The sequence below is a fragment of the Kitasatospora sp. NPDC085879 genome (genome assembly GCF_040686255.1).
Taxonomy (GTDB): domain Bacteria; phylum Actinomycetota; class Actinomycetes; order Streptomycetales; family Streptomycetaceae; genus Kitasatospora.
In genome coordinates this window covers 111,562-167,421 of the sequence record NZ_JBFBJZ010000010.1, presented here as the reverse complement: position 1 = coordinate 167,421, position 55,860 = coordinate 111,562, and the positions used below count along the sequence as shown (strand labels likewise).

Below are 55,860 nucleotides of genomic sequence, written 5' to 3'. Positions count from 1 at the left end.
CGTATCCACCAGCGGGACGTCCAGAAGCGCGCCTTCGACGCGATCGGCCTGTCGGAGGAGGAGGCGGCCTCGCAGTTCGGCTTCCTGCTCGACGCGTTCAACTACGGCCCGCCGCCGCACGGCGGTGTCGCCTTCGGCCTGGACCGCATCGTCACCCTGCTCGGCGGGTACGACACCATCCGGGACGTCATCGCCTTCCCGAAGACGTCCACCGGCGGCGACCCTCTGACGGGCGCCCCGACCCCGATCACCCCGGCCCAGCGCCGCGAGGCCGGTGTCGACGCCAAGCCCAAGTCGGAGACCGAGCCCAAGGCCTGACCCGGGTCGGCTAACCTTTCACGGCCCCGGACGGTGCACCCGCACCGTCCGGGGCCGGTCCCACAACGGCGTGCGACGACAGAGGGGTGTCCCCACCATGGCCGTCAGAACCAGAGTCGAACTCCCGTCGGATGCTCCGGCCACCAGGCGGGTGCACATGGCGGCGTTTCCCGGCCCGGACGAGGCCGACCTCGTCGACGCCCTGCGCCGCGACCCGGCCTGGCTGCCCGACTTCTCCGTCGTCGCCGTCGAGGACGAACTCGTCCTCGCCCACGCCCTGCTGACACGCCTTCAGGTCGGCGACGGCTGGGCGCTCGCACTCGCCCCGGTCGCCGTCGCACCCGAGTGGCAGCGCAAGGGCATCGGCGCCACCGTGGTCCGCGCCGCCCTGGCCGCCGCCGAGCAGGCCGGCGAACGCCTGGTCGTCGTCCTCGGCGACCCCGGCTACTACTCCCGCTTCGGCTTCACCCCGGCCTCCCACCACGAGGTCACCGGCCCCTACGACGTGCAGGACGACTGCTTCCTCGTCCTGCCGCTGGCCGGGTACGACGGCTCGCCGCGCGGCGTGTGCCGCTACCCCGCGCCGTTCGACGCCGTCTGAGCCACCGCGCCCGTGGGCGGTCGCATCCGGCCGCCCACCGCCACCGTCTCCCGGCAGCTGAGCACGAAGGCCTCCGCGGCCGGCGCCGGCGGCCGGTCGGCCCGCCAGTGCAGGCCCGCCCGGCTCGGCCCGAGCCCCCGTACCGGGCGGAACACCACGTCCGGTCGCCCCGCGAGCGCGCCGACCGAGGCCGGCGCGAAGCCGATGCCCTGCCCGCAGGCCACCGCCGCGAGCCACTCGTCCGGGCTGTGCACCACCGCGCCGATCCGCACCGGCCGCCCGCCGCGCGCGTCCGCGCCCACCCAGTGGTCCTGCCGGAGGCCGGCCGCGGCCGGCAGTGCCACCACGGCCTCGTCCAGCAGCTCCGCCATCTCCAGCTCGGCCCGGCCGGCCAGCGGGTGCCCGGTGGGCAGCACGGCCCAGCGCTCGTCCAGGCCGAGCGGGGCACAGCCGTACCGGCCGTCCGGGGTCGTCCCGCCCTCCTCCGGCGGGGCGTGCCACAGCGCCAGGTCGATCTCGCCGGCGTCCAGCGCCGCCCCGGAGTCGAAGCCGTTGAACTGCCGCAGCCGCACCTGCCAGCCGGGCATCCGCCGGGTGAAGGCCTCCACCGTCGCCAGCCCGACCAGGTGGATCGTGCCGCTCTCGAAGCCCACGTGGAGCACGGCCGCCCGCCCGGCCGCCGCACGGGTCGCCTCCAGCGCCGCCGCCCAGCCGGACAGCAGGGCCGGCACCCGCGCCGCCAGCTCGCGCGCGGCGGCGGTCGGCGCCATCCCCGTCCGGGACCGCTCGAACAGCCGCACCTCCAGCTGCTCCTCCAGCAGCCGGATCCGCTTGGTCAGCGTCGGCTGGGCGACGCCGAGCCGGGACGCCGCGGCGGTCAGCTGCCCCTCGTCGACCACCGCCGCGAACGCCCGCAGCAGTCGGGTGTCGATGTCCATGCCCACAGGGTATGGATCACGGAATTGGACCGGGAGGCCGGGGCTGCGGAAGAGTCGGCCGCTCACGGGGGGCGGGTACCGGCAGTGCAGGGGGCTGCCGGTGCCGTCCGCCGTGCCGATCCGCGCACCGGACCGGAATCGGCCGTAGCGTAGGTGCCCACTGGCGAACGGAGGGCACACCTGTGGCGAAGACCGAGCGGCTCGCGAAGAAGCCGTACGAGCGCGAGCTGCTGCGGCTCCAGCACGAGTTGGTCCGCCTTCAGGAATGGGTGCGCAGCGAGGGCGTCCGGCTGGTCGTGGTCTTCGAGGGCCGGGACGCCGCCGGCAAGGGCGGCGCCATCAAGCGGGTCACCGAGTACCTCAACCCGCGCATCGCCCGGATCGCCGCCCTGCCCGCCCCGACCGAGCGCCAGCGCGGCCAGTGGTACTTCCAGCGCTACGCCGAGCAGCTGCCCGCCGCCGGCGAGATCGTCCTGTTCGACCGCAGTTGGTACAACCGGGCCGGCGTCGAGCACGTGATGGGCTTCTGCAGCGATGAGGAGTACCGGCTCTTCCTGCACCAGGCGCCGATCTTCGAGCAGATGCTGATCGAGGCCGGCATCCTGCTGCGCAAGTACTGGTTCTCGGTGAGCGACACCGAGCAGGAGAAGCGCTTCCGCGACCGGCTCGCGGACCCGATGCGCCGCTGGAAGCTCTCCCCGATGGACATCGAGTCCATCACCCGCTGGGAGGAGTACTCCCGCGCCAAGGACGTCATGTTCGCCCACACCGACGTCCCCGAGTCGCCCTGGTACGTGGTGGAGAGCGACGACAAGCGGCGGGCCAGGATCAACATGATCGCCCACCTGCTGGCCGGCGTCCCCTACAAGGCGGTCGAGCCGCCGGAGGTCGTCCTGCCGCCGCGCCCCGCCGCCACCGGCTACCGACGGCCGCCGCGGGACCTGCAGACCTTCGTCGCGGACCACGCGGCGAAGCTCGACTGAGCTCGGCCGTGCTCAGGTCGCCGAGCCGGCCGCGGCGCCGGTGGCCAGGTCGGGGCCCCAGCGGTCCAGCGCGGCCTGCAGGTCCAGCGGGCCCGGCCGGGCGCCGGAGTCCGCGGCCGGCCAGTCCTCGCGCGGGACGCGCCACATGACCTCGAACTCGTTGCCGTCCGGGTCCTTCGCGTAGAAGGACTTGGAGACCACGTGGTCGGTCGAGCCGACCAGCGCCCGCAGGTCCGTCAGCGCGGCCCCGATCTCCGCCAGCTCGCCGAGCGTGCCCACCTCCCAGGCCAGGTGGTAGAGGCCGACCCGGCCCTGCTCCGGCCCCGGCGCGTCCGCGCCGATCGCGAACAGCCCGAGGTCGTGGTCGTTCAGGGTGCCCGGCGCGGACAGGAACGCCGCCCGCCCGGGGATCAGGTGGTCGACGGAGAAGCCGAAGACCCCGGTGTAGAAGGCGACCGCACGGTCGACCTCGCGGACCCACAGCACGGCGTGGTTCAGACGGCGGACGGGCATGGCGCGCTCCTTCGGCGACGGGGGAGTCCCCAGCCTACGCCCTCAGGTTCAAATTCGAACTACCCGGCCGGCCCGTCGGTCCGCTCGCATACCCTTGCGCCCGTGGACGAACCGGACCTCTTCACCGCAGCCGCCGAGGAACGCCTGGCCAAGGAGCCCGGCCGGGCCCCGCTCGCCGTGCGGATGCGCCCGCGCACCCTGGACGAGGTCGCCGGCCAGCGCCGCCTGCTCAAGGACGGCTCCCCGCTGCGCCGCCTGGTCGCCGGTGCCAAGGGCCCCGCCGCCACCAGCTCGGTGATCCTCTGGGGCCCGCCCGGCACCGGCAAGACCACCCTCGCCCACGTCATCAGTCAGGCCGTCGAGGGCCGCTTCGTCGAGCTCTCCGCCATCACCGCCGGCGTCAAGGAGGTCCGGGCGGTGATCGACGGCGCCCGCCGCGCCGTCGGCATGACCGGCCGCGAGACCGTCCTCTTCCTCGACGAGATCCACCGCTTCTCCAAGGCGCAGCAGGACTCCCTGCTGCCCGCCGTCGAGAACCGCTGGGTCACCCTGATCGCCGCCACCACCGAGAACCCGTACTTCTCGGTGATCTCCCCTTTGCTCTCCCGCTCGCTGCTGCTCACCCTGGAGTCGCTCACCGACGAGGACGTGCGCACCCTGCTGCGCCGCGCGGTCGCCGACGAGCGCGGCCTGGAGAGCGCGGTCGCGCTCACCCCGGAGGCCGAGGACCACCTCGTGCGGCTCGCCGGCGGCGACGCCCGGCGGGCCCTGACCACGCTGGAGGCCGCGGCCGGCGCGGCCCTGGAGCAGGGCGCGGCGGAGATCACCCTGGCCGCCACCGAGACCGCCGTCGACCAGGCCGCCGTCCGCTACGACAAGGACGGCGACCAGCACTACGACGTGGCCAGCGCCCTCATCAAGTCGATCCGCGGCAGCGACGTGGACGCCACCCTGCACTACTTGGCCCGGATGATCGAGGCGGGGGAGGACCCGCGGTTCATCGCCCGGCGGCTGATGATCTCCGCCAGCGAGGACGTCGGCCTGGCCGACCCCGCCGCGCTCGCCGTCGCCGTCGCCGCGGCCCAGGCGGTGGCCATGATCGGCTTCCCGGAGGCCCGGATCATCCTCGCGGAGGCGGCCATCGCCCTGGCCCTCGCGCCCAAGTCCAACGCCGCCTACCTGGCGATCGACGCCGCCCTCGCGGACGTCCGGCAGGGCCTGGCCGGCCCCGTCCCGGCGCACCTGCGGGACGCCCACTACGGCGGCGCCGGCAAGCTCGGCCACGGCAAGGGCTACCAGTACCCGCACGACCTGCCCGAGGGCATCGCCGCCCAGCAGTACGCGCCGGACGCGGTGCACGGCCGGGAGTACTACCGCCCCACCCGGCGCGGCGGCGAGGCCCGCTACGCGGACACCGTGGAGTGGACCCGGGCCCGGCTCAAGGGGGAGTGATCCGCGCCCCCGGCCGGGCGGTATACTCGGGCGGAGTGCCATGTCCCGGGCACGGCGGCGGGTGAGAGCCCGCCGACCGTCCGCACCAGCGGGGCACCGGCCACGAGGCCCCTCCCCGGAGAGGGCCTCCAGGAGCGTCGCGCACCGGTTCCGGTGTCGCGGGCAGCCCACCACCCCCGTGGTCGGTGGGCCACTCGTGTGCAAGCACAGATGTGCCCGGCTCGGAGAGCGGCTGACCACCCCGGTGGTTTTTCTCCGGGTCGCGAGAAGCGGCCTCCGTCAACACCTGGTGAAGCCGTATTCGCACACCGAAAGAGGTATTGGTTCCATGGCGAACCAGAAGCGCCCCAAGGTCAAGATCGCTCGTGCCCTGGGCGTCCCGCTGACCCCGAAGTCCGTCAAGTACTTCGAGGCCCGCCCCTACCCGCCCGGCCAGCACGGCCGTGGCCGCAAGCAGAACTCTGACTACAAGGTCCGTCTGACCGAGAAGCAGCGTCTGCGCGCGCAGTACGACCTGAGCGAGAAGCAGATGGCTCGCGCCTTCGAGTCCGCCAAGAAGGTCGAGGGCAAGACCGGTGAGGCGCTCGTCGCCCTGCTGGAGGTCCGTCTCGACGCCCTGGTCATGCGTTCGGGCATCGCCCGCACCATCTACCAGGCCCGTCAGATGGTCGTGCACGGCCACATCGAGGTCAACGGCAGCAAGGTCAACAAGCCGTCGTTCCAGATGAAGCCGGGCTACGTCGTCACGGTCAAGGAGAAGTCGAAGGAGAAGGTCCCCTTCCAGGTGGCTCGTGAGGGCGGCAACGCCGGCGAGGGCCAGACCCCGAAGTACCTCGAGGTCAACCTGAAGGCCCTGGCCTTCCGCCTGGACCGCGCGCCGCAGCGCCGCGAGGTCCCGGTCGTCTGCGACGAGCAGCTGGTCGTCGAGTACTACTCGCGCTGACCCGCGAGCGGTACCCCTGCAGCACCGAGCCCCCGCAGCCGCACCGGCTGCGGGGGCTCACCCCTGTCCCGCCCCAGTCCGGCCCGCGAACCCGCCCGCGGCTCGGGCCCGGCCGCTCAGCCCGCCGACACCGGCGACGGCCTGGCCGGGCACGGACCGGGCGGCCGCCCGTCCGCGTCGAACGGCGGCTCCGGCAGCCCGCCGCCGCCCAGCGCCCGGCGCACCGCCGCGTCCAGGTCCAGCGCCGCACCCCGCGCGAACGCCGCGTCGAACTCCTCCTCGGTCAGCCCCGACCTGGCCCGCTCCTCGCCCTCCCGGTGCGGCCCGTTGAAGCTCCGCGAACCGAAGAACGGCGTGCCCACCCCCTGCCACATCCGGTGCGCCGCCCCCTGCAGCACCCGCGCCTCCACCAGGTCCGCCTCCGGCCCCTCGGTCTCCAGCACCGCCAGCAGCTCCACCCCCAGCACGATGCCCAGCAGGTCCCGGAAGCGGTGGTTGAGCCGCACGCACTCGCGCGCGCACGCCCGGGCCTGCCGCAGCTCGCCCGTCGTCCAGTGGGCATGCGCGTACGCGTACAGCCCGTAGGCGTACGCCCACTTCTCGCCGTGCTCCTCGCAGATCTCCCGGACCCGGTCGATCCACTCCTTGCCCGACTCCGCGTCGCCCTGGAACAGTCGCGCGAGCCCCAGCTCGAACATGGCCATCAGCACGTTGCTGTTCAGCTCGCCCAGCGCGTTGTAGTGCCAGAGCGCCTCCTCGAACAGCTCCGCCGCCCGCACCGGGTCGTCCGCGATCAGCGCCGCGCAGCCCTGCCGGTGCACCGCGTACGCCAGCGCCCGGTCGTCCCCGGTCTCCAGCGCCTGCCGCCGGCACTCCTCCAGCGCCGGCGCGGCCCGGATCAGATCGCCCTGCAGGGTCGCCATGTAGCCGGTCACCCAGAGCGCCTTCGCCCGCGCCCCGGTCGGCTCCGGCGCCAGCGCCAGCGCCCGGTCCAGCCAGTGCCGGCCCTCGCCCAGGTGGCCCGAGCCGACCCAGTAGAACCAGAGCGTCGCGGCCAGCACCAGCGCCTGCTGCTCCTCGCCCGGCTCCGCCAGGCAGAACTCCAGTGCCGCCCGCAGATTCGGGTGCGCCAGCCGGGTGCGCTCGGCCGTCTCGGCCTGCCGCGGCCCGAACCACTCCACCTCGCCCCAGGTCGCCACCCCCAGGTACCAGTCCCGGTGCCGGCGCAGCAGCCGCTGCTCCTCGCCGGCCGCCGTCAGCCAGTAGGCGCCGTACTCGCGCAGCGTGTCGAGCATCCGGAAGCGCACCGCGTCGCCGCCGTCCAGCCGGATCAGGACGGACTTGTCCACCAGGTCGCCGAGCAGCTCCGGCATGGCGTCCGGGTCGATGCCCTCGCCCGCGCAGACGTACTCGGCCGCCTCCAGGTCGAAGCCGCCCGCGAACACCGACAGGCGGGCCCAGAGCAAACGTTCCTGCGAACTGCACAGTTCGTGGCTCCAGCCGATCGTGGTGCGCAGCGTCTGGTGCCGCGGCGGGGCCGTGCGGGCGCCGCCGGTGAGCAGCCGGAACCGGTCGTCCAGCCGGATCGCGATCTGCTCCACGGAGAGCGAACGCAGCCGGCCCGCGGCCAGCTCCACGGCCAGCGGGATGCCGTCCAGCCGGCGGCAGAGCAGCGCGACGTCCTCGGCGTTCTCCGCGGTCACCGCGAACCCGGGCACCACCGCCGCCGCCCGGTCGGCGAACAGCCGCACCGCGTCCGGCCGCCGGCCGTCCCGGGCCTCCACCGGCAGCGGCGCCAGCGGCAGCAGGTGCTCGCCGTCCACCCGCAGCGACTGCCGGCTGGTCGCCAGCACCCGCAGCCCCGGCGCGCCGCGCAGCAGCACGTCGGCCAGCTCGGCGCAGGCGTCCACCAGGTGCTCGCAGCCGTCCAGCACCAGCAGCATCCGCCGGTCGGCGAGCTGTTCCACCAGCACGTCGAGCGGCGGGCGCGCGGTGGAGTCGGTGAGCTCCAGCGCCTCCATCACCGCGTGGCCGAGCAGCAGCGCGTCCTGCACCGGGCCCACCTCGGCGATCAGGACGCCGTCCCGCAGGTCCCGGCCGGCCGCGGCCGCCGCCCGCAGCGCCAGCCGGGTCTTGCCGACCCCGCCCGGGCCGGTCACCGTGACCAGCCGCGCGGTGTCCAGCAGCCGTGCCAGTGAGGCGAGTTCGGAACGGCGGCCGACGAAGCCGGTGAGATCGGCGGGCAGCCGCCCGCGCGCCGGCCGGCGCCGCCCGTCCGCCGCGGGTTCGCTCGACACCGATGCCCCCATGTCGTCGGTGGGATGGATGTGGCGGGTCGGCCATCCGGCCGCCCGTTCCGATCAACGAGACGACCGCCCGGCGGGTCACGCCCGCCCCGCGCGGCGCCGCCCTTATCCGGTCGGGAAACCACCCGTGGTCACGATAGGGTTCCCTCCGGAGGAAGCTGCAAGGCGAGGGAGCGCACAAGGTGTCCGTGGGAGAACTGGCCGGTCTGCTGGTGGCCGTGTTCTGGGCGGTCCTGGTCACGCTGCTCGCCGTGGTGCTCGTCCGGCTCTCCAAGGTGCTCAAGGAGGCCACGGTGCTGGTCTCCGCCGTCACCGAGCAGGCCGTGCCGCTGCTGGTCGACGCCGGCACCGCCGTCCGCAGCGCCAACGAGCAGCTGGAGCGGGTCGACGAGATCACCGCCAACGTGCAGGACGCCGCCGCCAACGCCAATGCGCTCTCATCCACCGTCGCCGCCACCCTCGGCGGCCCGCTGGTCAAGGTCGCCGCGTTCAGCTACGGCGTCCGCAAGGCCGTCGCCCGCCAGCAGGGCTCGGCGCCCCTCCCCGAGCAGGCCGCCGACCGCGACGCGCTGGCCCGGCTGGTCCGGGCCGAGGTGCGCGCGGCGACCGTGCCGCGCAGCAGCGGGCTGATCGCCCGGGTCCGGCGAGCGGTGAGGGGCTGACACGGTGGTTCGACGCATCTTCTGGATGGCGGTCGGCGCCGGCGCCGCCGTCTGGGCCATGGGCAAGGCCAACGAGGCCGTGCACCGGCTCACCCCGGACAGCATCTCCGGCACCGCCGCCCGCGGCGCCCTGCGACTCGGCGACGCCGCCAGGCGCTTCGCCCAGGACGTCCAGTCCGGCATGGCCGAGCGCGAGCAGGAGCTCCGCGCCGACCTCGGCCTCGACGGCACCGCCGTGGTCGAGCCGCCGCGCCGCCGCGCCCTGCGCCCCGAGCCCGGCCACCGAGCTATCTCGGCGGCCCCGGGCTCCCCGGCGGCCGCCCTTCCCCCCGAGCGCAGCACCACCCCCCGCAGCATTGCCGAGCCCCGCCAGCGCCGAGCGCTGCCGGGCAGCAACCCAACCGGAAGGACCACTGATGGAGTCGGCTGAGATCCGCCGCCGCTGGCTGCGCTTCTTCGAGGAGCGCGGCCACACCGTCGTACCGTCGGCGTCGCTCGTCGCCGACGACCCCACCCTGCTGCTGGTCAACGCCGGCATGGTGCCCTTCAAGCCGTACTTCCTCGGCGAGGTCAAGCCGCAGTACTCCCGCGCCACCTCCGTCCAGAAGTGCGTGCGCACGCTGGACATCGAGGAGGTCGGCAAGACCACCCGGCACGGCTCGTTCTTCCAGATGTGCGGCAACTTCTCCTTCGGCGACTACTTCAAGGAAGGGGCCATCAAGTTCGCGTGGGAGCTGCTCACCACTCCCGTCGCGGACGGCGGCTACGGCCTGGAGAAGGAGAAGCTCTGGATCACCGTCTACAAGGACGACGACGAGGCCGAGCAGATCTGGCGCGACGTCATCGGCGTCCCGTCCGAGCGCATCCAGCGCCTCGGCATGAAGGACAACTTCTGGTCGATGGGCGTCCCCGGCCCGTGCGGCCCGTGCTCGGAGATCAACTACGACCGCGGCCCCGCCTACGGCGAGGAGGGCGGCCCGGCCGTCAACGGTGAGCGCTACCTGGAGATCTGGAACCTGGTCTTCATGCAGTACGAGCGCGGCCACGGCGACGGCAAGGACGGCTTCGAGATCCTCGGCGACCTGCCGAGCAAGAACATCGACACCGGCCTCGGCCTGGAGCGCCTCGCCGCCATCCTGCAGGACGTCGACAACCTCTTCGAGATCGACACCAGCCGGATGATCCTCGACCGCGCCGCCGAGCTCACCGGCCACTCCTACGGCCGCGACCACAAGTCGGACGTCTCGCTGCGCGTGGTCACCGACCACTTCCGCACCGCCATCATGCTGATCGGCGACGGCGTCACCCCCGGCAACGAGGGCCGCGGCTACGTGCTGCGCCGCATCCTGCGCCGCGCGATCCGCAACATGCGCCTGCTGGGCGCCACCGAGCCGGTGGCCAAGGAGCTCACGGACGTCACCATCAAGGCGATGGGCCCGCAGTACCCCGAGCTGGAGAGCGACCGCAAGCGCATCGAGACGGTCGTCACTGCCGAGGAGACCGCCTTCCTGCAGACCCTGAAGGCCGGCACCAGCCTGCTGGACGCCGCCGTCACCGAGACCAAGCAGTCCGGCGGCGCGGTGCTCTCCGGCGACCAGGCGTTCAAGCTGCACGACACCTACGGCTTCCCGATCGACCTCACCCTGGAGATGGCCGAGGAGCAGGGCCTCCAGGTGGACGAGTCCGGCTTCCGCCGCCTGATGCAGGAGCAGCGGGACCGCGCGAAGGCCGACGCCAAGGCCAAGAAGATGGGCCACGCCGACGTCGCCGCCTACCGCGAGGTCGCCGACAAGGCGGGCGCGAGCGTCTTCACCGGCTACACCGCCACCGACGGCGAGGCCACCGTCGTCGGCCTGCTGGTCAACGGCACCCCGGCGCCCGCCGCGACCGAGGGCGACGAGGTCGAGATCATCCTCGACCGCACCCCGTTCTACGCCGAGGGCGGCGGTCAGCTCGCCGACCACGGCCGGATCCGCCTGGACTCCGGCGCGGTCGTCGAGATCCGCGACGTGCAGCAGCCGGTGCCCGGCGTGACGGTGCACTCCGGCGGTGTGCTCTTCGGCGAGGTCGTGCTCGGTGCCTCCGCGTACGCCAGCATCGACGTGGACCGCCGCCGCGCGGTCTCCCGTGCCCACTCGGCCACCCACCTCACCCACCAGGCGCTGCGCGACGCGCTCGGACCGACGGCCGCCCAGGCCGGCTCCGAGAACGCGCCGGGCCGCTTCCGCTTCGACTTCGGCTCGCCGGCCGCCGTTCCCGGCTCGGTGCTGACCGACGTCGAGCAGAAGATCAACGAGGTGCTGGTCCGCGAACTCGACGTCACCGCCGAGGTCATGACGATGGACCAGGCCCGCAAGGCCGGCGCCATCGCGATGTTCGGCGAGAAGTACGGCGACTCGGTGCGCGTCGTCACCATCGGCGACTTCTCCAAGGAGCTGTGCGGTGGCACGCACGTCGGCAACACCGCCCAGCTGGGCCTGGTGAAGCTGCTCGGCGAGTCCTCGATCGGCTCCGGCGTGCGCCGGGTGGAGGCGCTGGTCGGAGTCGACGCGTACAAGTTCCTGGCGCGTGAGCACACCGTGGTCTCGCAGCTCACCGAGCTGGTCAAGGGCCGTCCGGAGGAGCTCCCGGAGAAGATCTCCGGCATGCTCGCCAAGCTGAAGGACGCCGAGAAGGAGATCGAGCGCTTCCGCGCGGAGAAGGTCCTCGCGGCGGCCGCCGGTCTGGTCGACGCGGCCGAGGACGTCCGGGGTGTCGCCCTGGTCGCCGCCCGGGTCGCCGACGGCGTGGGCGCGGACGAGCTGCGCAAGCTGGTCCTGGACATCCGCGGCCGCCTGGGCTCGCGCCCGGCCGTGGTCGCGGCCTTCACCGTGGCCAACGACCGCCCGCTGACGGTGATCGCCACCAACGAGGACGCCCGGGCCCGCGGCGTGAAGGCCGGCGAGCTGGTCCGCACCGCGGCCAAGACGCTCGGCGGCGGCGGTGGCGGCAAGGACGACGTCGCGCAGGGCGGCGGCTCCAACCCGGCCGCCGTGGACGAGGCGATCGCCGCCGTCCGCGCCCTGGTCGCGGAGCGCGCCTCCTGATGACCGAGGAGCAGCCCGAGAAGGTCTTCCGGCGGGGCCGCCGGATCGCCGTCGACGTGGGTGACGCCCGGATCGGGGTCGCGTCCTGCGACCCCGACGGGCTGATCGCCACGCCGGTGGAGACCGTGCCCGCCGGGGGTCGCTCCCAGGCGCGGCTCAAGGAGATCGTCGCGGAGTACGACGCGATCGAGGTCGTGGTCGGCCTGCCCCGCTCGCTGAGCGGCAAGGAAGGCCCGGCCGCGGCCAAGGTCCGGGCGTACGCCGGGCGGCTGGCGGCGCTGCTGGCGCCGGTCGGCGTCCGGCTGGTGGACGAGCGGATGACCACCGTCACCGCGGCCCAGGGCCTGCGGGCCTCCGGCCGGTCCTCGAAGAAGGGCCGCTCGGTCATCGACCAGGCGGCGGCCGTGGTGATCCTCCAGGCGGCCCTGGAGGCCGAACGGGTGAGCGGTCGGGCGCCGGGCGAGAGCGTCGAGCCGGTCGGCTGAGCAGTTCGTACTAACGTCCCACAAGGGGTCCGTGCGGAGGTGTCCGCACGGGCCCCTTCGACGTTGACGCCGTTGACGGATCAGCCCGGCACCGCCGGCTGCCGACGGAAGGGCCGCCGTGACCGACCCGTACACCGCACCCGGCATGGGACCGGGCGTCACCCCCGGACACCTGGGCGCCCCCGCCGAGGAGCCCGACGGACGCCCGCCCGGCGAGCCGTACGCGGTGGAGCCGCCGGACCCGCAGAAGGTGCGCTCGGGAGCGGCCTGCTGCCTGAGCGTGCTGGCGCTGTTCGGGGTGGCGTGCGTCCTCGCGCTGGCGGCCTACCTGGTGTGGCCCGAACCCGAGCCGCCGGCGCCGGACTACGCGGGCGGCGGCACCGGCACGGTCGAGGTCTCGGTGCCGCAGGGCGCCAGCCTCACCACGATCGGCCGGGCACTGGTGAGTAGCGGTGTGGTGGCGAGCACCAAGGCGTTCACCGATGCGGCCGCGCAGCACCCGGCCGGCAACACCATCCAGCCCGGCACGTACACCCTGAAGCTGAAGATGTCGGTGGCCTCGGCGCTCGGGGTGCTGCTCGACCCGGCCAACGCCAACGCGCTGACCATCCCCGAGGGGCGCCGCGCCGAGCAGGTGTACACCGCGATCGACGAGCGGCTGCACCTGTCGCCCGGCACGACCAAGGGCATCGCCCGGCAGCGCGCCGGCGAACTCGGCCTGCCGGAGGCCGCGAAGGACAACCCGGAGGGCTATCTCTTCCCGTCGACCTACCCGGTGACCGGCGAGACCACCCCGCTCGGGCTGTTGCAGCAGATGGTCGCCGAGGGCGGCAAGGTGCTGGAGTCCGGAGGTGTGGACGCTGCCGCCACCGCATTCGCACAGAGTCCCTACGGGGTTCTCACCGTGGCCAGCCTGGTCGAGGGCGAGGCGGACAACGCGGAGGACATGGCCAAGGTCGCCAGGGTGATCTACAACCGGCTGGCCAAGAACATGCCGCTGCAGCTCGACTCCTCGATCAACTACGCACTGGGCCGCTCCACGCTGACCACCACCGAGACCGACACCAAGCTCGACTCTCCCTTCAACACCTACCTGCACACCGGCCTGCCGCCGACCCCCATCGCCAATCCGGGCCGGGAGGCCCTGCGGGCCGCCGCCGACCCCGCCGAGGGTGACTGGCTGTACTTCGTCACCGTGCGTCCCGGGGACACCAGGTTCACCGACAGTTTCGAACAGCAGCAGAAGAACGTCGCGGAATTCAACGCCTATCAGGCACAGCAGAGTTCCCCGCCCCCGGAGGACGGTCACTGACAGTGTGCGTGCGTCGAATCGGCAATGCTGCGGTACGGTAACGTCTCCCTCCGGATGGTGCCGTAGCACGCCGGTTCGACTTGGCGGTACGCATAAGGGGTTCGATGACTGACCAGGGCGGGGGCTACCGCCCCCAGGGAGAACAGCCGTGGCACCCGGGCGACCCCGGGTACGGCACCTCGCAGCAGCCGCAGTCCGCCGACCAGACCGGCTCGTGGCAGCTGCATCCCGACGCGTTCGGACAGCAGCAGTACGGCCAGCAGGGCTACCCGCAGCAGCAACAGGGCTACCCCCAGCAGCCCTCGTACGGGCAGCAGGGTTACCCGCAGCAGGTGCAGCAGACGCAGATGCCGCCGGCCCAGATGCCCCAGCAGCAGGGCTGGCGGCAGCAGGCCCCGCAGCAGCAGGGCGGCTACGGCCAGCAGCAGTACCAGCAGCAGGCCGGCCAGCAGACCGGCTCCTGGCAGATCCCGCCGAACCTCCAGCAGCAGAACCTCCAGCAGCAGGCCCCCGTACAGCAGGGCTACCCGCAGCAGCAGGTGCGCGGCCAGATGCCGCAGGGGCAGATGCCGCAGGGCCAGGTGCCGGGACAGCTGCCGCCGCAGGCGCGGGCGCAGCAGGGCTTCCCGCAGCAGGCCGGCCAGCAGCCGATGGACCGCCGGCCGATGGGGCAGCAGCAGTTCGGGCCGCAGTCCGGCCGGCCGCCGCAGCCGGGTGCGCCGGTGCCGCCGCCGCGCGGGGGCGGGCCGCGCCCCTCCGGCCCCGGCCCGGACGGCATCGACTGGGAGGCCGAGGCGGCCGCTCTCGACAACCCCGCCGAGGCGGACGTCGAGGAGTGGGAGGAGGACCTCGACGAGTTCGCCGCCGAGGAGGACGCCGACGACGAGGGCTCCTTCTTCGGCGCGGAGGAGGACACCTCCCGCGAGGCCGAGCGCAAGCGCAAGGAGAAGGGCAAGAAGGCGGGCCGCCGCAACCGCGGTGCCTGCCTGGTGGTCGCCCTGGTGCTGCTCGGCGGCATGGCCGGCGCCGGCTGGTGGGGCTACGGCTTCTACCAGGACCACTTCGGCCCGCCGCCGGACTACACGGGTGCGGGCACCGGATCGGTGAACGTCGAGGTCAAGCCGGGTGCCGGCGGTTCGGTCATCGGCGCGTCGCTCTTCAAGGCGGACGTCGTGAAGAGCGCGGACGCCTTCGTCGCGGCCTGCCAGAAGAACCCCAAGTGCGGCACCATCCAGCCGGGCTTCTACACCATGCACCGCCAGATGTCGGGCGCCGAGGCCGTGAAGTACATGGTGGAGTCGGCGGGCGGCAACGTCCTCGACCTCCCGCAGGGCATGAAGTCCGTCGACGTCTACACGATGATCGACACCAAGCTGAAGCTCCCGAAGGGCAGCACCGCCAAGATCGCGCAGGACGAGGTCAAGAACCTCGGCCTGCCCGCCTACGCGCAGGGCAACATCGAGGGCTTCCTCTTCCCGACGCGGTACTCGATCGCCGAGGGCATGAAGCCCGCAGACCTGCTCAAGCAGATGGTGGCCAACGCCAACCAGCAGTACGCCGACCTCGACCTCGAGAACGCCGCGAAGAAGATCGGCCTCAAGAGCGGCTACGAGGTGCTCATCGAGGCGAGCATCCTGCAGGCCGAGGGCAACAAGCCCGAGGACTTCGGCAAGATGGCGCGGGCGATCAGCAACCGCCTGACCACCAACGTCACCCAGCACAAGCTCGGCCTGGACACCACGCTCCAGTACCAGCTGGGCCGCAAGGAGCTGACCAGCAAGGAGATCCACGACGGCTCGCTGAAGTACAACACCTACGTGAACGCCGGCCTGCCGCCCACGCCGATCTCCAACCCCGGCCTGGACGCCATCCAGGCGGTGCTCAATCCGACCCCGGGAGACTGGGTCTTCTGGCTGGCGATCTCCGCCAGCGAGACCAAGTTCGCCGCCACCGGCGAGGAGCACGCGAAGAACACCGAGGCCTGGTGCATCTCGCGGAACATGAAGTTCGACAAGGCGACGGTCACCTGCAAGTGAGGCGTGGCCGCGGCAGGCTCCCGGGGCCGGCCGCGGCCGTTCCCGGTGCGCGCTCAGTACCGAGCGCAGCCCGTGCCGGAGAAGCGGATGAAGAGCATCGCGCCGCGCGTCTGCGGGCCGTAGACGCCGTCCGCGAAGACGCCCTCGCGGGCCTGCACGCGCCGCAGGGCCGCCTTGGTGGCCGGTCCGAAGACCCCGTCGCTCGCGATGTTCTCGCCGTAGCAGAGCACCATGGCGGTCTGCAGGACGTCGACCGCTTCGCTCTGGTTGCCGGTGCCGAGCACGCAGTCCACCGAGCCGCCCGAGGTGCCGGGGACGACCACGCCCATGTCCGGCTGCGCCCGGGTGCAGGTCGGCAGTGAGGCGGCGCCGGCCGGGGCGGCGCCCAGCCACAGGCCGGACAGGGTCAGCGCGGTGGCGGCGGCGGTGCGTACGATGCGGGACATCCGGTGCTCCAATGGGTTGCTCGAACAGGTGTGCAACCGCATGGTGCGTCTGCGATCCGCCGCTCGGCCGCCGTTCCCGCGGACGTGGCCGAAACCGCGGGTGATCCTGTCCTGATCCACCGCCCCCGAGGGGACTGACGTGACGACTCAGCTGCGGGCCGCCGTACTCGGCTCGCCGATCGCCCATTCGCTGTCGCCGGTACTGCACCGCGCCGGGTACGCGGCGCTCGGGATGACGGAGCGCCGGTACGACCGGTTCGAGGTGGACGAGGCGGCGCTGCCGGAGTTCATCGAAAGGATCGATCCCGCCGAGTGGGCCGGCCTGTCGCTCACCATGCCGCTGAAGCGGGCCGTCATCCCGCTGCTGGACGAGGTGAGCGGCGCGGCGCTGGCCGTCGACGCCGTCAACACGGTGGTGTTCGGTCCGGACGGCCGGCGCAGCGGGGACAACACCGATGTGCCCGGCCTGGTCAACGCGCTGCGCGAGCGGGGCGTCGAGCGGGTCGAGTCGGCCGCCGTCCTCGGCGCCGGGGCGACGGCCTCGTCGGCGCTGGCCGCGCTGGCCGAGGTCTGCACCGGCGAGGTGACCGTCCACGTCCGCAGCGCCGAGCGGGCGGCACAGATGCGGGAGCTCGGCGACCGCCTCGGCCTGCGCGTCCGCGCCGCCGCCTGGGAGGACGGTGCCGGGGCGCTGGCCCACCCGCTGACCATCTCGACCACGCCGGCCGGCGCCACCGACGTCTTCGCCGAGGCGCTGCCGGCCGCGCCCGGGGTGCTCTTCGACGTGCTGTACCACCCCTGGCCGACCCGGCTGGCGGCGGCCTGCGCCGAGCGCGGCGGAGTGGTGCTCGGCGGGCTGGACCTGCTGGTGCACCAGGCGGTGCTGCAGTTCGAGGCGTTCACCGGGGTGAAGCCGGGCCCGCTCGCGGCGATGCGCGCGGCCGGCGAGCAGGCGCTCGCGGCGAGCTGAGGAGGCTACCCGGGGGCCGGCGAGGTAAACCTGTGAGTGTCCATGCAGGTGTCCGCCACGCGGACCACGCGCCGGTCCCGCCCCGCGGCATGAAAGGATCGGGGCAGAGCGCGGGCCCGGTGGCCTCCTGTCCGAGAACGGGTCCGCCGGACGAACGCCCCGGTCGGTCCGTGTCGCGCGGGCCGGGCCGCTGACGAAGGAGCTCCGTTGGGTACGTTGCGCTGGCTGACGGCGGGGGAGTCGCACGGCCCCGCACTGGTCGCGACGCTGGAGGGCCTGCCGGCCGGTGTGCCGGTCACCACCGCGATGGTGGCCGACGCCCTGGCCCGCCGCCGGCTCGGCTACGGCCGCGGGGCCCGGATGAAGTTCGAGCAGGACGAGGTGACCTTCCTCGGCGGTGTCCGGCACGGCCTCACCATGGGCAGCCCGGTCGCCGTCATGGTGGGCAACACCGAGTGGCCGAAGTGGGAGCAGGTCATGTCGGCCGACCCGGTCGACCCCGAGGTGCTCGGCGGCCTCGCCCGCAACGAGCCGCTGACCCGCCCGCGCCCCGGCCACGCCGACCTCGCCGGCATGCAGAAGTACTCGATCGACGAGGCCCGCCCGATCCTGGAGCGCGCCTCCGCCCGCGAGACCGCGGCCCGGGTAGCGATCGGCACCGTGGCCCGCTCGTACCTCAAGGAGACCTGCGGCATCGAGCTGGTCTCGCACGTGATCGAGCTGGGCGGGGCCAAGGCGCCGCTGGGCGTCTACCCGCTGCCCGCCGACGAGGCCCGCCTGGACGAGGACCCGGTGCGCTGCCTGGACGCCGACGCCTCGAAGCGGATGGTCGCCGAGATCGACCAGGCCCACAAGGACGGCGACACCCTCGGCGGCGTCGTCGAGGTGCTCGCCTACGGCGTGCCGGTCGGCCTCGGCTCGCACGTGCACTGGGACCGCCGTCTGGACGCGCGGCTCGCCGCCGCCCTGATGGGCATTCAGGCGATCAAGGGCGTCGAGGTCGGCGACGGCTTCGAGCTGGCCCGGGTGCCCGGCTCCAAGGCGCACGACGAGATCGTCCCGACCGCGGACGGTGTGAAGCGCACCTCCGGCCGCTCCGGCGGCACCGAGGGCGGCCTGTCCACCGGCGAGCTGCTGCGGGTGCGCGCCGCGATGAAGCCGATCGCCACCGTGCCGCGCGCCCTGCAGACCCTGGACGTGCGCACCGGCGAGGTCGCCAAGGCCCACCACCAGCGCTCGGACGTCTGCGCGGTGCCGGCCGCCGGCATCGTCGCCGAGGCGATGGTCGCCCTGGTGCTGGCCGACGCGGTGGCCGAGAAGTTCGGCGGCGACAACGTCACCGAGACCCGCCGCAACGTGCAGTCCTACCTCGACCACCTGATCGTCCGATGAGCGAGGGCGCACCGGTCGTCGTGCTGGTCGGCCCGCCCGGGGCCGGCAAGTCCACGGTCGGCCGGCTGCTCGCCGAGCGCCTCGGGGTCGGCTTCCGGGACACCGACGCCGACATCGAGGAGCTGGCGGGCAAGCCGATCCCCGAGATCTTCATCGACGAGGGCGAGCCGCACTTCCGCGAGCTGGAGGTGCGGGCCGTCCGCACGGCCGCCGAGGCGTACCCCGGGGTGCTCGCGCTCGGCGGCGGCGCGGTGATGGCCGACGCCACCCGCGCCCTGCTGGCGGGCCTGCCGGTGGTGTACTTGGAGGTCGCACTCGGCGACGCGGTCAAGCGGGTCGGCCTGGACGCGCCGCGCCCGCTGCTCGCGGTCAACCCGCGGGCCCGCTGGCGCGAGCTGATGGAGGCCCGCCGCCCCCTCTACCTGGAGGTGGCGAAGGCCGTCGTCGACACCGAGGGGCTCACCCCCGAGCAGGTCGCGGACGCCGTAATGGAAGCACTGGAGCTGAAGCAGGCATGACCGACACCGTCACCATCCACGTCGGCGGCAGCGCCGGCCACGACCCGTACGACGTGCTGGTCGGCCACCAGCTGCTCGGCGAGCTCGCCCCGCTGATCGGCGGCAGGGCCAAGCGGGTCGCGGTCATCCACCCGGAGGCGCTCGCCGCCACCGGCGAGGCGATCCGCGAGGACCTCGCCGCCGAGGGCTACGAGGCGATCGCCCTGCAGGTGCCGAACGCGGAGGACGCCAAGAGCGCGGAGGTCGCCGCGTACTGCTGGTCGGTGCTCGGCCAGACCGGCTTCACCCGCAGCGACGTGATCGTCGGCCTCGGCGGCGGCGCCACCACCGACCTGGCCGGCTTCGTCGCCGCGACCTGGCTGCGCGGCGTGCGCTGGATCTCCATGCCGACCACCCTGCTCGGCATGGTCGACGCAGCCGTCGGCGGCAAGACCGGCATCAACATCGCCGAGGGCAAGAACATGGTCGGCGCCTTCCACCCGCCGGCCGGCGTGCTCGCCGACCTGGCGACCCTGGAGACGCTCTCCAAGCACGACTACGTCTCCGGCCTCGCCGAGGTGATCAAGGCCGGCTTCATCGCCGACCCGGTCATCCTCGACCTGGTCGAGGCCGACCCGGAGGCCGCCACCAGCCCGGCCGGCCCGCACACCCTGGAGCTGATCCGGCGGGCCATCCAGGTCAAGGCCGACGTGGTCTCCGGCGACCTCAAGGAGGCCGGCCGCCGGGAGATCCTCAACTACGGTCACACCCTCGGCCACGCCATCGAGCGCAACGAGCGCTACAAGTGGCGGCACGGTGCGGCGATCTCCATCGGCATGGTCTTCGCCGCCGAACTCGGCCGCCTCGCCGGCCGGCTGGACGACGAGACCGCCGACCGGCACCGCCGGGTGCTCGGCTCGGTCGGCCTGCCGCTCACGTACCGGGCGGACGCCTGGCCCCGACTGCTCGACGCCATGAAGATCGACAAGAAGTCCCGCGGCGACCTGCTGCGTTTCGTCGTCCTGGACGGCCTGGCCAAGACCTCCATCCTGGAGGGCCCGGACCCGTCCCTGCTGGTCGCCGCCTACGCGGAGGTGTCCGGATGACCACGAAGATCCTCGTCCTCAACGGCCCCAACCTCGGCCGGCTCGGCAGCCGCGAGCCCGACGTGTACGGCGCGACCTCCTACACCGGGCTGGTCGACCGCTGCACCGCACTCGGCGCCGAACTCGGCCTCGACGTCGAGGTCCGGGAGACCAACTCCGAGCTGCAGATGGTCGAGTGGCTGCACCAGGCCGCCGACGCGAAGACCCCGGTCGTCATCAACCCGGGCGCCTTCACGCACTACTCGTACGCGATGCGCGACGCCGCCGCCCAGCGGACCGCACCGCTGATCGAGGTGCACATCTCCAACCCGTACGCCCGGGAGACCTTCCGGCACAACTCGGTGATCGCCTCGATCGCCTCCGGCACCATCGCCGGCTTCGGCCTCGGCTCGTACGAGCTCGCGCTGCGGGCCCTCGCGGAGCAGCTCACCACCCGCTGACGTGCGATCACTCGGCCCGGTGGCGGACTGTGCCCGCCACCGGGCCGACGTGTAGTGTCCCGGTCGGGAGGTGACGATGTCGCAGTACGCAGGGGGAGGACCGATGCCTCCGCGACCCGTCGCGCCGCCGTACCCGGCCCGGCCGGGGGGAACGCCGGGAGTCACACAGCCGCCGTACCCGCAGCCGCCCATCCGGCAGCCGCAGCCCGCCGGGCCGGCGCCCGCCGCGCCCCCGGCACCCGCCATGAGCGTGCCGCCCGGCGCCACCGGGCACTTCGTCCTGCCGGCCGGTGCCCCCGTCCAGCTGCCCGCGCACCCGCCGCAGCAGCAGCTCCCCGCCGGCCCGATAGCCGTCCTGCTGATCGGCCCGGCCGGCGCCGGCAAGACCACCGTGGCCCGGCACTGGGCGGAACGGCAGCCGATGCCGACCGCCCACATCAGCCTCGACGACGTCCGCGAGTGGGTGCAGTCCGGCTTCGCCAACCCGCAGTCCGGCTGGAACAACGCCTCCGAGGCGCAGTACCGCCTGGCCCGTCGGACCTGCGGCTTCGCCTGCCGCAACTACCTGGCCAACGGCATCTCCTGCATCATCGACGACGCCGTCTTCCCGGACCGCCCGGCGATCGGCCTCGGCGGCTGGAAGCGCCACATCGGCCCCGGCATGATCCCGGTCGTCCTGCTGCCCGGCCTCGACTCGGTGCTCGCCCGCAACGCCCGCCGCAGCGGCAACCGCCGCCTCAGCGACGAGGAGGTCGCCCGCATCCACGGCCGGATGGCCGGCTGGCGCACCTCGGGCCTGCCCATCATCGACAACTCCCAGCTCGACGTCACCGCCACCGCCGCCGCCCTCGACCGCGCCATCATGTCCCGCCTCACCGGCCGGCCGTGACCGTCCCGCTCACCGTTCACCGGATCACCCCCTACGACCCGGCGGACCGCGACGAACGCGGCCACTACCGCGGAGAGGTGTCCGACAGCAGCGACCAGGGACCGGTCGAGGCCGCCCAGCTCGCCGTCGTCCGCGCCTTCGCCGAGGCGCACGGCGTCGCCGGACTGGAGATCCGCGACCCCGAGGGCCACGGCCTGGCCGAACCTGAGGCCTACCACGACGGGCTGTGCCTGCCGCTGGACACCGCGCTCGAACTGGTCCGCGGGATGATCCGCGAGGACGACGGCCTCTGGTGCCGCCTGGAGGCCGACGGCTTCTTCGTCCACGTCGGCTACGACCGCTACGTCTACGTCGGGACGGCCGGGCCGGTGGACGCCCCCGTCGCGCTGGCTGCCGCACTCGGGCTCTTCCCCGAACGCATCGACGCCTCGCCGTACGAGCCCGAACCCCCGACCGGGCCGGCCCGGCCCGCCGACGACGCCTTCTGGCGGGCCCTGCCGTCCGCAGCCCCTGCCCTGCTGCAAGAGACCTGGCTGGCCGGTGCCTCCCGCTGGCACCGGATCACCCCGGGCGCCGTCGACACCCTGCGGGCAGCCGTGTTCCCGCGTGCCGAACTCACCGTCCGGCCCGACCTCCTCACCACCCCCGAGGCGGCGCTCGCCGCTCTCGCCGGAACGGACGGCGCCCAGGTCGTGTGGGAGCAGCCAGACGGCCGCCTCACCGGCCGACCCGCGTACCGCGAGGACCACCCCGAGCTCGTCCCGCTGCTGCATGCGGCCCGCGCCGCGGCCGTCCTGCCCGAGGACGCCCGCCCGCTGCTCACCGCCGTCATGCCCGATGCCGACGGCGTGGTGCGCTCCCGCCTGCGGCCGCACCCCTGAACCGACCACCCGAGCGAGCGGGCGGTCGGATTGTCACAGCCGGCTGGGATGATGGAGGGGCCGCAAACGGACCAGAAGAGGAGCTGACGCCCGTGCCCGAGGGCCACATCATCCACCGCCTCGCCCGCGAGAACCACCGGGTGTTCGCCGACCGGCCGGTGCAGGTCAGCAGCCCGCAGGGCCGGTTCGCCGAGGGCGCCGCGCGGCTGGACGGCCGCCCGCTGGACGAGGCCGAGGCCCACGGCAAACACCTGTTCCTCGGCTTCGGCGACGACTGGCTGCACATCCACCTCGGGCTGTACGGCGGCTTCACCTTCGGCACCGGCGAGGCCCCGCCGCCGGTCGGCGAGGTCCGGCTGCGGATGGCCGGCGAGGACGGCTGGGCCGACCTGCGCGGCCCCAACACCTGCGAGCTGCTCGGCCCGGGGGAGAAGCAGGCGGTGCACGCCCGGCTCGGCCCCGACCCGCTGCGCCCCGACGCGGACCCGGGCGCCGCCTGGCGCCGGATGTCCCGCAGCTCCACCACCGTCGCCGCGCTGCTGATGGACCAGAAGGTGCTGGCCGGCGTGGGCAACGTCTACCGCGCCGAGGTGCTGTTCCGGCTGGGCATCAGCCCGCACCGGGCCGGCAAGGACGTCACCCGGGCCGAGTGGGACGCGATCTGGGCCGACCTGGTCGCGCTGATGCACGAGGGGGCCGGTGCCGGCCGGATCGACACCGTCCGCCCGGAGCACACCCCGGAGGCGATGGGCCGCCCGCCGCGGGTCGACGACCACGGCGGCGAGGTGTACGTCTACCGCCGCACCGACATGCCCTGCCTGGTCTGCGAGACGCCGGTGCGCACCGAGTCGCTGGCCGCCCGCAACCTGTTCTGGTGCCCCGGCTGCCAGCAGCGCTGAGTGCGGTGCCCTGCCCGGCCGGGGCGCCGGCCGGGCAGGGCGGACGGTGCGTCAGCCGCGCGGCAGCACCAGGGACTGCACCTGGGACAGCTTGCGCCAGTCGCTGGAGACGATGCTGGCGTGCGCGGCCGCGAGCTGGACGACCCGGGCGCGGGCCTGCTCGGCGGTCGGGTCGGTGGAGCTGATGGCGGGTGCCACGTTGTGGGCGTCCGTCATCACCAGCAGGTAGTGGCGGGCGTCGTACCAGGCGGTGTCGATGCCGCCGACGTAGGCCGCGGCGTCACCGTCGAACACCACGAACCAGGGCCGGATGCTCGTCTCGCCGTAGGCGTTGCGCGGGTCGCCGGAGACGGCGCCGTGCACCACCGGGAAGACCTGTGCCTGGCCGGCCTTGCCGGCGGCGGCGAGGTCGCGCAGGTAGCGGCTGTACTCGACGTCGGTGTGCAGGGTGTCGAAGGGGTTGCCCTCCTCCACGGTGCCGGGGATGACGTCCACCAGCACGCGGCCGGCGAGCGCGTCGCGGCTCGGCCAGTTGCCGGCCTTCGCGGCCTCGTCGAGGTTCGGGTAGCTGCCGCCGCCGGGCTTGGCGAGCAGGTCGGCGGGGCGGAAGACGGCGCTGCCGAGGTGGGCGGCTATCAGGCTGTCGAGCTGGGCCGGGCCCATGCCGCGGTTGGCGGCGAAGCCGCCCTTGAGCTCCAGCTTGACCATCAGCGGGCCGCTCGACGGGTGGGCGGCGAGCCAGATCCGCAGGTCGTCGAGGCAGTACTCGAGGTTCTTGTTGGCGCCACCGCTGTACAGCTGGGCGGGGGTGGTGGCGGCGGTGCAGTTGTTCGCGTTGCCCAGCGGGTTGGAGTGGCTGACCTTCCACTCCTTGGTGATGGTGTCCGTCCAGACGTCCAGCTCGATCATGCCGGTGCCGGTGTCCAGGCTCTGCGCGAGGAAGGGGAAGGCGGCCGGGTCGTAGGTGTTGTGGATCCCGACGGCGGTGGCCGAACCGAACGGCAGCCCGCCGCCGGTGGCGGCGCCGGACTGGTGCGCGGGGAGCAGGGTGGCGGCCGCGGCCAGCAGCCCCACGGCGAACGTACGGCGAAGCTTCAAGGGGTGTCTCCTCGTCAGGAGCCTGGGAACGGCGGGCCGGACGGACCGCCTCCGGAAGCATGGGCCACCGGAACGGCTTCGAGGTGACATGACAAGAAAACTTGGCTGAAGCTGACCCCCCGTCGAGCTGACAAATCGTCAGGAAGAGCTCATTCCGTGCGCGGGCTCATTCGGCCCGCCCCAGCACGCCGTGCTCCAGGACCTCCGCGACCGCCGGGTCGGTCAGCCGGTAGCGGACCACCCGCCCGTCCCGCTCGCCCTCGACCACACCCGCCGCGCGCAGCAGCCGCAGCGCCTGGGAGACCGCCGGATCGCGCATCCCGGTCGCCAGCGCCAGATCGGTGACGGCGAGCGGCCCGGTGGTGTGCAGCGCGAGCAGCAGGGAGAGCCGCCCCGGGTCGGCGAGCAGGCCGAACCGCTCGGCCCAGGCCCGGACCTGCCCGGTGTCGCCGATCCCGGCGATCGCCTCGCAGACCCGGTGGCCGTCGATGCTGCGCTGGCCGACGCGGTCGGCAGGGACGAGGTGCATGGCGGCATTCTCGCAGGCCGTCCGGCCGTGATCTGCGACACCTGCGCAGGTCTGCAGGCTTGCAGCTGTCGCTCCGTCACCTCTACGGTGGAACAGCCGTGGTGCTCGGGAAGACCGGTGCAGGACCTGCGGGTCCGAGTCCGGAGCGGCCCTCGCCACTGTGAACGGGGAGTCAATCCGTACCCCTCGCGGGTCACTGGGCGCCGGAGCGCGCCCGGGAAGGCCGGGTACGGGCACCACAGGAACCTCCCCGTGAGCCAGGAGACCGGCCACGGCACCTCACGACGTCATTCCACGAGGTGCTGGAGCGTGAACCGCATGACCCTGCCCGCCACCGGTACGGCCGCGCCGCCGACCGCCCCCGGCCTGCCCGCCTTCCGCTGGCGGCGGGAGGACACCCTTCGCACGGCCGGCCTGCTGGCCGTCATCCTGGCGATGCACGTGGCGGCCTTCGGCACCCTGTTCCTGCTGGTCGTCCCGGAGCGGTACGAGGTCGGCACCCAGGTGTTCGGCGCCGGACTCGGCATCACCGCCTACACCCTGGGCATGCGGCACGCCTTCGACGCCGACCACATCGCGGTGATCGACAACACCACCCGCAAGCTGATGGCGGACGGCCGGCGCCCGGTCTCGGTGGGCTTCTGGTTCGCCCTCGGGCACTCCTCGATGGTGGTGCTGATGGCCGCCCTGGTCGCGGGCGGCGCCCAGCTCGCCGGGGTGCTGATGGACGACGGGTCGACCGCCCACCAGGTGCTGGGCGCCATCGGCACCACCGCCTCCGGCGCCTTCCTCTACCTCATCGCCGCGCTCAACCTGGCAGCGCTGCTCGGCATCCTGCGGGTCTTCCGGGCGATGCGGGCCGGCTCCTACGACGAGGCGGAGCTGGAACGGCAGCTCGACTCGCGCGGACTGATGAACCGCGTCCTGCGCCGCGCCACCCGCTCGATCTCCCGGCCGGGCCAGATGTTCCCGGTCGGCATGGTCCTCGGACTGGGCTTCGACACCGCCACTGAGGTGACGCTGATGGTGATGGCCGGCTCGGGCGCCGCGGCCGGCCTGCCCTGGTACGCGATCGTCTGCCTGCCGCTGCTGTTCGCCGCCGGCATGAGCCTGTTCGACACCCTGGACGGCACGTTCATGAACTTCGCCTACCAGTGGGCGTTCTCCAACCCCGTCCGCAAGGTCTTCTACAACCTCGCCATCACCGGCCTGTCGATCGCGGTGGCCTTCGTCATCGGCACCATCGAGCTGGTCGCCGTGCTGCACGACAAGCTCGGCCTCGCCGACCCGGTGACCGGCTGGATCGCCGGACTCAGCCTGGACAACGTGGGCTTCGTCATCGTCGGTCTCTTCGTGGTGGTCTGGGCGGCGGCGATCGGCTACTGGCGGATCGCCGGGGTGGAGAAGCGCTGGGCGCCCGAGCGGGCGGCCTGACATGGCGGGCCGCCCGCAGCGCCGGGCGGCGGACGGGGCGTCAGCCCGCCGCCAGCAGCAGCGTGCCGGCCACCGCGAGGCCCGCGCCGAGCACCTGGACGCGCCGCAGCCGCTCCTTGAGCAGCCCGCGGGCCATCACCGCGGTGACCACCGGGTAGAGCGAGGCCAGCACGGCGGCCACGGCCACCGAGCCGCGGTGCGAGGCCGCGGCGAAGGCCGCGTTGGCGGCGACGTCGGCCACCCCGACCGCGGTCAGTGCGGGCAGGCCGCGCAGCACGCCGCCCGCCCCGCCGGCCCCGGCCGACGGGCGACCGCGCCGCGCGGCCAGCAGGACGGCGCCGCCCACCGCCACGTTGCACAGCCGCTGCACGCACAGCACGGACAGCAGCCCTCCGCCGGCGGAGGCCTGGGCGATCAGCGCCATCACGGTGCCCATGCCGACGGCCGCCCCCAGGGTGAGCACCAGGACCCGAGCCGTCACCGCGCCGCCGCCGCGCCGCGGCCCGCCCGCGAGGGCGACCCCGAGCACGGCGACCGCGATCCCGGCGGCCTGCGCCGGCCCCGGGCGCTCCCCGAGCAGCAGGCCGACGCCCACCGGCACCGCGACACCGACGGTCGCGAGCGGCGAGACCACGCCCATCGGCCCGAGCGACAGCGCCCGGTAGAAGGCCAGGATCGCGAACGGCCCGATCACGCCCGCCGCCACCGCGTACCAGAGGCCGGCGCCGGACACGCCCGGGCCGCCGGTCACGAGCACGGCCGGGACGAGCAGCAGCGCCGCGGCGGCCTGCGAGGCCACCACGACGGTCAGCGCGGGCAGCCGGCGGGTCAGAGCGCCGCCGCCGTAGTCGGCCATGCCCCAGAGCAGGCTGGCGGTGAGAGCGAGGATCTGGGACAACACAATGGACTCCGGAGTACGGTCGAGTGGACTCGTCGTGCCCCAGCAGCTTAGGTCAACAGAGTGAACCGGACGAATCAATTCATTGGACTGACACTGACATGCCCGACCCCGACCTGATCACCCAGGCCCTGGCCCGCAACCTCAAGCGGCTGCGCGCCGACCGCGGCCACACCCTCGATGCGCTCGCCGCCCGCTCAGGGGTGAGCCGCGGCATGATCGTGCAGATCGAGCAGGGGCGGACCAACCCCAGCGTCGGCACGGTCGTCCGGCTCGCCGACGCCCTCGGCGTCTCGATCGCCCGGCTGCTCGACTACGACGAGACCTCCACCGTGCGGATCGTGTCGGACGCCGAGGCGGTGCAGCTGTGGGCCGGCGCCAAGGGCGGCACCGGGGTGCTGCTCAACGGCATCGAGGCGCCCGGCCCGCTGGAGCTCTGGGAGTGGCTGATCCTGCCGGGCGAGGGGCACGGCTCCGACCCGCACCCCGTCGGCACCGTGGAGATCGCCCGGGTCGAGGAGGGCGAACTCACCCTCACCCTGGACGGCCGCGACCACCTGGTGCCGGCCGGCTCCACCGCCTCCTACGAGGCCGCCACCGCGCACGGCTACCGCAACGACGGCGAGGTGCCCGTCCGGCTCACCCTCGTCGTCTCGGTGCCGCCGCCCCCGCGCTGAGCCCGCCCGGGAACGCGACGGCGCCCCCCCTTCCGTGCGGAAGGGGGGGCGCCGTGCGGTGCCGCCGGTCGCGGTCAGTCGCGGCCGTACCGGCGCCGGTACTGCTCGATCCGGCCGGCCTGGTCCAGCACCCGGGCGCGCCCGGTCCAGACGGGGTGGCTCGCCGAGGAGGTCTCCACGTCGACCACCGGACGGACGGTGCCGTCCTCCCAGACCACCGTGGACGCGGAGTCCAGCGTGGAGCGGGTGAGGAAGGCCAGGCCTGCGGCCTTGTCGCGGAAGACGACCGGACGGTAGGCGGGGTGGATGCCGTGCTTCATGGGGCTGCTCCTTCGGGGGTCGACGGGGGGAGTGTCTCGGCGCGGGGTCAGCGCGCCTCGCGGAACGCCACGTGCTGCCGCGCGACCGGGTCGTACTTGCGCAGCACCAGGCGGTCCGGGTCGTTGCGGCGGCTCTTGCGCGTCACATAGGTGAATCCGGTGCCGGCGGTCGACGTCAGCCGGACGACCGGGCGCAGTTCGCTGCGGGCCATCTGCTCCTCCTCGGTGGTACAGACCCCGTCCCGGACTCGATGTCCGAAACGGATGTCGTTTTCACTGGGCTCCAACGCGACCCACCCCCGTTCCATTCCCGACCGGCCCGACCGGCCCGACCGGCCCGACCGGCCCGACCGGCCCGACCGGCTGGCCCGAACGGCCCCGACCGGCGCGCCCCCCGCGCCCGCCGCCCGGAACGCGCCCTCCCGCTGCCCGCGCCGCGCCCTTTCGGCCCGCACAGGGCCGCCTGCCCGGCTCGACGGGCGCGGGCCGTCCGCAGTTCGTAGGCTCGTGGCATGTCCGATGCGTACGCGGCGCGGCGGGAGCGCCTCAGGGAGCACTGCAGTGCCTCGGGGGTCGATGCGGCCCTGGTCACCCGCGCCGCCAACGTCCGCTACCTCACCGGCTGCCCGCCGTGCGGGGCCAGCCTGCTGCTCACCCGCGAGCGGGCGCTGCTGACGCTGCCCGACGACCTGCCGCCCGAGGAGGGCGGCGAGCACCTGCTCGGGCCCGACGTCGCCCAGCTGCTGGTGCCCGCCGAGACCGACACCGCGCTGGCCGCCGCCGAGGCCGCCGGCCGCCTGCGGGTCGTCGACCTCGCCGTCGAGGAGCACGACCTCACCGTCAAGCGCCACCGCGCCGTCGCCGGCGTCGCCGAGGGCATCCGGCTCGCCGACCTCGGCACCACGGTCGAACGGATGCGCGTCGTCAAGGACGAGCACGAGATCGCCGACCTGCGGATCGCCGCCGAGATCGCCGACCAGGCGCTCAGCGAACTGCTGGAGTCGATCCTGGTCGGACGCACCGAGCGGCACCTGGCCATGGAGCTGGAGCGCCGGATGATCGACCACGGCGCCGACCGCGCCGCCTTCCCGGTCTCCGTCGGCACCGGCAGCCACTCCGGCCTGGAGACCCACCAGCCCACCGACCGCCGGGTCGAGGAGGGCGACTTCCTCACCGTCGTCCTCGGCGCCCGCTACCGCGGATACGGCGTCTCCACCGCGCGGACCTTCGTCATCGGCGCCGCCCCGGCCCCCTGGCAGGTCGAGCTGCACCGGCTGGTCTTCCGCGCCCAGCGGGCCGGCCGAGAGGCGCTCGGCCCGGGCGTCTCGGAGTCCGTACCCGATCTGGCCGCCCGCGAGGTGCTGCAGGCCGCGGGCCACACCGACAGCCCTGCGCATCCGGTCGGACACGGCATCGGCCTGGAGATCCGGGAGGCGCCGCGCCTGGGACCCGCCGACATGGGTAAACTGGACAATCGCGTGCCGGTCACCGTCGGCCCGGGGGTGCACCTCCCTGGGCGGGGCGGGGTCCGGATCGAGGACACGCTCGTCGTACGCCCCCTCGAGGAGGGCGGGCCCGAGCTGCTCACCATCACCACCAAGGAGCTCCTCGCGCTGTAGCCGCCCCGGCGGCGCGGCCGCGCACCCTTGGTTCCTTGACAGCTATATCAGGAGTAAGTGCGCCCGTGGCTTCCACGAACGATCTCAAGAACGGCATGGTCCTCAAGCTGGACGGCGGCAAGCTCTGGTCCGTCGTCGAGTTCCAGCACGTCAAGCCCGGCAAGGGCCCGGCCTTCGTGCGTACCAAGCTGAAGGAGGTCCTCACCGGCAAGGTCGTCGAGAAGACCTTCAACGCCGGTATCAAGGTCGAGACCGCGAACGTCGACAAGCGCACCATGCAGTACTCGTACCGTGACGGCGACGCCTTCATCTTCATGGACATGGACACCTACGACCAGGTGCCGGTCGACTCCGCCACCGTCGGCGACGCCGCCAAGTACCTGCTCGAGGGCTTCGAGGCCCTGGTCGCCCAGAACGAGGGCGTCCCGCTGTACGTCGAGCTCCCGGCCGCCGTCGAGCTCACCATCGCCGAGACCGAGCCGGGCGTCCAGGGCGACCGCTCCACCGGCGGCACCAAGCCGGCCACCCTGGAGACCGGCGCCGAGATCCAGGTCCCGCTCTTCGTCACCACCGGTGAGAAGGTCAAGGTCGACACCCGCGACGGCAGCTACCTCGGCCGGGTCAAGTAATCGTGTCCAACGCGCGCACCAAGGCCCGCACTCGCGCCTTCCAGATCCTCTTCGAGGCGGACCACCGGGGAGTCGCGCCCGAGCGCGTCCTCGCCGAGTGGGTCGGCCGGGCTCGGGAGGCCAAGCCGGGTGAGACCACCCCGCAGGTCGGCGAGTACACGATGCAGCTCATCGAGGGCTACAGCGACCACGCCCGCCGGATCGACGAGCTGATCTCGACCTACGCCGTGGGCTGGACGCTCGACCGGATGCCGATCGCGGACCGCAACGTGCTGCGGATCGGTGCGTACGAGCTGATCTGGGAGGACGGCGTCCCCGACGCCGTCGTCCTGGACGAGGCCGTCGAGATCGCCAAGGAGTACTCCACCGACGAGTCCCCGGCGTTCGTCAACGGCCTGCTCGCCCGGTTCATGGATCTCAAGCCGCAGATCCGCCGCGACTGAGCGACGCCCGCACCGACGCAGTGAAAGGCCGCCGGACCGATCGGTCCGGCGGCCTTCGCGCGTTCCGTACGGAGGCGTAGGCTACTCGCCAGTAGTGTCTGAGGCGAAGGACGTACCACCCATGACCACCGTGACCCGCAGCGAGTTCGACCAGGGCATCGCGCTCACCCCGCACCCGGCGGAGTCCGGCCGCTACGACGCCGAACTCGGCGCCGGCTGGCAGATCGGCGGCGGCGTCAACGGCGGCCTGCTGCTCGCGGTCGCCGGACACGCCCTCTCCCTCGCGCACGGCGAGCACCGGGACCCGCTCTCCATCAGCGGCCACTACCTCTCCGCCTCCCGGCCCGGCCCGGCCACCGTCCGCACCGAGACCGTCCGCCGCGGCCGCACCCTGACCACCGGCACCGCCTCGCTCAGCCAGGACGGCCAGGAACGGCTCCGCGTCCTCGCCACCTACGGCGACCTCGACACCCTCGACGGGGAGGTCGCCACCAGCGCCCAGCCGCCCGTCATGCCGCTGCCCGACGAGTGCATCGGCGTCGAGCACGCCCCGCCGCAGCTCATCGAACAGGCCGCGCTGCTGGAGCGGTTCGACCTCCGGCTCGACCCGGCGACGATCGGCTGGGCCCTCGGACAGCCCTCCCGGAAGGGCCGCATCCAGGGCTGGTTCCGGCTCGCCGACGGCCGGCAGCCCGACCCCCTGCTGCTCCTGCTCGTCGCGGACGCCCTGCCGCCCGTCACCTTCGACCTCGGCCTGCCCGGCTGGGCACCCACCGTCGAACTCACCGTCCACCTCCGTGCCAAGCCCGTCCCCGGCTGGCTCCGGGTCTCGCACGCCACCCGCAACCTGGCCGGCGGCTACTTCGAGGAGGACTGCGAGATCTGGGACGAGGCCGGCCGCCTGGTCGCCCAGTCCCGCCAACTCGCCCGCGCCCCCCGCCCCTGACGGTGCGCCCCCTCGGGGGTGCGGGCCAGCCACCCGGCGGCGGCACAACGGCCGTCATCGCCCGGTCACCTGCCGGAGCAGGTCGGCAAGACGGTCGCCGATCCGCAACTCCTCGCTGAGGCAGTGCAGTTCGGTGTGCACGGCGACGAGTCGGCGGTCCGCCGCCGCCGGCCGCCATGCCGGCCGGCGAGGGGGCGACCCGTCACGGACGGGTGCCTCGGGCCGGCCCGTGCTGCGGAGCCGGCCGCGCCCTGTACGGACCGTGGTTGCTTTCAGTTACAGGGCTGTGACAACCGGTGCGTGTGCGGCTGTCGGGGGTGGGGAGGACAGGGTCGACCGACCGCACCGCCCCGCAGGAGTCGACGATGTCCCGCAACCCCCGCGCCCCCCGGCCGTCCCGCTGCACCGCCAACGCCGCCGCCCGGCCGCGCGGTGAGGAGGCCTTCGTGACGGGCATCCTCACCAGCGCCGAGGACTTCGAGCGGGCCCGCGCCTGGCACCTCACCGATGCCACGGACTACGACAGCTACCTGCTGGACACCGCCGTCCTGCTGGCCGACGCCCGCCGCAGCTACGCGACCGTGCAGGCCCGGATGTTCCACATCGCCGACTTCGCCGACTTCTGCCTGCTGCACCGCCTCGACCCGGCCGGGCAGGCGGCCCGCGACAAGTACCTGGTGAACCCGCCGCTGCAGACCCAACTGCTGCCCTACCAGGGCGAGGAGCTGGTCGGGGACTTCGTGCCGCGGCTGATCCGTGCGCGGGAGAGCGGACTGACGCTGCGTCATGTCGAGCTGCTGCTGGACGACGGTGACGGCGGGGCGGAGGCGGGGCCGCTGGTCCGGCAGGCGCACCAGCGGGGCGCCGAGCTGTTCCGCCGGATGCTGGTCGGCGCCGGGTTCGGCGCGTACCGGTTCCTGTGCGCGGTGGAGGCGCCGGGCGGGCGGCTGGAGGCGGAGGCCCGGATCCTGCACTGGGAGGACGGGGTGGTGCGGATCAACGACGAGGACCTCGACCTGGTCTGCGCCGTGCTCTGCGCCGGCCTGTACCGGGAGCTGCCGGGTGCGGCGCTGCTGCACGGCTCGCAGGGGGCGGCCGGGGCCTGCGGCGAGTACCGGCCGGTGGCGTGGGCCTGGCAGAGCGAGGGCGGCGGCTATGCGCCGGCGGCGGTCGAGCTGGACGACGTGCGGGCGGAGCCCGGATTCAGCCTGGGCTCGGTGTGCTGACCCGGTCGGTGCCGGGGGCCGCAGCGGCGGCCCCGGACGGACCGCGGCGGGGCGCGCGGTCACTGCCGCACGCCCCGCCGTGACGTTTCTGCAAGGAGAGGGAGATCAGCCGGCGTCTTCCTCGCGGACGGCGCGGCGCGCGTCCGGGTTCAGCACGCCCCAGCTGATCAGCTGCTCGGTGAGGATGGACGGCGACTGGTCGTAGATCACGGCCAGGGTGCGCAGGTCGTCCTGGCGGATCGACAGCACCTTGCCGTTGTAGTCGCCGCGCTGGCTCTGGATGGTGGCCGCGTAGCGCTGCAGCGGGCCGGCCTTCTCGGACGGGACCTGGGTCAGTCTCTCCAGGTCGAGGACCAGGCGCGGCGGCGGCTCGGCCGCACCGCCCGGAGTGCCGCCGGGCAGCAGCTCCTGCACCGGCACGCCGTAGAACTCCGCCAGCTCGGCGAGGCGCTGGACGGTCACGGCGCGGTCGCCGCGCTCGTAGGAACCGACGACGACGGCCTTCCAGCGACCCTGGGACTTCTCCTCGACGCCGTGCAGGGAGAGACCCTGCTGAGTGCGGATGGCCCGGAGCTTGGCCCCGAGCTGCTTCGCGTAGTCGCTGGACATTGATCTCCCCGGACAATATTGCTTCGCGTGCAGTGAAGAGCCACGAGAGCGCGGGTGGTGACCGCGGACCGGTCGCCCGAACCGGTGGGTGCGGCGCCGGTCCCGTAACTCACTGTGAGGTTACGTAGAGTGAGGTAGTCGCGTCAAGCCGAATGGGGCAGTCGTGCGAATAGTGCTCCCCCGGGGCGCCGGCCGGGCCCCACTACCTCGGTTGACCTGCGAGGACACCAAACGGAACGGCGCCTTCCCGGGGAGCCGGGGCCGCACTGATAGCATGGGCACGGCCCCGGTGCGCCGGGCGCCAATCCCAGACATCCTTTAAGACCCGTCCTGTGAGGCGGGGAAGGAGGTCCGCTTCGGCATGACCACAGACGGAACCACCGCGCCGCGCCCGCCCCACCAGGTGCTGGACGCCACCGACATCGCCCGGGTCGTCACCCGGATCGCCCACGAGATCGTGGAGCGCGCCAAGGGCGCCGAGGACGTCGTGCTCCTCGGCATCCACACCCGCGGCGTCCACCTGGCCCGCCGGCTGCACGCCAGGCTCACCCAGATCACCGGCCGCGAGATCCCGCTCGGCACCCTGGACATCACGATGTACCGGGACGACCTGCGGCTGAAGCCCGCCCGCGCGCTGGAGCACACCGAGATCCCGTCCTCCGGCATCGACGGCAAGCTGGTCATCCTCGTCGACGACGTGCTCTTCTCCGGCCGCACCATCCGCGCCGCGCTCGACGCCCTCAGCGACATCGGCCGCCCGCGCGCCGTCCAGCTCGCCGTCCTGGTCGATCGCGGCCACCGCGAGCTGCCCATCCGCGCCGACTACGTGGGCAAGAACCTGCCCACCTCGCTGCGTGAGGCCGTCCAGGTCCAGCTCGCCGACAGCGACGGCCGGGACGCCGTCCTCGTCGGCGACCGCGACTACGCGGCCCGTTCCACCCAGGCGCTCGCCGCCTCCCCGCACCTTCCGGAGTGACCCGCGTGAAGCGCCACCTCGTCTCCACCGCCGACCTCGCCCGCGACGACGCCCTGCTCATCCTGGACACCGCCGAGGAGCTCGCCCAGCTCTCCGGGCGGGCCGTCAAGAAGCTGCCGACCCTGCGCGGCCGCACCGTCGTCAACCTCTTCTTCGAGGACTCGACCCGCACCAAGACCTCCTTCGAGGTCGCCGAGAAGCGGCTGTCCGCGGACGTCATCAACTTCTCCGCCAAGGGCTCCTCGGTCTCCAAGGGCGAGAGCCTCAAGGACACCGCGCTCACCCTGCAGGCCATGGGCGCCGACGCCGTCGTCATCCGGCACCACGCCTCCGGCGCGCCGGCCCGGCTCGCCCAGTCCGAGTGGCTGCACGGCAGCGTCATCAACGCCGGCGACGGCACCCACGAGCACCCCACCCAGGCCCTGCTCGACGCCTTCACCATGCGCCGCCACCTCAACCCGGGCCTCGGCCGCGACCTCGCCGGCCGCCGGGTCACCATCGTCGGCGACGTCCTGCACAGCCGGGTCGCCCGCTCCAACGTGCACCTGCTGACGACGCTCGGCGCCGAGGTCACCTTCGTCGCCCCGCCCACCCTGGTGCCGATCGGCATCGAGAACTGGCCCTGCCAGGTCAGCTACGACCTCGACGCCGTGCTGCCGAAGACCGACGCGCTGATGATGCTCCGCGTCCAGCGCGAGCGGATGAACGCCGCCTTCTTCCCCACCGAGCGCGAGTACTCCCGCCGCTACGGCATGGACGGCCTCCGCATGGCCCAGCTCCCCGAGCACGCCATCGTCATGCACCCTGGCCCGATGGTCCGCGGCATGGAGATCACCGCCGAGGTCGCCGACTCGCCGCGCTGCACCGTGGTCGAGCAGGTCGCCAACGGCGTCTCCGTCCGGATGGCCGTCCTCTACCTGCTGCTCGGCGGTGCCACCCTCGCCGACAGCCCCCGCACCACCGACTCCTCGGAGACCGCCCAGTGACCAGCTACCTGATCCGCAACGCCCAGATCCTCGGCGGCGCCCCCAAGGACATCCACATCGCGGACGGCGTGGTCCGCGAGATCGGCGAGGGTCTGACCGTCGAGGCGGACGTCGACATCGACGCGCACGGCCTGATCGCCCTGCCGGGCCTGGTCGACCTGCACACCCACCTGCGCGAGCCCGGCCGTGAGGACGCCGAGACCGTCCTCACCGGCACCCAGGCCGCCGCCAAGGGCGGCTACACCACCGTCCACGCGATGGCCAACACCTTCCCGGTCGCCGACACCGCCGGCGTCGTCGAGCAGGTCTGGCGGCTCGGCCAGGAGTCCGGCTACTGCGACGTCCAGCCGGTCGGCGCCGTCACCGTCGGCCTGGAGGGCAAGAAGCTCGCCGAGCTCGGCGCCATGCACGACTCCGCCGCCGGCGTGCGGGTCTTCTCCGACGACGGCAAGTGCGTCGACGACGCGGTCATCATGCGCCGCGCCCTGGAGTACGTGAAGGCCTTCGACGGCGTCGTCGCCCAGCACGCCCAGGAGCCCCGGCTCACCGAGGGCGCCCAGATGAACGAGGGCCAGGTCTCCGGCGAGCTCGGGCTCGGCGGCTGGCCGGCCGTCGCCGAGGAGTCGATCATCGCCCGCGACGTGCTGCTCGCCGCGCACGTCGGCTCCCGCCTGCACGTCTGCCACGTCTCCACGGCCGGCTCGGTCGAGATCATCCGCTGGGCCAAGGCCAAGGGCTGGAACGTCACCGCCGAGGTCACCCCGCACCACCTGCTGCTCACCGACGAGCTGGTGCGCACCTACGACCCGGTCTACAAGGTCAACCCGCCGCTGCGCACCGCCGCGGACGTGGAGGCGCTGCGCGCCGCGCTCGCCGACGGCACCATCGACGCGGTCGCCACCGACCACGCCCCGCACCCCGCGGAGGACAAGGACTGCGAGTGGGCGGTCGCCGCGATGGGCATGGTCGGCCTGGAGACGGCGCTCTCGGTCGTCCAGCAGACGATGGTGGACACCGGCCTGCTGAACTGGGAGGGCGTCGCCGACCGCATGTCGTCCCGCCCGGCCCGGATCGGCCGTCTCACCGGGCAGGGTCGCCCGATCTCGGTGGGTGAGCCGGCGAACCTGGTGCTCTTCGATCCCGCGTACCGTGGTGCCGTGGATCCCGAGAGCTTCGCCACCCGCAGCCGAAACACCCCCTACCGTGGCCTCGACCTGCCCGGACGCGTGCACGCGACCTTCCTCCGCGGCCGCGCCACCGTGCTGGCCGGCGAGCTCGCCGACCGGGACGGGCTGGCGTGACCGGGCTCGCCGCCGAGCAGGCCCACGTCACCAACTGGCCCGGCTACATCGGCTGGACGGTCGGGCTGCTGATCCTGATCGCGCTGGTGTACTGGCTGATGCGGCAGGGCTGGAACTGGCGCCGGACGCTGCAGTCCGAGCTGCCGTCGCCGCCCGCCGTCCCCGACGACCCCGGGGCGCCGCTGCTGCACACCGAGGGCCGCTACCACGGCTCCACCACGGCCGGGAACTGGCTGGACCGGGTCGTCGCGCACGGCCTCGGCACCCGCAGCCTGGCCGAGCTGACCCTCACCGAGCAAGGGCTCCTGGTCCGCCGCCCCGGCGACGAGGACCTGTGGATCCCCGCCGCGGCGCTCACCGGCGCCCGGCGTGACTCGGGCATCGCGGGGAAGGTCGTCCCCGCCGGGCTGCTGGTCGTCACCTGGGACCTGGGGGGCACCGCCCTGGACTCGGGCTTCCGGGCCGACCACCCCGACGAGCACACCGCCTGGGTCGAGGCGGTCGAGGCTCTGATCGAACGAACGAAGACGAAGAAGACGGAAGAGGCCGCCACATGACCGCACCTGCCCCCACCACGCCTCGCACCAGGCGGGAGCGAGTGCCCGCCGTGCTCATCCTGGAGGACGGCCGGACGTTCCGCGGCCAGGCGTACGGCGCCGTCGGCGAGACCTTCGGCGAGGCGGTCTTCAACACCGGCATGTCCGGCTACCAGGAGACCCTGACCGACCCGTCGTACCACCGCCAGGTCGTCGTGATGACCGCCCCGCAGATCGGCAACACCGGCTGGAACGACGAGGACGACGAGTCCAAGCAGATCTGGGTCGCCGGCTACGTCGTCCGCGACCCCGCCCGGGTCGCCTCCAACTGGCGCTCGCGCCGCTCGCTGGACGACGAGCTCGCCGCCCAGGGCGTCGTCGGCATCAGCGGCATCGACACCCGCGCGCTCACCCGCCACCTGCGCGAGCGCGGCGCGATGCGCGTCGGCATCTTCTCCGGCCCGGCGCTCGCCGACGAGCAGGCGCTGCTCGCCCGGGTGCTGGAGGCGCCCGAGATGAAGGGCGCCGACCTGTGCGCCGAGGTCGCCACCACCGAGCCCTACGTCGTCCCGGCGATCGGCGAGAAGAGGTTCACCGTCGCCGCCCTCGACCTCGGCATCAAGGCGATGACCCCGCAGCGGATGGCCGAGCGCGGCATCGAGGTGCACGTGCTGCCCGCGAACGCCACCATCGACGACGTGTACGCGGTGAACCCCGACGGCGTCTTCTTCTCCAACGGCCCGGGCGACCCGGCCACCGCCGACCACCAGGTCGCCGTGGCCCGCGGCGTGCTCGAGCGCAGGACCCCGTTCTTCGGCATCTGCTTCGGCAACCAGATCCTCGGCCGCGCGCTGGGCTTCGGCACCTACAAGCTGAAGTACGGCCACCGCGGCATCAACCAGCCGGTGCAGGACCGCACCACCGGCAAGGTCGAGGTCACCGCGCACAACCACGGCTTCGCCGTGAACGCGCCGCTGGACAAGGTCAGCGAGACCCCGTTCGGCCGCGTCGAGGTCTCCCACGTCTGCCTCAACGACGACGTGGTCGAGGGCCTGCAGGCGCTGGACGTGCCCGCCTTCTCGGTGCAGTACCACCCGGAGGCCGCGGCCGGCCCGCACGACGCCGCGTACCTCTTCGACCGCTTCGTTGACCTGATGGCCGCTGCCCCGGCCCGTACCACCGCAGGGAGCTGACCGTGCCGAAGCGCACCGACATCAAGTCCGTCCTGGTGATCGGCTCCGGCCCGATCGTCATCGGCCAGGCGGCGGAGTTCGACTACTCCGGCACCCAGGCCTGCCGCGTTCTCAAGTCCGAGGGCCTGCGCGTCGTCCTGGTCAACTCCAACCCGGCCACGATCATGACCGACCCGGAGATCGCCGACGCCACCTACGTCGAGCCGATCACCCCGGAGTTCGTCGAGAAGATCATCGCCAAGGAGCGCCCCGACGCGCTGCTGCCCACCCTCGGCGGCCAGACCGCGCTCAACACCGCGATCTCCCTGCACCAGGCGGGCACCCTCGAGAAGTACGGCGTCGAGCTGATCGGCGCCGACGTCGAGGCGATCAACAAGGGTGAGGACCGCGACCTCTTCAAGGGCGTCGTCGAGGCCGTCAACGCCAAGATCGGCTACGGCGAGTCCGCCCGCTCGGTGATCTGCCACTCGATGGACGACGTCCTCAAGGGCGTCGAGACCCTCGGCGGCTACCCCGTCGTCGTCCGCCCCTCCTTCACCATGGGCGGCGCCGGCTCCGGCTTCGCCCACGACGAGGAGGACCTGCGCCGCATCGCCGGCCAGGGCCTGGCCCTCTCGCCGACCACCGAGGTGCTCCTGGAGGAGTCCATCCTCGGCTGGAAGGAGTACGAGCTGGAGCTGATGCGCGACAAGCACGACAACGTCGTGGTCGTCTGCTCCATCGAGAACTTCGACCCGATGGGCGTCCACACCGGCGACTCCATCACCGTCGCCCCGGCGATGACCCTCACCGACCGCGAGTACCAGATCCTCCGCGACATCGGCATCGCCGTCATCCGCGAGGTCGGCGTCGACACCGGCGGCTGCAACATCCAGTTCGCCGTCAACCCCGAGGACGGCCGGGTCATCGTCATCGAGATGAACCCGCGCGTCTCCCGCTCCTCGGCGCTCGCCTCCAAGGCCACCGGCTTCCCGATCGCCAAGATCGCCGCCAAGCTGGCCGTCGGCTACACGCTGGACGAGATCCCGAACGACATCACCGAGCAGACCCCGGCCTCCTTCGAGCCGACCCTCGACTACGTCGTCGTCAAGGTCCCGCGGTTCGCCTTCGAGAAGTTCCCGTCCGCCGACGCCACCCTCACCACGACCATGAAGTCGGTCGGCGAGGCCATGGCGATGGGCCGCAACTTCCCCGAGGCGCTCAACAAGGCGCTGCGCTCGCTGGAGAAGAAGGGCAGCCAGTTCTCCTGGGCCGGCCCGGTCGGCGACAGGACCGAGCTGCTGGCCAAGGCGGTCGTCCCCACCGACGGCCGGATCAACACCGTCATGGAGGCGATCCGGGCCGGCGCCACCCCGGAGGAGGTCTTCGAGGCCACCAAGATCGACCCGTGGTTCGTCGACCAGCTCTTCCTGCTCGACGAGATCGCCGGCGAGATCGCCGAGGCCGAGAAGCTCACCCCCGAGCTGCTCCGCCACGCCAAGCGGCACGGCTTCTCCGACGTGCAGATCGGCGAGATCCGCGGCCTGAAGGCGGACGTCGTCCGCGAGGTCCGGCACGCCCTCGGCATCCGTCCGGTCTTCAAGACCGTCGACACCTGCGCCGCCGAGTTCGCCGCCAGGACCCCGTACTTCTACTCGTCCTACGACGAGGAGAACGAGGTCGCCCCGCGCACCAAGCCCGCCGTGATCATCCTCGGCTCCGGCCCGAACCGCATCGGCCAGGGCATCGAGTTCGACTACTCCTGCGTGCACGCCTCCTTCGCGCTCGCCGAGGCCGGGTACGAGACCGTGATGGTCAACTGCAACCCGGAGACCGTCTCCACCGACTACGACACCTCCGACCGGCTCTACTTCGAGCCGCTCACCCTGGAGGACGTCCTGGAGATCGTCCACGCCGAGCAGCAGGCCGGGCCGCTCGCCGGCGTCATCGTCCAGCTCGGCGGCCAGACCCCGCTCGGCCTGGCCCAGGCGCTCAAGGACAACGGCGTGCCGATCGTCGGCACCCAGCCCGAGGCGATCGACCTCGCCGAGGAGCGCGGCGCGTTCGGCCGCGTCCTGCGCGACGCCGGCCTGCCCGCCCCCAAGCACGGCACCGCCTTCTCCTTCGACGAGGCCAAGGCCATCGCCGACGAGATCGGCTACCCCGTGCTCGCCCGCCCGTCCTACGTGCTCGGCGGCCGCGGCATGGAGATCGTCTACGACGAGGCCTCGCTCGCCTCCTACCTGGAGCGCCACGCCGGCCTGATCTCCGAGCACCCCGTGCTCATCGACCGCTTCCTCGACGACGCGGTCGAGATCGACGTCGACGCGCTCTACGACGGCACCGAGCTCTACCTCGGCGGCGTCATGGAGCACATCGAGGAGGCCGGCATCCACTCCGGCGACTCCGCCTGCGCACTTCCCCCGATCACCCTCGGCGGCTACGACATCAAGCGGCTGCGCACCTCCACCGAGGGGATCGCCCGCGGCGTCGGCGTCCGCGGCCTGATCAACATCCAGTTCGCGCTGGCCGGCGACATCCTCTACGTGCTGGAGGCCAACCCGCGCGCCTCCCGCACCGTGCCGTTCACCTCCAAGGCGACCGCCGTGCCGCTGGCCAAGGCCGCCGCCCGGATCTCGCTCGGCGCCACCATCGCCGAGCTCCGCCAGGAGGGCCTGCTCCCGGCCGAGGGCGACGGCGGCACGCTGCCCGCCGACTGCCCGATCTCCGTCAAGGAGGCCGTGCTGCCCTGGTCGCGCTTCCGCGACGTGGCCGGCCGCGGCGTCGACACCGTGCTCGGCCCCGAGATGCGCTCCACCGGCGAGGTCATGGGCATCGACCGGGTCTTCGGCACCGCCTACGCCAAGTCCCAGGCCGGCGCGTACGGCGCCCTGCCCACCAAGGGCAAGGTCTTCGTCTCGGTCGCCAACCGCGACAAGCGCAACCTGGTCTTCCCGGCCCGCGCGCTCGCCGAGCTCGGCTTCGAACTGCTCGCCACCACCGGCACCGCCGAGGTGCTGCAGCGCGGCGGCATCCCCGCCACCGTGGTGCGCAAGCACAGCGAGGGCGAGGGCCCGAACGGCGAGAAGACCATCGTCCAGCTGATCCACGAGGGCGCGGTCGACCTGATCATCAACACCCCGTACGGCACCGGCGGCCGCCTCGACGGCTACGAGATCCGCACCGCGGCCGTCTCCCGCGGTGTGCCGTGCCTGACCACCGTCCAGGCGATGGGCGCGGCCGTCCAGGGCATCGACGCGCTGCTGCGCGGCGAGGTCGGTGTGATGTCGCTCCAGGAGCACGCGGCCCTGATCAACGCCGGCCGCAAGTAGTCCGATTCCCGTGGGGGGCACCGGCCCGGCCCATCAGCGGCTTCGCCGCGGGCGGGTGCCCCCCACAGCCCTGCTCACGCTCAGGAAGGGCGCTGTGTACAAGCTCCTGTTCGACCTGGTCTTCAAGAAGATGGACCCGGAGAAGGCCCACCACCTCGCCTTCTTCTGGATCCGGCTGGCCTCCTCCGTCCCCGGCCTGCGGCAGCTCGTCAAGCTCGTCCTCGCCCCGCGCGACCGCGCGCTGCGCACCACCGCGCTCGGCCTGGACCTGCCCGGCCCGTTCGGCCTGGGTGCGGGCTTCGACAAGGACGGCATCGGCATCGACGGGCTCGCCATGCTCGGCTTCGACTTCGTCGAGATCGGCACCGTCACCGGCGAGCCGCAGCCGGGCAACCCCGCGCCCCGGCTGTTCCGGCTGATCGAGGACCGCGCCCTGATCAACCGGATGGGCTTCAACAACCAGGGCTCCGCCCGGGTCGCCGCCCGCCTCGCCGGCCGTGTCCGCACCAGCTGGACGCCGGTCGTCGGCGTCAACATCGGCAAGACCAAGGCCGTCGAGGAGGCCGACGCCACCGAGGACTACCTGAAGTCCACCCGGCGCCTCGCCCCGCACGCCGACTACCTGGTCGTCAACGTCTCCTCGCCGAACACCCCCGGCCTGCGGAACCTGCAGGCCGTGCAGATCCTCGGCCCGCTGCTCTGGGACGTCCGCAAGGCGGCCGACGAGGTCACCACCCACCACGTGCCGCTGCTGGTGAAGATCGCCCCCGACCTCGCCGACGAGGACATCGACGAGATCGCCGACATGGCCCTCACCCTCGGCCTGGACGGCATCATCGCCACCAACACCACCATCGGCCGCGAGGGCCTCGCCACCGACGCCGCCCGCGTCGAGGAGATCGGCATGGGCGGGCTCTCCGGGGCGCCGCTGAAGGCGCGGTCGCTGGAGGTCCTGAAGCGGCTCCGGGCCCGCACCGAGGGCCGGCTCGCCATCATCTCGGTCGGCGGCATCGAGACCGCCGAGGACGCCTGGCAGCGGATCGTGCACGGCGCCGACCTGGTGCAGGGCTACAGCGCCTTCGTCTACGAGGGGCCGTTCTGGATGCGGCGCGTCCACAAGGGGCTCTCCGCCCGGCTGCGCGCCAGTGGCCACAAGACGATCGCCGACGCCGTGGGCACCGCCAAGGAGTAGGCGGCGGGCGCCCGGGGACGCGGGGGAGTGCGCGGAGCGGGAGGATCGTGCCGTTACCTGCGAACTCCCGGGTCCGTTGCACGTGGCGAGGCCCGCTTGATCGATCGAGAGGTGTCGGACATGGCCCATCCGGTGCGGTGCCGGGCGGAGGTGCTCGGGTGTGCCGCCGAGGGTGCGTACCACCGTCTGGTGCTGCGGGCGCCCGACGCCGCGTCCCGGGTGCGGCCGGGCCATTTCGCCTCGGTGGCCGGTGACCACGCGGTGGTCCGCGACGCGGTCGCGATCGCCCGGGCCGACGCCGCCGCCGGCACCCTGGAGCTGCTGGTCGCCGACGGCCCCCGCAGCGGCCCGCTCGACCTGATCGCCCCGCTCGGCGCGCCGTTCCCGGTGCCCGACGGGCCCGTCCGTGCCCTGCTGGTGGGCCACGGGCACCACGCGGCGCCGCTGCCGGCGCTCGGCGAGCAGCTCAAGGCCCGCGGCGGCCAGCTCGGCTACCTGCTGGGCGCGCCGACCGCCGCGGCCCTGCACGGCGTCGACGAGGCCCGGGCACTCACCCAGGACGTCCTGGTGGTCACCGAGGACGGCTCGGCCGGCCTCACCGGACGGGTCTGTGACCCGGTCGCGCAGGCCGCCCGCGCGATCGACGCCTCGGTGGTCTACGCCGCGGGCCCGCCCGACGTCCTCGCGGTGACCGCCGCGGCCGCCGCCGACCTCGGCATCCGCTGCTGGACGATGCTGGCCACCGACCTGCCCTGCGGCACCGGGCTCTGCGCGGCCTGCGTCGTCCCGGTGGTCGGTGCGGACGGGGTCAGCCGGTTCGCCCGGGTCTGCACCGAGGGCCCGGTGTTCGACGGCGGGCGGATCCGCTGGGCGGACATCGGGGCGGTGCCGGCCGATCTGGAGGGCGCGTGATGGAACCGCAGGACGTCGACCTCTCCGCCCCCTTCGGTCCGCTGACCCTGCCGAACCCGCTCACCACCGCGGCCGGCTGCGCCGGACCGATCCGCGAACTCGCCAAGTTCGTCCCGCTGGACGCCCTGGGCTCGGTCACCACCCGCACGATCATGCCGCGTGCGCGGGCCGGCCACGCCACACCCCGCGCCGCCGCCACCCCGGCCGGGCTGCTGACCGGGCTCGGCCTGCCGGGGCCGGGCATCGACGCCTTCGTCGAACGGGAGCTGCCCTGGCTGGCCGAACGCGGCGCCCGGGTGGTGGTGTCGATCGCGGGGGAGCGGATCGAGGAGTTCGCGACGCTGGCCGCCCGCCTCGGCGGGCAGCCGGGCGTGGTCGGCCTGGAGCTGAACATCGGCGGCCCCAGCCACGCCGACCTCGGCCTGGTCTTCGCCGCCAACCCGGCGATCTCCTACGACCTCGTCCGCGCGGTGCGCAGGGCGGCCCCGGCCGACCTGCCGGTGTACGCCAAGCTGGCCCCGGACGTGCTGTCGATCACCGACATCGCGGCGGCCTGCGTCCGGGCCGGCGCGGACGGCCTCTCGATGATCAACACCGTGCCCGGGCTGGAGATCGACCCGGACACCCTGCGCCCGGCGCTCGCCGCCGGGCCCGGCGGCCTCTCCGGGCCCGCCGTACGGCCGGTGGCGCTGCGCTGCGTCCACCTGGTGCACGCCGCGATGCTGGCCGGACGGCTGCCCACCGTGCCGATCCTCGGCATGGGCGGTCTCGGGAGCGGCCGGGACGCGCTGGCCTTCGCCGCGGCCGGCGCCAGCGGCGTCGCGGTCGGCTCCGCCCTGCTGCACGACCCCACCGCGCCGCTGCGCATCCTGGACGAGCTGCGCACCGAGCTCGCCGCCCGCGGCCTCGCCGCCTTCACCGACGCCGTCGGCCTGGCCCACCGGGACTGACCGACCCGGCCCGACCCGACCCGACTCGCCCCGACCTGCCCCGACCCGACCCGACCTGCCGCGACACCGGAGGACACCCATGACCACCCTCGCCCCGTTCGGCGCCCGCCTGCGCCAAGCCCTCGACACCCGCGGCCAGCTCTGCGTCGGCATCGACCCGCACGCCTCACTGCTGGCCGCCTGGGGCCTCGGCGACGACATCAAGGGCCTGGAGTCCTTCTCCCGCACCGTGGTGGAGGCACTCGCGGACCGGGTCGCCGTGCTCAAGCCGCAGGCCGCCTTCTTCGAGCGCTTCGGCTCCCGGGGCATCGCCGTCCTGGAGAGCTGCGTCGCCGACGCCCGCGCCGCGGGCGCGCTGGTCGTGATGGACGCCAAGCGCGGCGACATCGGCTCGACCATGGCCGCGTACGCGGAGACCTTCCTCGCCCCGGACAGCCCGCTGTTCTCGGACGCCCTCACCGTCAGCCCCTACCTGGGCTTCGGCTCGCTGCAGCCGGCCGTGGACCTGGCCCGGGCCAACGGCTGCGGCCTGTTCGCCCTGGCGCTGACCTCCAACCCGGAGGGTGCCGAGGTGCAGCGCGCGGTCGCGGCGGACGGCGAGAGCGTGGCGCAGGGCGTGCTGCGCCGGCTCGCGGCGGAGAACGCCGGCGCCGAGCCGCTCGGCTCCTTCGGCGCGGTGGTCGGCGCGACCCTCGCCGAGGCGGGCGTGGACCTGGCGATCAACGGCCCGCTGCTGGCCCCCGGGGTGGGTGCCCAGGGCGCCACCGCGGCGGATCTGCCGCGGGTCTTCGGGGACTCGGTGCGCAACGTGCTGCCGTCCGTGAGCCGCGACGTGCTGAAGCACGGACCGTCGATCGCAGCACTGCGCGAGGCGGCGGAACGATTCGTCCAGGATGTGAGCGGCGTCACAAAGGGCTGACCAACCGTCGCCGAGCGCGGTGGGTTTGCCCGGAAAAGTCCTGTGTCTGCCCCGGCTGACCAGGACTTTTCGTGTTCTTTTCCTGACGTGGCGGCCTAAGTTGGGTAGTGTCCGGCGGTAGGTCACCGGAAGGCGGCGGAATTCCGCCGCCGTGCAGGTCAGAGCCTGCGCTCCGGAGGGCCGGGCACCACCAGTCATAGCTCATCCCTTCCATCCATACCTGAGGTGAACGGCGTGGCTCTTCCGCCCCTTACCCCCGAACAGCGCGCCGCTGCGCTCGCCAAGGCCGCCGAAGCTCGGCGGAAGCGCGCCGACGTGAAGAACAAGCTGAAGCACTCCGGTGCGTCGCTGCACGACGTGATCAAGGCCGGCAAGGCCGACGACGAGGTCATCGGCAAGATGAAGGTCTCCGCCCTGCTCGAGAGCCTTCCGGGCGTCGGCAAGGTGCGCGCCAAGCAGATCATGGAGCGCCTCGGCATCTCCGAGAGCCGCCGTGTGCGCGGTCTCGGTACCAACCAGATCGCCTCCCTGGAGCGGGAGTTCGGCGGCGCGGCCACCTGAGCCGGGCCCCCTGGTCCCCGGACGGTCCGCGATCCGGGATAATCGGTGCATGAGTGAGCGTCCGCGGCTGACCGTGCTCTCCGGCCCCTCGGGGGTCGGCAAGAGCACGGTCGTCGCTCATATGAGGAAGATGCACCCCGAGGTCTGGCTCTCGGTGTCGGCGACGACCCGCCACCCGAGGCCGGGCGAGCGGGACGGGGTCCAGTACCACTTCGTCGACAACGACCAGTTCGACAAACTGATCGCCAACGGCGAGCTGCTGGAGTGGGCCGTGTTCGCCGGCAACCGCTACGGCACCCCGCGGCAGGCGGTCCAGGACCGGCTCGACCGCGGTGAGCCCGTCCTGCTGGAGATCGACCTGCAGGGCGCCCGGCAGGTGCGCGAGTCGATGCCCGATGCGCAGCTGGTGTTCCTGGCTCCGCCGAGCTGGGACGAGCTGGTCCGCCGGCTGACCGGGCGCGGCACCGAGCCGCAGCACGTGATCGACCAGCGGCTCGACGCCGCCAAGGTCGAGCTGGCGGCCGAGACCGAGTTCGACACGACCCTTGTCAACACCTCCGTCGAGCAGGTAGCAGCCGAACTGCTAGCCTTGCTCGGTGTAGTCTGACCGGATCGGCTCGTTGAGCCGGTCGTCAGACTGTGTGAGACCAACAAGTCCACTTTCGGAAGGTTTTCGCGTGTCCTCTTCGATGACCACGCCCGAGGGCATCATCAACCCGCCGATCGACGAGCTCCTCGAGGCCACCGACTCCAAGTACAGCCTGGTGATCTACGCGGCCAAGCGTGCCCGCCAGATCAATGCGTACTACTCGCAGCTGGGCGAGGGCCTGCTCGAGTACGTCGGCCCGCTGGTCGACACCCACGTGCACGAGAAGCCGCTGTCGATCGCGCTGCGCGAGATCAACGCCGGCATGCTCACCGCCGAGGCGATCGAGGCCGCCTGAGTCTCCCTGCGCAAGGGCCCGTCGGACGTGTTCCGGCGGGCCCTTCGCTGTGCTCCGGGGCTGTGCTCCTGGTCATGGTGCACCGGCCGTCCGGGCCGCCGTAGGGTGAGGTCGAGCCACACCCGGGCACGGCCGGACAAGGAGACCCACCCACCATGAACGCACCGCGCGTCGTCCTCGGCGTCAGCGGCGGCATCGCCGCCTACAAGGCCTGCGAGCTGCTGCGACGGTTCACCGAGTCCGGCCACCAGGTCACCGTGGTGCCCACCGAGGCCGCGCTGCACTTCGTCGGCGAGGCCACCTGGGCGGCGCTCTCCGGCCGCCCGGCGGCCACCGAGACCTGGGAGAGCGTGCACGAGGTGCCGCACGTGCGGATCGGCCAGAACGCCGACCTCGTGGTGGTCGCCCCCGCCACCGCCGACCTGCTCGCCAAGGCCGCCCACGGCCTGGCGGACGACCTGCTGACCAACACGCTGCTCACCGCCCGCTGTCCGGTGGTGCTCGCGCCCGCGATGCACACCGAGATGTGGGAGCACCCGGCCACCCAGGAGAACGTCGCCACCCTGCGCCGCCGCGGCACCGTCGTGCTGGAGCCCGCCGTCGGCCGGCTCACCGGCAAGGACACCGGCAAGGGACGGCTCCCCGACCCGGCGGAGATCTTCGAGGCCTGCCGCCGGGTGCTGGCCCGCGGCACGGTCGAGCAGGACCTGGCCGGCCGGCACGTGGTGGTCTCCGCCGGCGGCACCCGCGAGCCGCTCGACCCGGTGCGCTTCCTCGGCAACCGCTCGTCCGGCAAGCAGGGCTACGCGCTGGCCGCGACCGCCGCCGCCCGCGGCGCCCGGGTCACCCTGCTCTCCGCGAACGTGGAGCTGCCCGACCCCGCGGGTGTCGACGTCGTGCGGGTGTCCACCGCGCTGCAACTGCGCGAGGCCGCGCGGAAGGCCGTCCTGGACGCCGACGCCGTCGTCATGGCCGCCGCCGTGGCCGACTTCCGCCCGGCCGAGTACGCCAGCGGCAAGATCAAGAAGGTGGACGGGGTCGACCCGGCCCCGGTCGCGCTCGTGCGCAACCCCGACATCCTCGCCGAGCTCTCCGCCGAGCGGGCCCGCCCGGGCCAGCTGGTGGTCGGCTTCGCCGCCGAGACCGACGACGTCCTCGCCAACGGCCGGGCCAAGCTCGCCCGCAAGGGATGCGACCTGCTCGTGGTGAACGAGGTCGGCGACGGCAAGGCCTTCGGCCAGGACACCAACGCGGCGACCGTGCTCTCCGCCGACGGCGGCGAGACCGCCGTGCCGCACGGGCCGAAGGAGGCCCTCGCCGACGCCGTCTGGGACGCCGTGGCCGCCCGCCTCGGCTGACCGGACGGGATCACGGTCACACGACTGCCATACACGGGGAGTGCCCGATGTCGGTGGTCGGCCGTTACACTCCAGGAATCAAGTCTTTCCGGATGCCCTGAAGACCAGGGCATTCAGTCAGCAGCCGCTGCAACCCCAGGGAGCGCTGTGTCTCGCCGCCTGTTCACCTCGGAATCCGTCACCGAGGGACACCCCGACAAGATCGCTGACCAGATCAGCGACACCATCCTGGACGCCCTCCTCAAGGAGGACCCGTCCTCGCGCGTCGCCGTGGAGACCCTGATCACCACCGGCCTGGTGCACATCGCCGGTGAGGTCACCACCAAGGCCTACGTGCCGATCGCGCAGCTCGTCCGCGACAAGATCCTCGAGATCGGCTACGACAGCTCGAAGAAGGGCTTCGACGGCGCTTCCTGCGGCGTGTCGGTCTCCATCGGATCGCAGTCCCCGGACATCGCCCAGGGTGTCGACACCGCGCACGAGCACCGGGTCGAGGGCGAGGACGACGAGCTCGACAAGCAGGGTGCCGGCGACCAGGGCCTGATGTTCGGCTACGCGTGCGACGACACGCCGGAGCTGATGCCGCTGCCGATCACCCTCGCGCACCGCCTCGCGCGCCGCCTGTCCGAGGTCCGCAAGAACGGGACCATCCCGTACCTGCGCCCCGACGGCAAGACCCAGGTCACCATCGAGTACGACGGCGACAAGGCCGTCCGCCTCGACACCGTGGTCGTCTCCTCGCAGCACGCGAGCGACATCGACCTGGAGTCGCTGCTCACCCCGGACATCCGCGAGTTCGTCGTGGAGCCCGAGCTCAAGGCGCTCGCCGACGAGGGCATCAAGCTCGTCACCGAGGGCTACCGCCTGCTCGTCAACCCGACCGGCCGCTTCGAGATCGGCGGCCCGATGGGCGACGCCGGCCTCACCGGCCGCAAGATCATCATCGACACCTACGGCGGCTACGCGCGCCACGGCGGCGGCGCCTTCTCGGGCAAGGACCCGTCCAAGGTCGACCGCTCCGCCGCGTACGCGATGCGCTGGGTGGCGAAGAACATCGTCGCCGCGGGCCTGGCCCGCCGCGCCGAGGTGCAGGTCGCGTACGCGATCGGCAAGGCCGAGCCGGTCGGCCTGTTCGTCGAGACCTTCGGCACCGAGACCGTGCCGGTCCTGGACATCCAGAAGGCCGTCACCGACGTCTTCGACCTCCGCCCGGCCGCGATCATTCGCGACCTGGACCTGCTGCGCCCGATCTACGCCCAGACCGCCGCGTACGGCCACTTCGGCCGCGAGCTGGCGGACTTCACCTGGGAGCGGACCGACCGCGTCGCGGAGCTGAAGAAGGCCCTCGGCGCCTGATCCGGCCCGTCCAGAGGCGGCAGCCACCCACCCGGGAGGCTGCCGCCTCTGGCGTTCCCGCACCCGGCCGGCCGGCGGTCCCCGCGGACGGCGCGCACGGCGGGCGGGCCTGTCGGCGAGGTCGGCTATGTTGGCGGCGGACGGTTGTGCGGAGGGATCGATGAGCGGCGCAGACGGCGCCGGCGAGCAGCTGGCGTTCATCCGGGAGACGGTGCGGAAGGCCAGGCCGCGGGCCGCCCGGGGCGTCGAGCTGGCCGCCGAGCTCCCGGTGGCACGGGTGCTGGTGGACAAGGGCGTGCTCAGCCTCGACCAGTACTTCGACTACGCGGTGCCCGCCGCGATGGCCGAGGACGCCCGGCCCGGGGTGCGGGTACGGGTGCGGTTCGGCGGCCGGGTCGCCGCCTCCGGCCGCCGCGAGGGCGGCGCCCTGCACGACGGCTTCGTCGTGGAGCGCCGCGCCACCTCCGACTACGCGGGCCCGCTGGCGCCGCTGGCCCGGGTGCTCTCCCCCGAGCAGGTGCTCACCCCGGCCCTGCTGCAGCTGTGCCGCGCCGTCGCCGACCGCTACGCCGGCAGCCTCGCCGACGTCCTCCAACTGGCCGTGCCGCCGCGGCACGCCGGGGCCGAGTCGGAACCCTCCCCGCGCCCGCTGCCGCCGCCCGCCGCACCGGAGCCGGGCAGCTGGGCCCGCTACCCGCAGGGCCCGTCGTTCCTGGCCTCGCTGGTCGCCGGCCATGCCCCGCGCGCGGTGTGGACGGCCCTCCCCGGCCCCGAACGGTCGGCCGAGATCGCGCGGGCCGTGGCCGCGGCACTGGCCTCCGGCCGCGGCGCGCTGGTGATCCTGCCGGACGGGCGGGAGGTGGCCCGGGTGGACGAGGCGCTCACCGAACTGCTCGGCGCGGGCCTGCACACGGTGCTGGCCGCGGAGGCCGGCCCGCAGGAGCGGTACCGGAGCTGGCTGGCGGTGAGCCGCGGATCGGTGCGCGCCGTGATCGGCACCCGGGCGGCCGTGTTCGCGCCGGTGCACGACCTCGGACTGATCGTCGTCTGGTCCGACGGCGACAGCAGCCACAGCGACCCGAACGCCCCGCACCCGCACGTCCGGGAGGTGGCGCTGCTGCGGGCCGCGGAGGAGGGAACGGGCGTGCTGCTCGGCGGGCTCGCCATGACGGTCGAGGCCGCCCGGCTGCTGAAGACCGGGTGGGCACGGCCGTTGGCGGCCGAGCGCGAGACCGTCCGCGCGCTGGCCCCGCGGGTACGGACGGTGACCGACCAGGACCAGGCCAGGGACGCCGCCGCACAGGCCGCCCGGCTGCCGACCGTCGCCTGGGAGGTGGCCCGCGAGGCGGTGACCCGCGGCCCGGTGCTCATCCAGGTGCCGCGCCGCGGATACCTGCCGAGCATGGCGTGCGGGCGCTGCCGGACACCGGCCCGCTGCCGGCCCTGCGGCGGCCCGCTGCAGTCGGCCGGGGCCCAGGCGCCGCTCAGCTGCGCCTGGTGCGGCACCGCCGAGCCGGACTGGCACTGCGCCGAGTGCGGCTCGTTCCGGCTGCGGGCCCAGGTCGTGGGCGCCCGGCGGACGGCCGAGGAACTCGGCAAGGCCTTCCCCCGGGTGCCGGTCCGGACGTCCGGGCGGGAGTCGGTGCTGGCCGCCGTCCCGGGCACACCCGCACTCGTGATCTCCACCCCGGGCGCCGAGCCGGTCGCCGAGGGCGGGTACGCGGCCGCACTGCTGCTGGACGGCTGGGCGCTGCTCACCCGCCCCGACCTGCGGGCCGGCGAGGAGGCGCTGCGCCGCTGGCTTACCGCCGCCGCCCTGGTACGGCCGGCCGCCGAGGGCGGCACGGTCGTCGTGGTCGCCGAGCCGACCGCCCGCCCGGTGCAGGCCCTGGTCCGCTGGGACCCGGCCGGGCATGCCGCCACCGAACTGGAGGAACGGGAGCAGCTGCACTTCCCGCCGGTCTCCCGGATGGCCTCCGTCACCGGCTCGCCGCAGGCGGTGGCCGACCTGCTCGGCCTGGTCCGCCTGCCGGAGGGCGCCGACGTGTTGGGCCCGGTACCGGTACCGGTGCCCGGGGGCAGGGCGGAGGAGGTCGAGCGGGCGCTGCTGCGGGTCGCGCCGGGGCAGGGCGCCGCGCTGGCCTCGGCGCTCAAGGCGGCGCAGATCGCCCGGCAGGCGCTGCGCGGTGCCGACCCGGTGCGGATCCGCGTCGACCCGCCCGACATCGGCTGATCCCGGACGGCGATCAGGCCGTGACCTGCGGGTTGTCGGGGCGATCCGGCTGATCGTCGGGGCTGCTCCGGGCCGACACCCGGCGCCGGGCCCGCCCCGCGCCCGCGGTCTGCCCGCACGTCCGGTCGGGACGGCAGACCGCGGCCGCCGGGTCAGCGGGCGATGCGGGCGCCGGGCGGGGTGGAGAGACCGCCCTGGCGGGCCTGGGGGACGGTACGCGACAGGGCACCGGGTACGGCCGCCTCGGCCCGTTCGTGGTGCGGTTCGGCCGGATGTTCCTCACGCGGTGCGGCGGGGGCCGGCACGGTGGCGGCGGCCAGCAGCTCGTTGGCGGGCCGGCGCATCCCGTACCGGCGGTGCACGGCCTGCTTGGTGACGCCCAGGGCGGAGCCCACCGAGTCCCAGGAGAAGCCGAGCGCCCGGTCGAACTCGACGGCCGCCGCGACCAGCGTCTCCACGCTCTCGCGCAGCTCCTGCGCCAGCCGGACGGTCGGCGCGGGCGCCCGCCCGTACACCACGAAGCCCGCCGAGGTGCTGGGCCGGCGCGGCCGGTAGACGTTCCCCAACTGGGCGGTCAGTGTGCGCAGGGCGTCCACCTGGCGCCGCACCCGCTCGATGTCCCGCACCAGCAGGTGCAGGCTCGCCCGAGCCCTCGCGTCGTGGTTGATCTGCTCGGCCATGGCCTCGGCGCCACCTCTCCGTACCGTGGGCTGTGACCGTGACGCCGATGCGTCCCGGTCAATTCCACTTGACCAACGCCCGACCCATGGCCCGGGTAACGCGCCCGTCCGAGAAGCTCGGTGGGAATTCCGCGACCACCGCCCGGCAGCCCCGGCCCGGCCGCCCACCGGCCCCGACCTCGCCGAACCCGGCCCCGGCCGGCCGCGCCCATTGCATAGACTCTGCGGGTACGTCTCTCCGCCGCCGACGCCCCCGAGGAGCCCCGCAGCCATGGCCATCCAGCCGATCAGGATCTTCGGCGACCCGGTGCTCAGGGCCACGGCCAAGCCGGTGACCACCTTCGACAAGGAGCTGCGGCGCCTGGTCAAGGACCTCACCGACACCATGCTCGACGCTCCCGGCGCAGGCCTTGCCGCCCCCCAACTCGGTGTCTCCCTGCGGGTGTTCACGTACAACGTGGACGGCGTGGTAGGTCACCTGATCAACCCCGACCTGTCGCTCACCGAGGAGGAGCAGGACGGCCCCGAGGGCTGTCTCTCGCTGCCCGGCCTGCGCTTCGACACCAAGCGCGCGCACGGCGTCGTCGCCAAGGGCTTCAACATGCACGGCGACCCGGTGACGATCGAGGGCACCGAGCTGCTCGCCCGCTGCATCCAGCACGAGACCGACCACCTCGACGGGATCATCTTCATCGACCGCCTCGACCGCGAGGCCCGCAAGGCCGCGCTCAAGGCCGTCCGCGAGGCCGACTGGGGCGACGGCCCGGCGCCGACCGTCCGGATCTCGCCGCACTCCACCTTCGGCTCCGCCCGCTGATCCTCCCCTCCCGCCCGCGCCGGGCCGGAGAGCACGCATTCCCAGAAAGGCACCCATGCGCCTCGTCTTCGCCGGCACCCCCGAGGTCGCCGTCCCCGCCCTGGACGCCCTGCTGGCCTCCGACCGGCACGAGGTGGTCGCCGTGGTGACCCGCCCCGACGCGGTCTCCGGCCGCGGCCGCCACACGGTCGCCAGCCCGGTCGCCCGGCGCGCCGAGGAGGCCGGCATCGAGGTGCTCAGGCCCGCGAAGCCGAGCGACCCGGACTTCCTCGCCCGCCTCGCCGAACTCGCCCCGGACTGCTGCCCGGTCGTCGCCTACGGTGCCCTGCTGCGCCCCGCCGCCCTGGAGATCCCCCGGCACGGCTGGGTCAACCTGCACTTCTCGCTGCTGCCCGCCTGGCGCGGCGCCGCCCCGGTGCAGCACGCGGTGATGGCCGGCGACGAGGTCACCGGCGCCTCCACCTTCCTCATCGAGGAGGGCCTGGACTCCGGCCCGCTGTACGGCGTCGTCACCGAGGAGATCCGCCCCGCCGACACCAGCGGCGACCTGCTCACCCGTCTCTCGCACTCCGGCGCCCGGCTGCTCGCCGCCACCATGGACGGCATCGAGGACGGCGCGCTGCACGCCGTGCCGCAGCCCGCCGAGGGCATCACCGTCGCCCCCAAGATCAACGTCGAGGACGCCCGGATCGACTGGACCCACCCCGCCCTCCGGGTCGACCGCCTCGTCCGCGGCTGCGCCCCCGCGCCCGGCGCCTGGACGCTCTTCCGCGGCGAGCGCCTCAAGCTGGCCGGCCCGGTGAAGCTCCTCACCGACTCCGCCGAGCTCGCCCCCGGCGAGACGGCCGTCGCCAAGCACAGCGTCCGGGTCGGCACCGGCAGCCACGACATCGAGCTCGGCGAGGTCCAGCCGCAGGGCAAGAAGCAGATGCGCGCGGCAGACTGGGCCCGAGGGGTCCGCATCGAGTCCGGCGAGCGGCTCGGCGACTGACCCCCGCCGCCCGACCCACCACACTTCCGTCCGCAGCACATTCGAGGCACCCCGTGACCACGCCCAGCGCCAAGCGCGCCCCCCGCCCGCACCGCCGCCCCAAGAAGGACCCGGCCCGGATCGTCGCCTTCCGCGCCCTGCGCGCCGTCGACGAGCGCGACGCCTACGCCAACCTCGTCCTGCCGCCGCTGCTGCGCGAGGCCGAGCAGAAGGGCATGGAGCGCCGCGACGCCGCCCTCGCCACCGAGCTCGTCTACGGCACGCTGCGTCAGCAGGGCACCTACGACGCGATCATCGCCGCCTGCATCGACCGCCCGCTGCGCGAGGTCGACCCGCCGGTCCTCGACGTCCTCTCGCTCGGCGCCCACCAGCTGCTCGCCACCCGCATCCCCAGCCACGCGGCCGTGTCCGCCACCGTCGAGCTCGCCCGGGTGGTGCTCGGCGACGGCCGCGCCAAGTTCGTCAACGCGGTGCTCCGCCGGATCAGCGCCCAGGACCTCGACGCCTGGATCGAGCAGGTCGCCCCGCCGTACGACGAGGACGCCGAGGACCACCTCGCCGTCGTCCACTCCCACCCGCGCTGGGTGGTCTCCTCGCTCTGGGACGCCCTCGGCCGCTGGCAGCCCGAGGCCTCCGGCCGCGCCGCCGTCGAGGAGCTGCTGCGCGCCGACAACGACCGCCCCGAGGTCACCCTCGTCGCCCGCCCCGGCCGCGCGACCGTCGCCGAACTCCGCGAGGCCCTCCCGGACGCCGCGGACGGCCGCTGGTCCCCGTACGCGCTGCGGCTCGCCGAGGGCGGCGACCCGGCCGGCATCACCGCCGTCCGCGAGGGCCGCGCCGGTGTCCAGGACGAGGGGAGCCAGCTGGTCGCGCTCGCCCTGGCCGCCGCTCCGCTGGACGGGCCCGACCGGGTCTGGCTGGACGGCTGCGCCGGCCCCGGCGGCAAGGCCGCCCTGCTCGCGGCCGTCGCCGCCGAGCGCGGGGCCGCGCTGGTCGCCTCCGAGAAGCAGCCGCACCGGGCCCGCCTGGTCGCCCGCGCGCTCGCCGGCAACCCCGGCCCG

General features: G+C 73.5%; 56 protein-coding genes and 1 riboswitch (2 of these 57 cut by a window edge). Of the genes, 45 read left to right on the top strand and 11 right to left on the bottom strand.

From position 1 onward, the window contains the following. Together aspS and AB0P35_RS11005 are read left to right on the top strand one after the other, a co-directional pair. Window positions 1–318: the 3' portion of an aspartate--tRNA ligase gene (gene aspS / locus AB0P35_RS11010; protein ID WP_095871945.1), read on the top strand. 1,455 nt of this gene lie to the left of the window's left edge; 318 of the gene's 1,773 nt are visible here — the last part of the coding sequence; its start codon lies beyond the left edge, outside the window; it ends in the stop codon at window positions 316–318. Between the two features lie 97 nt (window positions 319–415). Continuing rightward, a complete protein-coding gene (locus AB0P35_RS11005; RefSeq protein WP_095871944.1) occupies window positions 416–919 on the top strand; it encodes an N-acetyltransferase in 504 nt (167 codons plus the stop codon). Here AB0P35_RS11005 and AB0P35_RS11000 read toward each other — a convergent pair. After that, window positions 892–1,857 (bottom strand): LysR family transcriptional regulator, encoded by a 966-nt coding sequence (locus tag AB0P35_RS11000; protein WP_363509338.1) that lies wholly within the window; start codon window positions 1,855–1,857, stop codon window positions 892–894. The two genes, AB0P35_RS11005 and AB0P35_RS11000, sit on opposite strands and share 28 nt — an antisense overlap. 182 nt (window positions 1,858–2,039) lie before the next feature. On the opposite strand from AB0P35_RS11000, the gene ppk2 reads away from it, so the two are divergent. Then, window positions 2,040–2,840 (top strand): polyphosphate kinase 2, encoded by an 801-nt coding sequence (ppk2, locus tag AB0P35_RS10995; RefSeq protein WP_363509335.1) that lies wholly within the window; start codon window positions 2,040–2,042, stop codon window positions 2,838–2,840. A gap of 12 nt (window positions 2,841–2,852) precedes the next feature. On the opposite strand, the gene AB0P35_RS10990 is transcribed toward ppk2, so the two are convergent. Further along, a complete protein-coding gene (locus AB0P35_RS10990; RefSeq protein ID WP_363509332.1) occupies window positions 2,853–3,353 on the bottom strand; it encodes a VOC family protein in 501 nt (166 codons plus the stop codon). 102 nt (window positions 3,354–3,455) lie between these two features. Here AB0P35_RS10990 and AB0P35_RS10985 point away from each other — a divergent pair, with 102 nt between their 5' ends. Both AB0P35_RS10985 and rpsD read left to right on the top strand, forming a co-directional pair. Next, window positions 3,456–4,805 carry a replication-associated recombination protein A gene (locus tag AB0P35_RS10985; protein ID WP_363509329.1) on the top strand — a complete coding sequence of 450 codons (1,350 nt, stop codon included), beginning with the start codon at window positions 3,456–3,458 and terminating at the stop codon, window positions 4,803–4,805. 328 nt (window positions 4,806–5,133) lie between these two features. Further along, window positions 5,134–5,748: a 30S ribosomal protein S4 gene (rpsD, locus tag AB0P35_RS10980; RefSeq protein WP_030268492.1), complete on the top strand. Its 615-nt coding sequence runs from the start codon at window positions 5,134–5,136 to the stop codon at window positions 5,746–5,748. Window positions 5,749–5,864: 116 nt separating this feature from the next. Here the strand turns inward: rpsD and AB0P35_RS10975 are convergent, their stop codons facing one another. Further along, entirely contained in the window at window positions 5,865–8,045 is a 2,181-nt protein-coding gene (locus AB0P35_RS10975; RefSeq protein ID WP_363509325.1) for a regulator, read from the bottom strand. Window positions 8,046–8,236: 191 nt separating this feature from the next. Between AB0P35_RS10975 and AB0P35_RS10970 the strand changes: the two genes are divergently transcribed. The 6 genes from AB0P35_RS10970 (at window position 8,237) to mltG (AB0P35_RS10945) (ending at window position 15,635) form a co-directional block, all read left to right on the top strand. Continuing rightward, complete coding sequence (locus tag AB0P35_RS10970; RefSeq protein ID WP_363509323.1) at window positions 8,237–8,716, top strand: DUF948 domain-containing protein; 480 nt, start codon at window positions 8,237–8,239, stop codon at window positions 8,714–8,716. Window positions 8,717–8,720: 4 nt separating this feature from the next. Continuing rightward, a complete protein-coding gene (locus AB0P35_RS10965; protein ID WP_363509320.1) occupies window positions 8,721–9,146 on the top strand; it encodes a DUF6167 family protein in 426 nt (141 codons plus the stop codon). Further along, entirely contained in the window at window positions 9,133–11,802 is a 2,670-nt protein-coding gene (alaS, locus tag AB0P35_RS10960) for an alanine--tRNA ligase (protein ID WP_363509317.1), read from the top strand. Before AB0P35_RS10965 ends, alaS begins: the two co-directional genes overlap by 14 nt. Further along, complete coding sequence (gene ruvX, locus AB0P35_RS10955) at window positions 11,802–12,287, top strand: Holliday junction resolvase RuvX (protein ID WP_363509314.1); 486 nt, start codon at window positions 11,802–11,804, stop codon at window positions 12,285–12,287. Before alaS ends, ruvX begins: the two co-directional genes overlap by 1 nt. 118 nt (window positions 12,288–12,405) lie before the next feature. Beyond that, the gene (mltG, locus tag AB0P35_RS10950; protein WP_363509311.1) at window positions 12,406–13,599 is read left to right on the top strand and encodes an endolytic transglycosylase MltG; all 1,194 of its coding nucleotides are present in this window, start codon (window positions 12,406–12,408) and stop codon (window positions 13,597–13,599) included. A 104-nt stretch (window positions 13,600–13,703) separates the two neighbouring features. Then, window positions 13,704–15,635 carry an endolytic transglycosylase MltG gene (gene mltG / locus AB0P35_RS10945; protein WP_363509308.1) on the top strand — a complete coding sequence of 644 codons (1,932 nt, stop codon included), beginning with the start codon at window positions 13,704–13,706 and terminating at the stop codon, window positions 15,633–15,635. A gap of 53 nt (window positions 15,636–15,688) precedes the next feature. Here the strand turns inward: mltG (AB0P35_RS10945) and AB0P35_RS10940 are convergent, their stop codons facing one another. After that, window positions 15,689–16,081 (bottom strand): peptidoglycan-binding domain-containing protein, encoded by a 393-nt coding sequence (locus AB0P35_RS10940; RefSeq protein ID WP_095871932.1) that lies wholly within the window; start codon window positions 16,079–16,081, stop codon window positions 15,689–15,691. A gap of 139 nt (window positions 16,082–16,220) precedes the next feature. Here AB0P35_RS10940 and AB0P35_RS10935 point away from each other — a divergent pair, with 139 nt between their 5' ends. The 8 genes from AB0P35_RS10935 to AB0P35_RS10900 all read left to right on the top strand — a co-directional run bounded on the left by AB0P35_RS10935 (window position 16,221) and on the right by AB0P35_RS10900 (window position 23,155). After that, the gene (locus AB0P35_RS10935) at window positions 16,221–17,051 is read left to right on the top strand and encodes a shikimate dehydrogenase (protein ID WP_095871931.1); all 831 of its coding nucleotides are present in this window, start codon (window positions 16,221–16,223) and stop codon (window positions 17,049–17,051) included. Between the two features lie 207 nt (window positions 17,052–17,258). After that, window positions 17,259–18,443: a chorismate synthase gene (gene aroC / locus AB0P35_RS10930; protein ID WP_095871930.1), complete on the top strand. Its 1,185-nt coding sequence runs from the start codon at window positions 17,259–17,261 to the stop codon at window positions 18,441–18,443. Then, window positions 18,440–18,961 carry a shikimate kinase gene (locus tag AB0P35_RS10925; RefSeq protein WP_095871929.1) on the top strand — a complete coding sequence of 174 codons (522 nt, stop codon included), beginning with the start codon at window positions 18,440–18,442 and terminating at the stop codon, window positions 18,959–18,961. Before aroC ends, AB0P35_RS10925 begins: the two co-directional genes overlap by 4 nt. Further along, window positions 18,958–20,046, top strand: coding sequence for a 3-dehydroquinate synthase (gene aroB / locus AB0P35_RS10920; RefSeq protein ID WP_095871928.1), 1,089 nt, complete (start codon window positions 18,958–18,960; stop codon window positions 20,044–20,046). Before AB0P35_RS10925 ends, aroB begins: the two co-directional genes overlap by 4 nt. Further along, a complete protein-coding gene (gene aroQ / locus AB0P35_RS10915) occupies window positions 20,043–20,486 on the top strand; it encodes a type II 3-dehydroquinate dehydratase (protein ID WP_095871927.1) in 444 nt (147 codons plus the stop codon). Before aroB ends, aroQ begins: the two co-directional genes overlap by 4 nt. Window positions 20,487–20,589: 103 nt before the next feature. After that, the gene (locus tag AB0P35_RS10910; protein ID WP_363509302.1) at window positions 20,590–21,375 is read left to right on the top strand and encodes an AAA family ATPase; all 786 of its coding nucleotides are present in this window, start codon (window positions 20,590–20,592) and stop codon (window positions 21,373–21,375) included. After that, a complete protein-coding gene (locus AB0P35_RS10905) occupies window positions 21,372–22,256 on the top strand; it encodes an RNA-binding protein (protein ID WP_363509299.1) in 885 nt (294 codons plus the stop codon). The genes AB0P35_RS10910 and AB0P35_RS10905 overlap by 4 nt, the downstream gene beginning before the upstream one ends. Before the next feature lie 92 nt (window positions 22,257–22,348). Further along, the gene (locus tag AB0P35_RS10900; protein WP_363509296.1) at window positions 22,349–23,155 is read left to right on the top strand and encodes a DNA-formamidopyrimidine glycosylase family protein; all 807 of its coding nucleotides are present in this window, start codon (window positions 22,349–22,351) and stop codon (window positions 23,153–23,155) included. Between the two features lie 51 nt (window positions 23,156–23,206). Here the strand turns inward: AB0P35_RS10900 and AB0P35_RS10895 are convergent, their stop codons facing one another. Further along, window positions 23,207–24,253, bottom strand: coding sequence for a phosphatidylinositol-specific phospholipase C domain-containing protein (locus AB0P35_RS10895; protein WP_363509293.1), 1,047 nt, complete (start codon window positions 24,251–24,253; stop codon window positions 23,207–23,209). A gap of 166 nt (window positions 24,254–24,419) precedes the next feature. Continuing rightward, window positions 24,420–24,782, bottom strand: a complete 363-nt coding sequence (locus AB0P35_RS10890) for a metalloregulator ArsR/SmtB family transcription factor (RefSeq protein WP_095871922.1) — start codon at window positions 24,780–24,782, stop codon at window positions 24,420–24,422. A gap of 82 nt (window positions 24,783–24,864) precedes the next feature. Beyond that, a riboswitch (cobalamin riboswitch) is annotated at window positions 24,865–25,071 on the top strand. A gap of 29 nt (window positions 25,072–25,100) precedes the next feature. Here AB0P35_RS10890 and AB0P35_RS10885 point away from each other — a divergent pair. Continuing rightward, entirely contained in the window at window positions 25,101–26,216 is a 1,116-nt protein-coding gene (locus tag AB0P35_RS10885; RefSeq protein ID WP_363509391.1) for a HoxN/HupN/NixA family nickel/cobalt transporter, read from the top strand. A gap of 40 nt (window positions 26,217–26,256) precedes the next feature. Here AB0P35_RS10885 and AB0P35_RS10880 read toward each other — a convergent pair whose 3' ends face one another. Then, entirely contained in the window at window positions 26,257–27,114 is an 858-nt protein-coding gene (locus tag AB0P35_RS10880) for a DMT family transporter (protein WP_363509388.1), read from the bottom strand. A gap of 101 nt (window positions 27,115–27,215) precedes the next feature. On the opposite strand from AB0P35_RS10880, the gene AB0P35_RS10875 reads away from it, so the two are divergent. Further along, window positions 27,216–27,791 (top strand): helix-turn-helix domain-containing protein, encoded by a 576-nt coding sequence (locus tag AB0P35_RS10875; RefSeq protein WP_095871920.1) that lies wholly within the window; start codon window positions 27,216–27,218, stop codon window positions 27,789–27,791. 74 nt (window positions 27,792–27,865) lie between these two features. On the opposite strand, the gene AB0P35_RS10870 is transcribed toward AB0P35_RS10875, so the two are convergent. After that, on the bottom strand, window positions 27,866–28,111 hold the full coding sequence (locus tag AB0P35_RS10870) for a type B 50S ribosomal protein L31 (protein WP_095871919.1): 246 nt from the start codon (window positions 28,109–28,111) through the stop codon (window positions 27,866–27,868). Between the two features lie 47 nt (window positions 28,112–28,158). Next, window positions 28,159–28,323, bottom strand: coding sequence for a 50S ribosomal protein L33 (gene rpmG, locus AB0P35_RS10865; RefSeq protein WP_095871918.1), 165 nt, complete (start codon window positions 28,321–28,323; stop codon window positions 28,159–28,161). 300 nt (window positions 28,324–28,623) lie between these two features. Between rpmG and AB0P35_RS10860 the strand changes: the two genes are divergently transcribed. From AB0P35_RS10860 to AB0P35_RS10840, 5 genes are all read left to right on the top strand, one after another. Further along, window positions 28,624–29,730 carry an aminopeptidase P family protein gene (locus AB0P35_RS10860; protein ID WP_095871917.1) on the top strand — a complete coding sequence of 369 codons (1,107 nt, stop codon included), beginning with the start codon at window positions 28,624–28,626 and terminating at the stop codon, window positions 29,728–29,730. A gap of 65 nt (window positions 29,731–29,795) precedes the next feature. Beyond that, window positions 29,796–30,359, top strand: a complete 564-nt coding sequence (gene efp, locus AB0P35_RS10855) for an elongation factor P (protein WP_095871916.1) — start codon at window positions 29,796–29,798, stop codon at window positions 30,357–30,359. 2 nt (window positions 30,360–30,361) lie between these two features. Beyond that, entirely contained in the window at window positions 30,362–30,802 is a 441-nt protein-coding gene (gene nusB / locus AB0P35_RS10850; RefSeq protein WP_095871915.1) for a transcription antitermination factor NusB, read from the top strand. Window positions 30,803–30,923: 121 nt separating this feature from the next. After that, window positions 30,924–31,748 carry a thioesterase family protein gene (locus AB0P35_RS10845; RefSeq protein WP_363509286.1) on the top strand — a complete coding sequence of 275 codons (825 nt, stop codon included), beginning with the start codon at window positions 30,924–30,926 and terminating at the stop codon, window positions 31,746–31,748. Between the two features lie 365 nt (window positions 31,749–32,113). Continuing rightward, complete coding sequence (locus AB0P35_RS10840) at window positions 32,114–32,974, top strand: hypothetical protein (protein WP_363509283.1); 861 nt, start codon at window positions 32,114–32,116, stop codon at window positions 32,972–32,974. A 105-nt stretch (window positions 32,975–33,079) separates the two neighbouring features. On the opposite strand, the gene AB0P35_RS10835 is transcribed toward AB0P35_RS10840, so the two are convergent. Next, entirely contained in the window at window positions 33,080–33,583 is a 504-nt protein-coding gene (locus AB0P35_RS10835) for a transcriptional regulator (protein WP_014134541.1), read from the bottom strand. 361 nt (window positions 33,584–33,944) lie between these two features. Between AB0P35_RS10835 and pyrR the strand changes: the two genes are divergently transcribed. The 16 genes from pyrR (at window position 33,945) to AB0P35_RS10755 (ending at window position 52,311) form a co-directional block, all read left to right on the top strand. After that, on the top strand, window positions 33,945–34,559 hold the full coding sequence (pyrR, locus tag AB0P35_RS10830) for a bifunctional pyr operon transcriptional regulator/uracil phosphoribosyltransferase PyrR (protein ID WP_095871912.1): 615 nt from the start codon (window positions 33,945–33,947) through the stop codon (window positions 34,557–34,559). 5 nt (window positions 34,560–34,564) lie between these two features. Then, a complete protein-coding gene (locus AB0P35_RS10825; RefSeq protein WP_363509280.1) occupies window positions 34,565–35,545 on the top strand; it encodes an aspartate carbamoyltransferase catalytic subunit in 981 nt (326 codons plus the stop codon). After that, complete coding sequence (locus tag AB0P35_RS10820; RefSeq protein WP_095871910.1) at window positions 35,542–36,846, top strand: dihydroorotase; 1,305 nt, start codon at window positions 35,542–35,544, stop codon at window positions 36,844–36,846. The genes AB0P35_RS10825 and AB0P35_RS10820 overlap by 4 nt, the downstream gene beginning before the upstream one ends. After that, entirely contained in the window at window positions 36,843–37,403 is a 561-nt protein-coding gene (locus AB0P35_RS10815) for a hypothetical protein (RefSeq protein ID WP_363509277.1), read from the top strand. Before AB0P35_RS10820 ends, AB0P35_RS10815 begins: the two co-directional genes overlap by 4 nt. After that, window positions 37,400–38,575 carry a glutamine-hydrolyzing carbamoyl-phosphate synthase small subunit gene (carA, locus tag AB0P35_RS10810; protein WP_363509274.1) on the top strand — a complete coding sequence of 392 codons (1,176 nt, stop codon included), beginning with the start codon at window positions 37,400–37,402 and terminating at the stop codon, window positions 38,573–38,575. The genes AB0P35_RS10815 and carA overlap by 4 nt, the downstream gene beginning before the upstream one ends. Window positions 38,576–38,577: 2 nt before the next feature. Further along, complete coding sequence (carB, locus tag AB0P35_RS10805) at window positions 38,578–41,886, top strand: carbamoyl-phosphate synthase large subunit (RefSeq protein ID WP_095871907.1); 3,309 nt, start codon at window positions 38,578–38,580, stop codon at window positions 41,884–41,886. A gap of 94 nt (window positions 41,887–41,980) precedes the next feature. Further along, window positions 41,981–43,078: a quinone-dependent dihydroorotate dehydrogenase gene (locus AB0P35_RS10800; protein ID WP_363509270.1), complete on the top strand. Its 1,098-nt coding sequence runs from the start codon at window positions 41,981–41,983 to the stop codon at window positions 43,076–43,078. A 120-nt stretch (window positions 43,079–43,198) separates the two neighbouring features. Further along, on the top strand, window positions 43,199–43,990 hold the full coding sequence (locus tag AB0P35_RS10795) for a dihydroorotate dehydrogenase electron transfer subunit (protein WP_363509267.1): 792 nt from the start codon (window positions 43,199–43,201) through the stop codon (window positions 43,988–43,990). After that, entirely contained in the window at window positions 43,990–44,940 is a 951-nt protein-coding gene (locus tag AB0P35_RS10790) for a dihydroorotate dehydrogenase (protein ID WP_363509264.1), read from the top strand. The genes AB0P35_RS10795 and AB0P35_RS10790 overlap by 1 nt, the downstream gene beginning before the upstream one ends. A 79-nt stretch (window positions 44,941–45,019) precedes the next feature. Then, window positions 45,020–45,859 carry an orotidine-5'-phosphate decarboxylase gene (gene pyrF, locus AB0P35_RS10785; RefSeq protein ID WP_363509261.1) on the top strand — a complete coding sequence of 280 codons (840 nt, stop codon included), beginning with the start codon at window positions 45,020–45,022 and terminating at the stop codon, window positions 45,857–45,859. Window positions 45,860–46,093: 234 nt separating this feature from the next. Beyond that, window positions 46,094–46,420 carry an integration host factor, actinobacterial type gene (gene mihF / locus AB0P35_RS10780; RefSeq protein ID WP_030268416.1) on the top strand — a complete coding sequence of 109 codons (327 nt, stop codon included), beginning with the start codon at window positions 46,094–46,096 and terminating at the stop codon, window positions 46,418–46,420. Window positions 46,421–46,469: 49 nt separating this feature from the next. Next, entirely contained in the window at window positions 46,470–47,027 is a 558-nt protein-coding gene (gene gmk, locus AB0P35_RS10775) for a guanylate kinase (protein WP_363509258.1), read from the top strand. Window positions 47,028–47,097: 70 nt separating this feature from the next. Next, window positions 47,098–47,364 (top strand): DNA-directed RNA polymerase subunit omega, encoded by a 267-nt coding sequence (rpoZ, locus tag AB0P35_RS10770; protein WP_095871901.1) that lies wholly within the window; start codon window positions 47,098–47,100, stop codon window positions 47,362–47,364. Window positions 47,365–47,519: 155 nt separating this feature from the next. Continuing rightward, a complete protein-coding gene (coaBC, locus tag AB0P35_RS10765; RefSeq protein ID WP_363509255.1) occupies window positions 47,520–48,722 on the top strand; it encodes a bifunctional phosphopantothenoylcysteine decarboxylase/phosphopantothenate--cysteine ligase CoaBC in 1,203 nt (400 codons plus the stop codon). Window positions 48,723–48,869: 147 nt separating this feature from the next. Then, window positions 48,870–50,078, top strand: coding sequence for a methionine adenosyltransferase (gene metK / locus AB0P35_RS10760; RefSeq protein ID WP_095871899.1), 1,209 nt, complete (start codon window positions 48,870–48,872; stop codon window positions 50,076–50,078). 127 nt (window positions 50,079–50,205) lie between these two features. Next, the gene (locus AB0P35_RS10755) at window positions 50,206–52,311 is read left to right on the top strand and encodes a primosomal protein N' (protein WP_363509252.1); all 2,106 of its coding nucleotides are present in this window, start codon (window positions 50,206–50,208) and stop codon (window positions 52,309–52,311) included. 152 nt (window positions 52,312–52,463) lie between these two features. Here AB0P35_RS10755 and AB0P35_RS10750 read toward each other — a convergent pair whose 3' ends face one another. Then, window positions 52,464–52,991, bottom strand: coding sequence for a hypothetical protein (locus tag AB0P35_RS10750; RefSeq protein ID WP_095871897.1), 528 nt, complete (start codon window positions 52,989–52,991; stop codon window positions 52,464–52,466). A 271-nt stretch (window positions 52,992–53,262) separates the two neighbouring features. Between AB0P35_RS10750 and def the strand changes: the two genes are divergently transcribed. The 3 genes in view from def to AB0P35_RS10735 are tightly spaced (at most 55 nt apart) and all read left to right on the top strand, a layout consistent with a single transcriptional unit that may run on beyond the window. Then, window positions 53,263–53,808, top strand: coding sequence for a peptide deformylase (gene def, locus AB0P35_RS10745; RefSeq protein ID WP_363509249.1), 546 nt, complete (start codon window positions 53,263–53,265; stop codon window positions 53,806–53,808). A gap of 55 nt (window positions 53,809–53,863) precedes the next feature. Beyond that, the gene (fmt, locus tag AB0P35_RS10740; RefSeq protein WP_095871895.1) at window positions 53,864–54,799 is read left to right on the top strand and encodes a methionyl-tRNA formyltransferase; all 936 of its coding nucleotides are present in this window, start codon (window positions 53,864–53,866) and stop codon (window positions 54,797–54,799) included. 53 nt (window positions 54,800–54,852) lie between these two features. Continuing rightward, window positions 54,853–55,860, top strand: the 5' portion of a protein-coding gene (locus AB0P35_RS10735) for a transcription antitermination factor NusB (RefSeq protein WP_363509245.1). 423 nt of this gene lie beyond the right edge of the window; 1,008 of the gene's 1,431 nt are visible here — the first part of the coding sequence; the start codon lies at window positions 54,853–54,855; the stop codon falls past the right edge of the window.

What these genes read in the sequence shown, in the direction of transcription:
- AB0P35_RS10940 (WP_095871932.1), bottom strand. Translation starts at nt 16,081, where the DNA reads ATGTCCCGCATCGTACGCACCGCCGCCGCCACCGCGCTGACCCTGTCC.
- AB0P35_RS10870 (WP_095871919.1), bottom strand. Translation starts at nt 28,111, where the DNA reads ATGAAGCACGGCATCCACCCCGCCTACCGTCCGGTCGTCTTCCGCGAC.
- aroB (WP_095871928.1), top strand. Translation starts at nt 18,958, where the DNA reads ATGACCGACACCGTCACCATCCACGTCGGCGGCAGCGCCGGCCACGAC.
- gmk (WP_363509258.1), top strand. Translation starts at nt 46,470, where the DNA reads ATGAGTGAGCGTCCGCGGCTGACCGTGCTCTCCGGCCCCTCGGGGGTC.
- AB0P35_RS10910 (WP_363509302.1), top strand. Translation starts at nt 20,590, where the DNA reads ATGCCTCCGCGACCCGTCGCGCCGCCGTACCCGGCCCGGCCGGGGGGA.
- AB0P35_RS10890 (WP_095871922.1), bottom strand. Translation starts at nt 24,782, where the DNA reads ATGCACCTCGTCCCTGCCGACCGCGTCGGCCAGCGCAGCATCGACGGC.
- coaBC (WP_363509255.1), top strand. Translation starts at nt 47,520, where the DNA reads ATGAACGCACCGCGCGTCGTCCTCGGCGTCAGCGGCGGCATCGCCGCC.
- AB0P35_RS10835 (WP_014134541.1), bottom strand. Translation starts at nt 33,583, where the DNA reads ATGTCCAGCGACTACGCGAAGCAGCTCGGGGCCAAGCTCCGGGCCATC.
- AB0P35_RS10860 (WP_095871917.1), top strand. Translation starts at nt 28,624, where the DNA reads ATGTCCGATGCGTACGCGGCGCGGCGGGAGCGCCTCAGGGAGCACTGC.
- AB0P35_RS10845 (WP_363509286.1), top strand. Translation starts at nt 30,924, where the DNA reads ATGACCACCGTGACCCGCAGCGAGTTCGACCAGGGCATCGCGCTCACC.
- AB0P35_RS11005 (WP_095871944.1), top strand. Translation starts at nt 416, where the DNA reads ATGGCCGTCAGAACCAGAGTCGAACTCCCGTCGGATGCTCCGGCCACC.
- AB0P35_RS10840 (WP_363509283.1), top strand. Translation starts at nt 32,114, where the DNA reads ATGTCCCGCAACCCCCGCGCCCCCCGGCCGTCCCGCTGCACCGCCAAC.
- AB0P35_RS10795 (WP_363509267.1), top strand. Translation starts at nt 43,199, where the DNA reads ATGGCCCATCCGGTGCGGTGCCGGGCGGAGGTGCTCGGGTGTGCCGCC.
- alaS (WP_363509317.1), top strand. Translation starts at nt 9,133, where the DNA reads ATGGAGTCGGCTGAGATCCGCCGCCGCTGGCTGCGCTTCTTCGAGGAG.
- AB0P35_RS11000 (WP_363509338.1), bottom strand. Translation starts at nt 1,857, where the DNA reads ATGGACATCGACACCCGACTGCTGCGGGCGTTCGCGGCGGTGGTCGAC.
- pyrF (WP_363509261.1), top strand. Translation starts at nt 45,020, where the DNA reads ATGACCACCCTCGCCCCGTTCGGCGCCCGCCTGCGCCAAGCCCTCGAC.
- AB0P35_RS10925 (WP_095871929.1), top strand. Translation starts at nt 18,440, where the DNA reads ATGAGCGAGGGCGCACCGGTCGTCGTGCTGGTCGGCCCGCCCGGGGCC.
- AB0P35_RS10990 (WP_363509332.1), bottom strand. Translation starts at nt 3,353, where the DNA reads ATGCCCGTCCGCCGTCTGAACCACGCCGTGCTGTGGGTCCGCGAGGTC.
- mltG (WP_363509308.1), top strand. Translation starts at nt 13,704, where the DNA reads ATGACTGACCAGGGCGGGGGCTACCGCCCCCAGGGAGAACAGCCGTGG.
- fmt (WP_095871895.1), top strand. Translation starts at nt 53,864, where the DNA reads ATGCGCCTCGTCTTCGCCGGCACCCCCGAGGTCGCCGTCCCCGCCCTG.
- AB0P35_RS10875 (WP_095871920.1), top strand. Translation starts at nt 27,216, where the DNA reads ATGCCCGACCCCGACCTGATCACCCAGGCCCTGGCCCGCAACCTCAAG.
- carA (WP_363509274.1), top strand. Translation starts at nt 37,400, where the DNA reads ATGACCGCACCTGCCCCCACCACGCCTCGCACCAGGCGGGAGCGAGTG.
- def (WP_363509249.1), top strand. Translation starts at nt 53,263, where the DNA reads ATGGCCATCCAGCCGATCAGGATCTTCGGCGACCCGGTGCTCAGGGCC.
- AB0P35_RS10790 (WP_363509264.1), top strand. Translation starts at nt 43,990, where the DNA reads ATGGAACCGCAGGACGTCGACCTCTCCGCCCCCTTCGGTCCGCTGACC.
- aroQ (WP_095871927.1), top strand. Translation starts at nt 20,043, where the DNA reads ATGACCACGAAGATCCTCGTCCTCAACGGCCCCAACCTCGGCCGGCTC.
- rpsD (WP_030268492.1), top strand. Translation starts at nt 5,134, where the DNA reads ATGGCGAACCAGAAGCGCCCCAAGGTCAAGATCGCTCGTGCCCTGGGC.
- AB0P35_RS10750 (WP_095871897.1), bottom strand. Translation starts at nt 52,991, where the DNA reads ATGGCCGAGCAGATCAACCACGACGCGAGGGCTCGGGCGAGCCTGCAC.
- AB0P35_RS10885 (WP_363509391.1), top strand. Translation starts at nt 25,101, where the DNA reads ATGACCCTGCCCGCCACCGGTACGGCCGCGCCGCCGACCGCCCCCGGC.
- ruvX (WP_363509314.1), top strand. Translation starts at nt 11,802, where the DNA reads ATGACCGAGGAGCAGCCCGAGAAGGTCTTCCGGCGGGGCCGCCGGATC.
- AB0P35_RS10755 (WP_363509252.1), top strand. Translation starts at nt 50,206, where the DNA reads ATGTTGGCGGCGGACGGTTGTGCGGAGGGATCGATGAGCGGCGCAGAC.
- rpmG (WP_095871918.1), bottom strand. Translation starts at nt 28,323, where the DNA reads ATGGCCCGCAGCGAACTGCGCCCGGTCGTCCGGCTGACGTCGACCGCC.
- pyrR (WP_095871912.1), top strand. Translation starts at nt 33,945, where the DNA reads ATGACCACAGACGGAACCACCGCGCCGCGCCCGCCCCACCAGGTGCTG.